This is a genomic window from Pseudomonas capsici (assembly GCF_017165765.1).
Lineage (GTDB): Bacteria > Pseudomonadota > Gammaproteobacteria > Pseudomonadales > Pseudomonadaceae > Aquipseudomonas > Aquipseudomonas capsici.
Map to the genome: position 1 here is coordinate 286,084 of NZ_JAFGZD010000006.1, position 56,497 is coordinate 342,580.

The window sequence follows — 56,497 nt, forward strand, 5'->3', positions numbered from 1 at the left end:
CAGAAAGTGTACGAACCGGTTAGTTTTGCGTTCGATTATCGAACAGAAGCCATTTTCCTCGATTGACGCTGTTTCGATCAGTCCTCACCATCTGCCACACATTGCAGGATCATCGCGTGTCCGTTTTGCGCTTCAAGGCAACAACCCCATAACAATTTCAAAAAACAGGAATATTGCTCATGTCCACCCTCCTTGCGCCGTCCGCCCCCACCTCGACACGCCCTGACCGGTCACTGGACCGACGATATCTGTCGGTCGTTCCCGCGACCCGACCCGTCGACGCCTGAATCAACCCAGCGCACTCGAAGGGTTGAGCCTGTAAGATGCCGGCCCGTTGAATCGTTCAGAAGATGCAGTGAGCAACTGACATCGCGGTTCAACCACCTCACTTTTACAGGTACAGCGCCTGAGTCGAGTGGACTTCTCAAGTCCGACTGTAGCGAACCGCACAGTCTTGGAACGGATGGTTAGAACATCATGATCAACACCCAAACCAACCCCGTCGCCCGGGCCGCCCGGGCGGGCATCGGCGAAAAGATTCGTGGCGCCATGGCCGTGGGCAAGACCCGCTGGGGCATGCTCGCCCTGGTGTTCTTTGCCACCACCCTGAATTACATCGACCGCGCAGCCCTTGGTGTCATGCAGCCGATCCTGGCCAAGGAAATGAGCTGGACGGCGATGGACTACGCCAACATCAACTTCTGGTTCCAGGTCGGCTATGCGGTGGGTTTCGTGCTGCAAGGCCGGTTCATTGACCGGGTCGGCGTCAAGCGCGCCTTTTTCCTGGCCGTGCTGCTCTGGAGCCTGGCCACCGGTGCCCACGGCCTGGCGACTTCCGCTGCCGGCTTCATGGTCTGCCGCTTCATTCTGGGCCTGACCGAAGCCGCCAACTACCCGGCCTGCGTCAAGACCACACGCCTGTGGTTCCCGGCCGGGGAACGTGCAGTGGCCACCGGCATCTTCAACGCCGGGACCAACGTCGGTGCCATGCTGACCCCTGCCCTGCTGCCATTGATCCTGACCGTCTGGGGCTGGCAGGCCGCGTTCGTGGCCATGGGCTCGCTCGGTCTGTTCTGGGTCATCATCTGGCGCCTGAAGTACTACAACCCCGAAGAACACCCGACCCTGCGCAAGAGTGAGCTGGACTACATCAACCAGGAAGCCGAGCCGGAACCGGTCAAGGTGCCTTTCTCGCAGATCCTGAAAATGCGCGGCACCTGGGCATTCGCCGTGGCTTATTCGCTGACAGCGCCCGTGTTCTGGTTCTACCTGTACTGGCTGCCGCCGTTTCTCAATCAGCAGTACAACCTGGGGATCAGCGTCACGCAAATGGGTATTCCGCTGATCCTGATCTGGCTGACCGCCGACGTCGGCAGCGTCGGTGGCGGCATCCTGTCCTCGTGGCTGATCGGCCGCGGCGTACGGGCAACCACGGCACGCCTGATCTCGATGCTGATCTTTGCCCTGACCATCTGCAGCGTGATCTTTGCTGCCAATGCCAGCGGACTGTGGATTGCGGTACTGGCCATTTCGTTAGCAGTCGGTGCGCATCAGGCCTGGACGGCGAATATCTGGAGCCTGGTGATGGACTACACGCCCAAGCACATGATGAGCACCGTATTCGGCTTCGGCGGGATGTGTGCGGCGATCGGCGGGATGTTCATGACCCAACTGGTCGGCGCGGTTCTGACGGCCACCAATAACAACTACAACGTGCTGTTCACCATGATCCCGGCGATGTACTTCATTGCCCTGACCTGGATGTTCTTCATGGCACCACGCAAGGTGCCGAAGATCAGCGAGTAACAGAACTGTGCGGGAGGCAGCTTGCTGGCGAATACGGCTTTTTCGCCAGCAGGCTGCCTCCCGATTTCACCCCTTGTTGCGCTGCTGCCATGCCGCAGCAAGCCCGCTCAGACAGATGATCACGATGCCGACCTGCGCAGTGGGTGAAGGCATATGATCGAAGACCAGAAACCCCAGAAAGCCCGCAAAGACAATCTGGCAGTAACTGAACGGCGCCAGGATGGCCGGTGCGGTGAAGCGGAATGCCTGGGTCAGCAGCAAATGAGCGGACATCCCGCACGCCCCCAACGCCAATAGAAACGGCCAGTGCTTGAGTTCAGGCGTCTGCCAGAAAAACGGTACCAGTGCGCTCATCAGCAAGGTATTGAACAGGCCGGCAAAGAAGTTGCTGGTCGTCGGACTGTCGTACGGGCTGACCAGACGAGTCAGCAGTTGATAGATCGCAAAGCACAAGGCCGAAGACAGCGGTAGCAGAATTGCCGGTGTAAAGAGTTCACCGCCCGGGTGAATGATCACGATCACGCCGGAAAAACCCACCACCACCGCCAGCCATTGGCCTCGCGTGACACGCTCCTTCAACAGCGGCACCGACAAGGCCGTGACCAGCAATGGCGCGAGAAAGTTGACCGCCGTGGCTTCAGCCTGGGGAATGAACATCAGGCTGCTGGTAAACAACAGACTGGTCCCCAGCAGAGCCAACGCACGCAAGACCTGATAACCCGGCCGCTTGGTGCGCAACACGCGCAATCCTGCCGACGGCACGAAGATGAACGCCATGAGCAGCGTATGGACCAGATAGCGGGCCCAGACCACCAGAATGATCGGATAGAAGCCGGAAAGGTATTTGGAAAGCGTGTCATGGCTGGCGAACAGAAAGGTCGCCAACAGAATCAGGCCAATTCCCTTGAGAGGTTGATTGACACCGGATAGCGGCGTGCTGGTAGTGCTCATCGGGCTTCCTTGTTCAGGCATGCAACTGAAGAATATTCACGCGCCTCGGCAGCGGGCTCGCAATCATTGTTGAGTGGAGCATCGCAGGCAGTCATCGGGGCGTCTCGTTAAAATGTTCTAACCAGTTAATTCTTGGTCGATAATCGCACAGAATAGTATTTTTCCAATTGCAGACGCTTCTTTGGTCTTTACTATCAGAGCCAGTTGTACTGCCCACATAATGATAAGAAGGCTCCTACCTCATGCGCTTGAAATCCAACTGCAAAATTCTTTGCGGCTTTTCTGCGGCTATCACAGCCACCCTCGCTCCCACCCTTACCCAGGCCGCCGGCTTCGTCGATGACGCCAAGGTGGGCTTGAACCTACGCAACTTCTTTATCAACCGCAACTTCGTCGACCCGGACAACGCCCAGAACGGTGCCCAGGAATGGACCCAGAACTTCATTCTCGACGCTCGCTCCGGCTTCACCCAGGGCACCGTCGGCTTTGGTGTCGATGTACTGGGGCTCTACTCCCTCAAGCTTGACGGTGGCAAAGGTTCGGGCGGTACACAACTGTTGCCGATTCATGATGATGGACGCCCTGCCGATGACTTCGGACGACTGGGCGTCGCGGCCAAGGCACGCTTTTCCAAGACCGAGCTGAAAGTCGGAGAATGGATGCCGGTGCTGCCCATCCTGCGTTCCGACGACGGACGTTCGTTGCCACAGACCTTCCGTGGCGGACAGATCACCTCCAAGGAAATCGACGGCCTGACACTCTACGGCGGCCAGTTCCGCGCCAACAGCCCGCGCAACGATGCAAGCATGGAAGACATGTCGATGCAGGGTCGCGGAGCCTTTACCTCCGACCGCTTCAACTTCGGCGGTGGCGAATACACCTTCAATGAAAAACGCACCCTGGTCGGCCTCTGGTACGCCCAGCTCGAAGATATCTACCAGCAGCAGTACCTCAACGTGGTCCACAGCCAGCCGCTGGGCCAATGGGTACTGGGCGCCAACCTCGGTTACTTCAACGGCAAGGATGACGGTCGATCACTGGCCGGCGACATGGACAACAAGACCTGGTCGGCCATGCTTTCAGCCCGCTATGGCGGCAGCACCTTTTACCTGGGTCTGCAGAAAGTCAGCGGCGACAGCGCCTGGATGCGGGTCAATGGCACCAGTGGCGGCACCCTGGCCAACGACAGCTACAACTCCAGTTTCGAGAACGCCAAGGAGCGATCCTGGCAGTTGCGCCATGACTACGACTTTGCCGCCATCGGCGTGCCCGGCCTGACCCTGATGAACCGCTATATCAGTGGTGAAAACGTGCATACCGGCACCATCACCAATGGCGAAGAATGGGCCAGGGAATCGGAGCTGGCCTATGTCTTCCAGAGCGGTTCGTTCAAGAACCTGTCCGTCAAATGGCGCAACTCCAGCATGCGTCGTGACTACAGCACCAACCAGTTCGACGAGAACCGGCTGATCGTCAGCTATCCGCTGTCATTGCTCTGACAGACAAAGGCCGCCAGGGAAACCTCTGGCGGCCTTCCATGAGCCCGCAATCAAGCCTTGTTCAACGACTCCACACCCATCTCGTCCCATACCTCTTCAGCCAGATGGAAAGTCGCATTGGCTGCCGGAATCCCGCAATAGATCGCACTCTGCATCAGCACTTCCTTGATCTCGTCACGGGTCACGCCGTTGTTTCTGGCGGCCTTGAGATGCAGACGCAGCTCTCCTTCGCGATTCATGCCGATCAGCATGGCGATGGTAATCAGGCTGCGGGTATGCCGCGGCAGGCCCGGGCGCGTCCAGATATCGCCCCAGGCATGACGGGTGATCATTTCCTGAAACTCTTCGTTGAACGGCGTCAGTTTTTTCAGGCTGTTATCGACATGGACATCGCCCAGCACCGCACGACGAACCTGCATGCCGGCCTGATAGCGTTCTTCTTCGTTCATTGCTTGATCCTTGTGTGTTCGGCCACGGCACGTTCGACCCAGAGTCGGGCCTGACCAAGGTAATGGGCCGGATCGAGGAGGCGATCCAGCTCCGTGGATGACAATTGAGCAGTGACTTGCGGGTCCTCGCCCAGTACCTGACGCAGATGCACGCCCTGCTGCACTGCTCGCCGGCAGTTCTGCTCGACCAGATGATGCGCGGCGTCTCGTCCGATGCGTCGGGAAAGTTCGATGCTGACGGCTTCGGCCAGCACCAGCCCACGGGTGGAATCCAGATTCGTCAGCATGCGCGATTCATCGACTTCCAGATCCGGCACAACCTGCAAGGCCTGCTGCAATGAACCGGACACCAGGCAGCAGAGTTCCGGCAGGGTTTCCCATTCCGCATGCCACAGGCCCAGACTGCGTTCGTGCTCCTGAGGCATGGCGGTAAACATTGTGGCGACCAGCCCCGGCGCACGAGTCGCCGCGCCGATCATCACCGCAGCGCCCACCGGGTTGCGTTTGTGGGGCATGGTCGAAGAACCGCCCTTACCTGCCGCCGCGGGCTCGAATACTTCGCCCACTTCGGTCTGCATCAACAGGCTGATGTCCCGCCCCATCTTGCCCAGGCTGCCAGCGATCATGCCAAGCAGGCTGGCGAACTCCACCAGCCTGTCACGCTGGGTATGCCAGGGCTGCTCGGGCACGTTCAACTGCAACTCTTCTGCAAGGGCCTCGGTCACCGTAAAAGCCTGATCGCCCAGGGCGGCCAGACTGCCGGAAGCACCACCGAACTGCAGACACAACAGGCGCGGCCGGATCTCTGCCAGTCGCTGACGATGACGTGTGACCGCTCCTAACCAGCCGGCGATTTTCATGCCCAGTGTCACCGGCGTCGCCTGTTGCAGCCAGGTTCGTCCAGCCAGTGGCGTCTGCACATGACGCCGGGCCTGCACGGCAAGTGCGTCGGCCAGTTGCTGCAGATCGCACTCCAGCAATTCGAGGGCTTGACGCACCTGCAGGATAAGCCCGGTGTCCATCACATCCTGGCTGGTGGCGCCCATGTGCACGTAACGTTCGGCTTCAGGGTTGCGCCGGGCAATCTGCTTGCCCAGCGCCTTGACCAGTGGAATCGCCGAGTTGCCCGCATTACCGATTGCAACAGCCAGCGCATCGAAATCGAACAACTCCGCTCGGCAGCTTTCTCCGATATCGGCCACCACCTCTCCGGGAATCATCCCGACACGGGCCTGAGCCCTGGCCAGTGCAGCCTCGAAATCCAGCATGCCCTGCACTCGCCCGGCATCGCAGAACACCTCGCGCATCGGGGCCTGGGTGAAATAGGCATCGAAAAGTTGATTGCTCGGTCTGTTCACATCACCGCTCCAGATAAAAAATCAGGTGGCATCCGCATGGCTGACCCAACCCTTGATCAACACTGCAGATGCGGCCAGGGCTGCCGGAATCACCAGCGCGGTCAGGACCTGCTCGAAACTCCAGCCCAGCCCAAGCAAGGTAGCACCGGCCCAGGCACCGAGAATCGCACCAAAGCGCCCGATGCCCAGCATCCAGGAAACGCCCGTGGCGCGACCCTGAGTCGGATAGAAGCGTGCCGCCAGTGAAGGCATCGCCGATTGCGCGCCATTGATGCACATGCCAGCCATGAGCACGAGGGTCGCCAGCAGCGCAACGTTGTGCATGCTCTGGCCGACCAGCCAGGCGAAGACACCGGCCAGCGCATAGGCTACGCCAATCACTTTATGCGGGTTGAAACGGTCCATGGCCCAACCGACGCCCACGGCACTGAGCACACCGCCAAACTGGAACAGGGCACCAATGAATGCCGACTGCTCCATGCTCGCACCGCTGTCGCGCATCAGGGTCGGCAGCCAGCTGGTCAGCAGATAAACGATTACCAGCCCCATGAAATAGGTCAGCCACAACAACAGGGTTCCGGTGCTATAGGTGCCGGAAAAAATCACCTTCAGCACATTGCGGCTGCTGACGGTCTTTTGCTCCGGGACACTGAAATCCCTGGCTGTCGCCACCTCGGACGGCGCGATGGGTGCCAGCACCTTGCGAATCCGCTCGGCACCGCGATTGCGTACCACCAGAAAGCGCGCCGACTCCGGCAACCAGGCCATCAGCACCACCGCCAGCAGCAACGGCAGGATGCCGCCGAGCATCAGCAGGCTGTGCCAACCCAGGCTGGGGATCATCTTCGCCGATACAAAACCTCCGCACGCCATTCCCAGATTGAACCCGCAGAACATGCTGGTGACCAGCAAGGACTTGAGACGCTCGGGCGTGTACTCGGACAGCAGCGTAGTGGCGTTGGGCATTGCAGCACCGAGCCCCAGACCGGTCAGCAGACGCAGCACCAGCAACTGATCGATATTGGTGCTGTAGGCCGAAGCCAGACTGAACAGGCCGAACACGAACACCGCGACCACCAGCACCACTTTGCGTCCGAACCTGTCGGCCAGCGGCCCGGAACCTAATGCGCCGAAGACCATGCCGATCAGGGCAGCGCTCATCACCGGCCCGAGGCTGGCCCGGTCGATGCCCCAGTCCTGACTCAACGCCGGAGCGATAAAGCCCATGGCTGCGGTATCCAGCCCATCGAGAAAGACGATCAGAAAGCACAACGCAACAATCCGCCATTGATACCGGGACAGCGGCTGACTGTTGATAAAGACCTGCACGTCGAGCGTGCCCGTAACGGACTCGCGAGCTGAAAGCGTCATGGATGTTTCCTTTTATTTTTATAAGGTCGCCAGCCAATGCTGGCGCCATGCAACGCACGCAATGACGACTTGTTAAAAGTCGAAAAACACCGTTTCGTTCTCGCCCTGAATCCGGATATCGAAGCGATAGGCAAGTTGACCATCGACACTGCAACGCCGCGCAATCAGGGTTTCGCGGCGTGGCGGCTGCTCGATCAGGTTCAGTACCGGATCGACCGCATTGGCCTGAGGCTCATCATCGAAATACAGCCGCGTCTGCAAGTGGATATTGATTCCCCGGGCAAACAGCGAAACATTGATATGGGCCGCCATCGGCACTCCGGCAGCGTTGTTCACGACACCCGGTTTGATTGTCTTGAGCGTCCACAGACCATCGTCCCCCGTCGCGGTGCGACCGAAACCGTTGAAGGGTTTCTCATCCCCATAAACGCTGTCATAGACGCCATTGTGGTCGGCCTGCCAGAACTCCAGAAAGGCATCGCGGATCAGATGACCATTGCCGTCATAGACATTCCCCAGCAACAGGATGTGTTCGCCCGGCGCGCCGGGTTTGGCCATCTCGTTCCAGATCTCCAGCTCGCGGGTCGGGTTACCGGCTATTTCCAGCGCCAGACCGATATGCACGTAGGGGCCAGCGGTTTGCGAAGGTGTTTCCTGCAACAGTTGAACGGGCATGTCGAAACCTCCTCAGCAGTTTTCAAAGTGAGTCTTGCGCTGGCCGCGCAGAACGATATCAAAGCGATAAGCCAGACAATCCATCGGATTGCCCATGCCAAGGTCAAGCCTGGCAATCAGACTCTGAACCGCATCGGGGTTGGCAATCGATTTGACGATCGGGCAGATCGGGATCAACGGATCGCCCTCGAAATACAGTTGCGTGATCAGGCGCGTGGCAATCGACGGGCCGCTGACCGACACATGGATATGCGCAGGACGCCAGTCGTTTGGACCATTGCGCCATGGGTACGGGCCAGGTTTGACGGTGCGGAAACTATAATTGCCTTCGCTGTCGGTAAGAGTCCGTCCGACGCCACCGAAATTGGGGTCGATGGGGGCCAGATAGCTGTCGCGCTTGTGGCGATAGCGGCCACCGGCGTTGGCTTGCCAGATCTCCACCAGCGTATGCGGAACCGGTTTGCCGTACTGATCGCAGACCCGGCCGGTCAGGATGATCCGCTCACCGATGGGCAGGCCGCCATGGTTGAAGTTGAGCAGCAGATCGTTGTCATGCTGGCCGAACTTCAGGTGCGAAAAGTCGGGGCCACTGGCTTCGGAAACCGATTGCGGAATGCTGACCAGGGCCTGGCGCGGAGAGCGCAGGATCGAGGTCTTGTAATCAGGGGTCAGGGCTTTGGGATGCCAGTTGCGATCCCGAATGACGAAGCGGCTATTGTCCGCGACAGACATGGCGTTCTCCTTGTTCTTTTTATGGAGGGCGCAAGTGTCCATCACTTGCGCTGCAGGCTGCGGCGAAGTGTCGCGCGGGAGAACCAAGGTGGAAAATTGAAAAAAACCGCACCATCCATAACCATATGGTTATGTATAACGACCCTCACGATAGGCTTCGCCCACACCGCGCAACTCGTCCACACACCACTGCGCAGCCCGTGACAAGGGCAAGGCCGGGTTGCTGCACAGGCCCACGGAACCGCCCGGCTCGCGAATCCCCATATCCAGTTCCACCAGTGTACCGACCTGCAACTCCTGGAGTACGGCATCCAGCGGCGCAATCCAGATCGCGTTGCTGCACTGCACATAACGTCGGCTCAAGGTCAGAGACAGGGTTTCCAGACGCTGGCGTGGCGGCTGAATACCGTATTGCACGAACAGGCTGTCGGCGAATTTGCGGATGGTCGTCCCGGCCAGCGGCAGGACCAGCGGGAAACTTTCCAGGCTTTCGCGTTTGAGGGGGGCTGCCAGCAAGGGGTGATCGTTGCGAACCACCAGCGTCATCGACTCGTTGTACAGATGCTCGAAGGTCAGGCCCTGGATTTGCGGACTATCGGTCATGCGCCCTACTACCAGATCCAGCTCGCCGACCCGAAGCTGCGACAGCAGATAGGCACTGGGACCGGTCATCACGCTGACAACCAGAGCCGGATGCCGCTCGTGAAGCCTGCTGATGACCTCAGGCACCAGTAGGCTTTCGGCAGTGGACAGCACGCCCAGGCGCGCCGTGACCGTTTCATGCTCCCCCGAACGCAGGCTGCTGACACCTTCGCGCAACGCCTGCACGCTCGGCCCGGCAAAACGCATGAACGCCACACCGGCTTCGGTCAGGGCCGCACCGCTCTTGCTGCGCACGAACAGCGTGGTTTCCAGCAGGGTTTCCAGTTCCTTGAGGCTTTTGGACAGCGCCGGCTGGCTGATCGCCAGAGCATCGCAGGCCCGAGCCAGACTGCCCTGGCGCGCCACTTCGAGAAAGCACACCAGATGACGAAACTTGATTCGGGTATCGATATTCAACGCGCGCCGGGCCTTTTGATGAGGGGTAAAGCGGTTCAATGACTGAGAAAAAAAGCGACCTGCTCACTATCAAAAGGCCAGTCCAGTTCCGCACCGGTATCGATGCGTCGCAGTACCGGAATCCGCAGACTGTAGTCTTCGAAAAAAGCCTCGTTTTCGGCAATATCCACCAGCTCGACCAGCAGACCATGCTCGACCAGAGGCAGCAGAATCGCTTCGGCGACCTCGCAGAGATGACAGCCCAAGGTGCCGAACAGTTGGCATTCGGGTGGCATGAAACGCATCCTCCTAGACAGTAGGCTAACCATTCTAGGATGGTTGATGCGTCAGCGCGAGCGCGTCAAAGCGGCTGGTCCGCTGCATGGCCGACCAACAGACATGATGCGCTATGAGCCCACCAGCCGGGCGTCCGTTCTGAAGTGCCGCTTGCTGAACTCGTTGGCACGGTCGAGAACCGGCTTCTCGAAACAGCGGTAGCCCACCCAGCCGTAACACACCACGGCAGCCATCATCAGCAACGCGAAGAACAGGTTGTCCAGATAACTCTCGGGCCATGCGCCCACCAGATGCCAGACCCGACCGATCACACCCAGCACCAGCAGATGCGACAGATAGACCGTGTAGGACATATCGCCCACAGCAACCAGAAACCGGGGCACGGCAACTTTTTTACGCCGCTCAAGCAGCGCAAGGCTCAACACCAGCCCGCCGAATGCGCCCCCGACTGCCAGCATGCGCAGCAAGCCCTGACTGTCGTAAAGACGATAGAAACCGATCAGGGGCATGCTTGCCAGCGCAACAATCAGCAGCCCCCAGACCGTCGCCGTCGGCACCCGTGCGCTGTGCGGACCGTAGAAGAACAACGCCAGTGCCACGCCAATGATGAACTCCAGTGAATAGGGATGCAGGATGATCTTGAGCGCCGATGAATAGTCCTGCCAGTTCTCCAGACTGTTGAACACCACAATGACCAGGGCCCAGATCCCCAGCAGCAAGGGCAGGCTCCGCTCACGGAACCACAGAAAGGTGGAAAACATCAGGTAAAACCACAGCTCGAACAACAGCGACCAGGCCACCATCACCAGCAGGACCTTATCGTTGGGCAGCAGCAGAAAAGACATCAGCAGATTGGAAGAGCCATGACCGCTGTTGACCATGCCGGGCATGGCCAGATACACCCCCAGCGTGATGAAGAAATACAGCCAGTAGGTCGGGTAGATTCGTGAAACACGATTGAACACAAAGCGCTGCGCCTCGACAGCGTTCTGGAAGCGTCCGCGGCTGACAATCACCATCACGAAGCCGCTGATCACAAAGAACAGATCGACACCCAACTGGAAGAAATCGAAAAAAGGCGGCAGAAGAATATCGCCTCCGGAAAACTTTTCCTCCAGTGACATCATGTGGAACAGCACGACGCCCAACACCGCCACGCCCCTGAGCCCTTGCAGGGAATACAGCCGCTCCATGCCTTTCTCCATTACTGACCGCCGCTGCTCCATGGCAACGCAGTACCCGATGACCGAGCCCACAATTGGATAGAGAGCATAGCCAAGCGTGGAAATTATGAAACCCCGGACTCACCCGTGCAGTTCCAGCTCTATGGAAGCAGCCCGACAAGGACAAGGCACAATCACGCAAAATCCTCGACAATGCATTACCTTTGTTCAGGACAGTTGCAATGACGCTTGCACGCCAAATCAGTGCGCTCGTCCCCGATCACGCACCAACACAAGTCACTAGCTGCTGCGCCCGGGGCTGGACGCGGCAATTGAAATGAACCTTCGCCAATCCGCTGTACTCGAAACCTTCATACGCCACCTGACGGAGAAAACCATGGCTCGCCAAACAGCACAGAATGCTCAAGAAATATTGATGGCAGATTTTCAGACCCTGGTCGCCGACACCGAAAAACTCCTCGAACACACCGCTACCCTGGCGGGTGATCAGGCAGACGAACTGCGCAGCCAGATCCATGAAAGCCTGCTGCGTGCCCGGGAAACCCTGAAACTGACCGAAGAGTCCCTGCGCGAGCGCGGTCAGGCAGCGGTCATCGCCACTGAAGACTATGTCCAGAACAATCCATGGCAATCGGTAGGTATCGCTGCAGGTGTCGGGTTCATTCTGGGCCTGCTGGCAACGAGGCGCTGATCCCATGAGCCTCGGAACTGAATCAGGGTCGCCCAAGGCTGACCAGGGCTCCTCACCGCGGCGTCTGGGCGCTGCATTCCTCGGTTTGCTGCACAGCCATGTCGAACTGTTCGGGATCGAGTTGCAGGAACAGAAAGCCCGCACCTTGAGCCTGCTGCTGTTCGCCGGGCTGGCACTGGTATTCGCCTTGCTGCTGTTGACCGGCTTGTCGGCACTGCTCCTGATCATTCTGTGGGACAGCTATCGCCTGGCCGGCATCATCGGTCTGTGCTCGTTCTATCTTCTGGCGGCAGTGTTCTGTGCATTGCGCTTGAAAGAAGCAATCTTCGACGAATCTTCGCCCTTCAGCGCAACCCTCGAAGAACTGGCCAACGACCGTGAGCGACTGATGCCATGAATGAACCCAAGTCGCACAGCGGCAACACACGGCGCGAACTGCGCAAGGCGCTGATTCGTCTGCGCATGGAAATGCATCGCCAGGAAATACGTCACGAGACCGCTCACTTGTTGCAGCCCTTGCAACGGATGCGTGGCCTGAAAAACGACGCCCTGGGCATCAAGCATGCGCCCCTGTGGGGAGTGGGTGCCGTCGCTCTGCTGGGTTTCTTCAGCGGTCGAGGTGCCAGGAACCGACAGGCCAGCACTATAGGCCGTCTGGTCAAGCTGGGTGTCACCCTGCTGCCCCTGCTCAAGGTGGCCCTGCAAAACCGTACGGACAAGCGCTGACCCCTGCTTGGCTGCATTCTTGCAACATGTGTAACAAGCGCCCGCCCCGGAGCCGATCCGGGGCGGGTCTTGGTGCTGTGTAAGTAAGGAGAACTATGTGGAAGGGCAACCCCTTGCCTGCTTTCAGCCATTCATCGACACCGCGACCGGACGCATTGCCGGTGTAGAAGCTCTGGGAAGAATTCGTAAGGAAAACGGCCAGCTGGAATCGGTCGGACCGTTTTTCTCTGACCCGAAAGTGCCTGCTGCCGATCTGCGGCGCCTTGACCGGCTGATCCGGGACAATGCTCTGAGCCGTTTGCATGAAGCGCCAGATGACTGGTTTCTGAGTCTGAATATCTCACCTCGCTGGATCAGCCGCCTTCGACCCGGACAAGCCCTGCCCAGCCTGGAGCAGCTGCATCGACACAAGATTGCTCCCGAGCGCATCGTGTTTGAAATCACCGAACTGGGCGGTGACAGCCAGTGCCTGACCGATGTGGTCGCACGCTATCGCGAGGCCGGAGCCCGTATCGCCATTGACGACTTCGGTGCCGGTTATTCGCAACTGGATCGTGTGCTATCCCTGCAACCGGACATTCTCAAGCTAGACATGCGCCTGTTTCAGGCCGCGGCACGAGGCGGCCCCAGCAGCGATGTGGTCAAGGCCCTGGCCCTGATGGCAGAAAAGACCGGCTGCTGGATCATTGCCGAAGGCGTGGAAACCGAGGCCGAACTGAATTTCGCCCTGGAATGCGGCTCGCGCTATGTGCAGGGTTATCTGTTCGCCAGAGGTGAGCTGGACTTTTTTGCCGCCGACACCTTCGTCAGGCAATTTGCCGAATTGCGGGATCGCTACGTCCTGCAGAAAGTCGCAGAACGTGCCCGGCTGATGGTGCTGCGCCAGCAACTGGCGCAACTGATGCAACTCCTGCAAGGTTGGGCCGAAAACACACTGCCCATCAGCGAGCTGCCGCAAGTGCAGGACTATCCGTGGCTGCTGCGTTTCTATCAATGCGACCGGCATGGCACTCAACTCACGCCGAACCTGGAAAGGCGCCAGGGTGCCTGGCACGCCGATGCCCGCTATCTGGGACATAACTGGTCCTGGCGGCCTTATTTCTATCACCTTCTGGCCGAAGGCTGGGACGAGCGCAGGCTGACCCTGTCCAACACCTACCGCGATGCGACCAGCAACCAGTATTGCCTGACTGCCGGACAGTTCTTCGACAATGGCAATCGCCTCCTGCTGATCGATATCGATGCCGCCGGGCTGTGACAGGCCTTGCGGTCCTGCGGCCGAACCGGGAAGCTAGACGGACTCGAACACAACGGAGTGAACGCCTTGGATTGGCAGACCCTGCTTAACCGCGAACGACTCGGCAAGCCGCTGCACAGCCCTGAAGAACTGGGCCGCAGCCCTTTCCACAAAGACCATGACCGCATCATCTTCTCGGGGGCCTTCCGGCGTCTGGGACGCAAGACCCAGGTCCACCCGGTTTCAAGCAACGACCATATCCATACACGCCTGACCCATTCGCTGGAGGTCAGTTGCGTCGGACGTTCTCTGGGCATGCGCGTCGGCGAAACCCTGCGCAGCGCCCTGCCCGACTGGTGCGACCCCAGCGATCTGGGCATGGTGGTGCAATCGGCCTGTCTGGCCCACGACATCGGTAACCCGCCGTTCGGCCACTCCGGTGAAGACGCGATCCGCAACTGGTTCAATCAGGCCGCCCGGCGTGGCTGGCTCGATGCGATGAGCGAAACCGAGCGCAACGACTTTCTCAACTTCGAAGGCAACGCCCAGGGCTTTCGCGTCCTGACCCAGCTGGAATATCACCAGTTCGACGGTGGCACCCGCCTGACCTACGCCACTCTGGGCACCTACCTCAAATACCCGTGGACGGCCCGGCATGCCGACTCGCTGGGCTACAAGAAGCACAAGTTCGGCTGCTACCAGAGCGAGCTGCCGATCCTTGAGCAGATCGCCCACAAACTGGGCCTGCCGCAACTGGAAGATCAACGCTGGGCGCGCCATCCGCTGGTGTACCTGATGGAAGCCGCCGATGACATCTGTTACGCCCTGATCGATCTGGAAGACGGCCTGGAAATGGACTTGCTGGACTACGCCGAGGTGGAGTCGCTGCTGCTGGGGCTGGTGGGCGACGACCTCCCCGAAACCTATCGTCAGCTCGGCCCCGGCGACTCTCGTCGACGCAAGCTGGCCATTCTGCGCGGCAAGGCCATCGAACACCTGACCAATGCCGCGGCCCGCGCATTCGTCGAGCAGCAGGACGCCCTGCTGGCAGGCACGCTGCCCGGCGACCTGGTGGAACACATGCATGGTCCGGCCAAACGCTGTGTGCTGAACGCCAAGGACATGGCACGCAAGAAGATTTTCCAGGACAAGCGCAAGACCCTGCATGAAATCGGTGCCTACACCACCCTGGAAATCCTGCTCAATGCCTTCTGTGGCGCGGCTGTCGAACAGTTCGGAGGCCGAGCCCCGTCTTTCAAGAACCGGCGCATTCTCGACCTGCTGGGCAACAACGCTCCTGACCCCAAGGCCCCGCTGCACACCTCGTTTCTGCGCATGATCGATTTCATCGCCGGCATGACCGACAGCTATGCCACCGAAATGGCCAGAGAAATGACGGGACGCTCCGGACAGATATAGAACCTGCTGGCCGGACACTTGCCTCATGTGTCTGGCCAGCGCACCCCATGCACAACAACTTCAGAAAATACCTACACACAGACCAAAAAAGTCCTATCGCCTCTCCTTCGCAGCACCCTCAATAATCCAGCCACTTTCAACTGCCGAACTGGCAAACGCCAGCAAAGCACTCTGCCGCCCTGCCGGAAACCTCATGTTTAAAAACGACTTGCGAATCCTGCTGGTAGAGGATCACCCCTTTCAACTGATCGCCACCCAGATCCTGCTCAACAATCAGGGATATTTCCTGCTGACTCCGGCCCTGAACGCCCTGGAGGCCATGGCCGCCATGGAGCGCAGCACGGAACCTTACGACCTCCTCCTGTGCGACCAGTGCCTGCCCGAGCAAATGGGCTTCGAACTGATCGACAAGGCCTATAAACAGGGTTTCATCCGACAGGCCATCGTCCTCAGTGGCCTGGACCCTGCGCATCTGCACGAACTGGAGCAGCAGGCCCTCGAGCGCGGGATTCCGCTGCTGGGCTGCCTGAGCAAACCTCTGCATGGTCCGGACCTTTCCCGCCTGCTGGACAGGCTGCCAGCCAGAAGCTGATTTCAAGCACGACATTCCCTGTGCCCTGTTCCTGAAGCAATCACACTGGCTCCAAGCCAGCAAATACACTTTTACACTGTAGGCAGTCGACGAGTGTATTGAAGGACAATTCCGAAACGCTATAAACAAGATAAAACCTGATAACTAATACGCACACTAGAACCGATTGAATTTTTAAAAACTTAAATCCCTGCGTGGGCTTTTACGTACTCCAATACTCTAATTACTGTAGGAACTTTCCTATATACACCTGCCGGGCAGGTCCATTCATGTGCCTGCCCGAACATCTGAGCTAAGGTGCGCGCTTTCTTCGCTGCTTGTATGGATTGAATTATGAACTCAGTTTTTATCATCGACGATCACCCCGTTATTCGCCTGGCCGTCAGGATGCTGCTGGAAAACGAAAACTATGAAGTGGTCGGTGAGACCGATAACGGTGTGGATGCCATGCAGATGGTCCGCGAATGCATGCCCGACCTGATCATCCTCGACATCAGCATTCCCAAGCTCGACGGCCTGGAAGTACTGGCCCGCTTCAACAGCATGGGCCTGTCATCGAAGATTCTGGTGCTGACCTCGCAGACCCCCAGCATATTCGCCATCCGCTGCATGCAGTCCGGGGCTGCCGGTTATGTATGCAAACAGGAAGACCTGAGCGAACTGCTGAGTTCTGTGAAGGCGGTATTATCCGGCTACAATTACTTTCCCAGTCAGGCACTGACTCCGGCCGTTCGCGAAGATGGCCAGCCAAGCGAAATAGAACTATTCAAGCTGGTGAATGATCGCGAATTGATGGTATTGCAGTTATTTGCCCAGGGCCGTTCCAACAAGGAAATTGCCAAGGGCATGTTTCTCAGCAACAAGACCGTCAGCACTTACAAGACGCGACTCATGCAAAAGCTGAAAACCAGGACCTTGGTAGAACTTATCGAGATGGCAAAACGCAACGCGCTAGTGTGAGAATTCGAATGCCCAAGCGCTTGAAAAACTTTCTGATACTGGCAACGAGCCTATGTCTGGGCTGGGGGACATATACCAACCTCGAGGCAGCAGACCACTACACGCTGCTCGGCCGCTCAAGCCCGGCTCACATGGATGTGAAGTTAGATGCAGCCCAGTGGCAATGGGTACGCAGCAAGCGTGAACTGATTCTGGGCACCTCGGCACCCGATTACCCGCCATTCGACATCACTCTCTCCGGCAATGACTACGAAGGCATCACGGCCGATTACGCCAGTATCATTTCCCAGGCACTGGACCTGCCCATCAGGGTCCGGCGTTTCGAAAACCGCGAAGCCGCGATGAACGCCCTCATCACCGGCCAGATAGATCTGCTGGGCAGTGCCAATGGCTTTGAAGCCATCGAACGCTACATCAGGCTTTCAGTACCCTACGCCGTGGACCAACCCGTCCTGCTGGTACGCACCGGCGATACCCGCTCACTGACCGACGGCCTCAAGGGCATGCGTCTGAGCATGGTCTATCACTATCTGCCACTGGCCGATGTCCAGGCGCTCTACCCCGAAGCCATCCTGCAGACCTACCCCTCTTTCCAGAACGCCATCAATGCCGTGGCATTCAATCAGGCCGATGTCTTTCTCGGCGACACCATTTCCACGCAATACATCATCAACAAGGGCTATCTGAACAATGTGAAAATGGCCAGTTTCGGCAAGCACGAAGCCAACGGTTTCAGCTTTGCCACAAGCCACGAAAACACCCGGCTGCTGGACATCGTCAACCAGACCCTCACGGCCATCCCCATGGATGAGCGCATCGACATTTCCAAACGCTGGGGAGTCGGCAGCGACATGTTGCTGACCGACCAGAAACTGCAACTGACACAACGCGAGGAACGCTGGATTGCCCGGCATCCGACAGTGCGTGTCGTGGTCAACGAAGCCTATGCCCCGCTGACCTTCTACGATGCCAACGGCAACTTCCGTGGCATCACTGCCGACCTGCTTGAACTGATACGTCTGCGTACCGGCCTGCGATTCGAGATCGCACGTGCATCCAGCTCGAGCGACATGATGAATCAGGTCGCTCAGGGGCAGGCCGACATGATCGGTGCCATGGTATCGAGCGACGAGCGTGGAGACCGGTTCAGCTTCAGTCGCCCCTATATCGACAACTCCTTTGTCCTGGTAACCCGAAAGGGTGAAAAAGCCCCGTCCTATCTGGAGCAGATGGGCAACCGGCGTATTGCCGTCATCCAGGGCAGCCCGATACTGCAATGGTTGCGACGCGAACACCCCGATATCGTCACCGAGGAAATCGACAATCCGTTCCAGGCGCTGGACATGCTGGCCACCGGCAAAGTGGAAGGTGCAATCACGTCCCTGCTCAGCGCCAACTACTTTCTGTCCTCCGGCGTCTTCGAGGGGCAACTGCAGATCACTGCCACCGTTGGCGAGGACCCTGCACTGATCTCCATGGCCACTGCACGCAATGCCCGGGAACTGAGCTCGATTCTCGACAAGGCGCTGTCCAGCATTGCGCCGCAGGATCTGGCAATCATCAACAATCGCTGGCGCTCATACACACCCGTCGGTGGCAACTGGCACAGCTACCAGCGCCTTGTCTATCAGATCCTGATCGGTGCAGGTCTGCTACTGCTGGGCCTGCTGGTCTGGAATGCCTACATGCGCCGCCAGATAAAACAGCGCGAGACGGCAGAACGGGCCCTGGGCGATCAGCTTGAGTTCATGAGCGCGCTGGTTAACGGTACGCCGCACCCGATCTATGTCCGTGATCGTGAAGGTCTGCTGCGCATGTGCAACGACAGCTATCTGAATGTCTTCGAGGCCCGCCGTGAAGACATTCTCGGCAAAAGCGCCACCGAAGGCGTACTGAGCAACGCATTCGAAGCCCGGGAATACGCTGCCGACTACCAGCGGGTCATGGCCAGCGGTACGCCCCTGATTCTCGACCGGACATTGCATATCGGCGAACGCCGCCTGACCATCTACCACTGGATCCTGCCGTTTCGCGACTCTCTCGCCCAGGTGCAGGGCATCATCGGCGGATGGATCGATATCAGCGAACGCCGCCGATTGATGGAAGAGCTTCAGTCCGCCAAGGAGCAGGCCGACAACGCCAACCGGGCAAAAAGTACCTTTCTCGCGACCATGAGCCACGAAATCCGCACCCCCATGAACGCTGTCATCGGCATGCTGGAACTGGCCCTCAAACGTGCAGACCAGGGCGTGCTGGAGCGTTCCGCCATCGAAGTCGCCTACAGCTCGGCCAAGGACATGCTGGACCTCATCGGCGACATTCTCGATATCGCCCGCATCGAGTCCGGGCGCCTTACCCTGAGCCCCGAACGCGCCAACCTGCGGCAACTGGTGGAGTCGGTCACCCGGGTGTTCGAAAGTCTGGCCAGACAGAAGAAACTGAGTCTGGTGCTTGAACTCGACAGCCGGATCAACACCGATGTCCTGATCGACCCGCTGCGTTTCAAACAGATCCTGTCCAACCTGATCAGCAACGCGATCAAGTTCACCCAACAGGGCCAGGTCAGCGTTACGCTGCAGGCAGAAAACGGCTCCAGCAATCAGCAACTGCGCTTGAACCTCACCGTGCAGGACAGCGGTATCGGCATCAGCACTGAAGATCAGAAGCGTCTGTTCGAACCTTTCGCCCAGGCCGACAATCAGGCACGAATGGCGCGTACCGGGGCCGGACTGGGGTTGGTGATCTGTCGCAACCTCTGCCAGATGATGGGCGGCACCCTGACTCTGAACAGCGAGCCGGGCCGGGGCACACAAGTCCACATGAGCCTCGAACTGACCACCCTGGAGCCGCTGGACGCACCAACGCCAGTGCAAGAAGTTTCACCGCAACCCGACAAGCCCTTGAACATCCTGATCGTCGACGACCATCCCGCCAACAGGTTACTGCTGTGTCAGCAACTGGGTTTTCTGGGGCATCGCTGCGAAATGGCCGAACAGGGAGCCCAGGGGCTCGAGCGCTGGCTGGCCGAACCTTTCGATCTGGTAGTGGCCGACTGCAACATGCCGGTCATGAATGGCTATGACCTCACACGGGCCATCAGAGCCCATGAACAGAACGAAAACCTTGCACCGTGCATGATCTGGGGTTTCACCGCCAATGCCTTGCCCGAGGAAATCCAGCGTTGCCTTGAGTCAGGCATGGATGACTGCCTGTTCAAACCCATCAGCCTGACGACCCTCAGCGAACGACTGGCTAAAGTCCCCGTCCGTTCTGCCCCGCCTGCAATCCCTGCACCGCTGCCCTTCAACCTGAACAGTGTCAGCAGCCTGACCGCAGGCCGGACGGAAATGAGCCAGCGCCTGTTCACGCAACTGCTGCAAAGCAGCCAGGAGGATCGCATGGCCCTCAACGAACTGATGGCACAGGGTAACCGCGCTCAGATGGGAGAAATGGCTCACCGTATCAAGGGCGCAGCGCGGATCATTGGTGCATCACGGGTGATAGAAGGTTGTGAAGCCCTTGAGCATGCCTGCAGGCCGGGTACTGACTCCAGCCTCCTGGAAGCCTGTCACAGGGAGGTGAACGCGGCCATGCTTGATCTGGAAGAAGCGTTGGTCAGACATCTGGCACAAAGCGGCGAACCGGAAGATAAAGGGAAGCAACAGTGAAACAGGCACCGTCCCCGCTTAACTGGTAGACTGCGCGCCGAAATTACCTAAGAGGATCGCTTCATGGCCACTAACCGCTCCCGTCGTCTGCGCAAAAAGCTCTGTGTGGACGAGTTCCAGGAACTGGGTTTCGAGCTCAATCTGGAATTCAAAGAGGATCTGGACGACGAGGCAGTCGATGCCTTCCTGGACGCTTTCCTGGCAGAAGCCATGGACGCGAACGGTCTGGACTATGTTGGCGGCGATGACTACGGTCTGGTTTGCCTGGCTGAACGTGGTTCGGTCAGTGAAGAGCAGCGCGCTGCTGTAGAAGCCTGGCTCAAAGGCCGCAGCGAAGTGGTCAAGGTTGAAGTCAGCCCGCTGCTGGACGCCTGGTATCCGGAAAAGCCGATCAATCCGGCTGCCTGATCCATCAGCAGACGGTGCGAATACCGGTCTGCGACGCTCAACAAATGCCCCGACTTGTCGGGGCATTTGTTTTTACGGGGTAAAGAGAACGTTTCATGCCCGTGCACTGACTTTTACCTGCAACAAAAAAATCCTGTTACAACTCCATGCCACAACCCACGCAGGCCCGGCTTCGGGCATAATGCCGTTCTGTTACAGCGCTGGCCCTGTGTTATTACCGTTCGGCCTCAGGCGTCTATCATTGTTACCGAGGGAATTCATCCATGCCCTCTTTCTGTTCCCCTTCTTTGCTGTAGGGTTTTTTGATGATCAAGTCTTTGCGTCCACTGCTTCTCGCCTCTTTTCTCCTGCCGCTGGCACTTCCTGTACATGCAGCCGTCATCAACACCACTCTCCCCCCCAAGGTCCAGCAAGCCCTAAAGGCCAGCAAACTGAACGACAACGCATTGTCGGTGGTGATGCTGCCGCTGACCGGCCCAGGTACCCCGACAGTCTTCAATGCCGATGTTTCCGTGAACCCGGCATCGACCATGAAGCTGATCACCACGTATGCCGCCCTGGAAATCCTCGGCCCTACTCACCAGTGGAAAACCGAATTCTTCACCGATGGCACCCTGAGCAATGGCGTTCTGCAAGGCAACCTGTACCTCAAGGGCGGCGGCGATCCCAAGCTCAACATGGAAAAGCTCTGGTTGCTGATGCGTGATCTGCGCGCCAATGGCGTACAGCAGGTCACTGGCGATCTGGTGCTGGATCGCAGTCATTTCGTGCAGCCCCAACTGCCCGAATTCAATGATGACGGCAATGACGACAACAAGCCGTTCCTGGTCAAGCCCGACTCGCTGATGGTCAATCTCAAGGCCTTGCGCTTCGTCACCCGTAACGACGACGGCAAGATCCGCGTTTCTGTCGAGCCGCCCATTGCAAGTATCCGAGTCGACAATCAGGTCAAGGCCCTGCCGTCAAAACAATGCACGGGCGATGTGCGCTATAACCCGGTCCCGCAGCCTGATGGCAGCGTCAATGTGACGGTCAGTGGTCAACTGGGCAACGGCTGCAACTCCCAGACCTACCTCTCGCTGCTCGACCACCCGACCTACGCTGCAGGCGCAGTGCGGGCCATCTGGCAGGAACTGGGCGGCAGCATCCAGGGCAGGGACCGTGTCGATGTCGTACCGGGCAACGCCAAGCTGCTGGCCAAGGCTTTCTCGCCGGACCTGGTTGAAGTGATCCGCGACATCAACAAATACAGCAACAACACCATGGCGCAACAGCTGTTCCTCAGCCTGGGACAGGAGTTCCGCAACGATGCAGACGGCGATGACGCAAGAGCCGCACAACGGGTGATCCGTCAGTGGCTGGCGAAAAAAGGGATTACCGCACCGCATCTGGTCATGGAGAACGGCTCGGGCCTCTCCCGCGCCGAACGCGTCAGCGCACGTGAAATGGCAATTATCCTGCAGGCCGCATGGCGCAGCCCGTATGCCGCCGAGTTCATGAGTTCGATGCCTCTGGTGGGCATGGACGGAACCATGCGCAAGCGCCTGAAACGCACGCCACTGCTGGGCGAGGCTCATATCAAGACCGGCACCCTGAATACCGTACGGGCCATTGCCGGTTTCAGCCGTGACAGCAATGGCAATACATGGGCTGTGGTGGCGATTCTCAACGACCCACGTCCGTTTGGTGCCTCATCCATTCTGGACGAAGTCCTGGTCGATCTGTATCGCCAACCGAAACTGAACAACAGCACGGTTTCCATCCTGCAGCCCTGAGCTGCCACGTTACCGGCAGGAGCGAATGTATTGGCTCTGTGTGCATCAACAGAGGACTGTAGGAGGCAGCTTGCTGGCGACTTCACACTGTCGCCAGCAAGCTGCCTCCCACGACAACTGCGCTGCACCAGAGGCACCACAACACATCAGTCGAGCTCCGGCTCGACCCTGTCCCTGCCCGCCTGCTTGGCGGCATAAACGCCCGAGTCGGCCCTCAACAGCAGCGCATCCACACTCTCTCCCGGTCGCCAGCTGGCGATACCGAAACTGGCAGTGATCTGCCCGACCTTTTCCAGCGGCTGATTGCGCACGGCCTCGCGTAAACCGAGCGCCAGTTGATAGGCTTGCGGCCCCTGGGCTCCGGGGCTCAGCACGACGAACTCCTCTCCTCCGATACGACAGAACACATCATCACAGCGCAGCCGCTGGCTGATTCTTCGGGAAATGGCCTGCAGCACAGAGTCACCGACAGCGTGCCCGTACTTGTCGTTGATGCGCTTGAAGTGATCGATATCCAGCATGATGACCGACAGATAACCACCGTGCCGATTGATGCGCGCCAGTTCGGATTGCAGCCTGTCCTGGAAGTAACGACGGTTGTAGGCACCGGTCAGCACATCGGTCACCGACAGTGCTCGCAGTTCCTGCTCGACCCGCTTGAGATCGGAAATATCCGAAATGAATCCATGCCAGAGCACGCCGCCATCGGGCAGGCGCTCCAGAGTGGCAGCGCCCCGCACCCAGCGCAGCCCCTTGCGTGGCAGCTCGATACGATACTCTTCGCTCCAGGGCAAGGACTGCTCGGCACTGATACGGATCGAATCCCGCAGGCGCACGATATCGGCGGGATGCGTACGTCTGAGCAGAACTTCGGCATCCTTGAGCAATTCTTCCGCAGTCAGCTCAAAGAGCTCGCACATGCCGACACTGGCGTAGGTGAAACGTGAACGCCCATCGGCATCCTGCCGGTACTGATAAATACCGCCCGGCACTTGGGAGCTGAGTTTTTTCAGCAACTGGTCACGCGCCTCAAGCGCCTCGTAGACACGCTTGTGCTCGGTGATATCGAGGCAGACGGCCAGATAGCCGATCCATTGCTCCTGATCGTCTCGTACCGCAGTAATCAGCATGTTGACCACCAGCGTACTGCCATCGCGCCGCAGGAAGGTCCACTCTCGGGAGGGATGACTGCCCTCCTGCGTGGCATCGGCAAACATGGCCTGGGCCGCAGTGATCGGCCTCCCCTGCAGCCTGCTCAGCTCTTTGGCATGGGCTTCAAGCTCCGACAATCGATGCAGATCCTTGAGCCGGAATTTGCCAAGTACCTCTTCGTCCGAGTAACCGAGCATTTTCTGCGCACCGACATTGAAGGTCGTGATAACACCGTTGAGATCAGTGGCAATGATCGCCACCTCAGTCGCCGAGTCGAGCACATTGCGCAGTTGTCCGTGGGTCACGCGCAATTGCTGCTCACGCTGACGCAATTCGTGGGTTCGCTGTTCGACCATGTGCAAGGCGCGCTGACGCTGGCTGACAAGGCTGTAGAGCAAGGCGCTGAGCATCAGGCTCAGAAGTCCGCCGAGCAACGCCAGACTGCCAGCCATCGGCGGGTTGCTCAGCAGAAAGGCTTCAGTAGGACGGACCTCAAGCAGATAGTCGCGATCCCCCATGCTCAGCAGAGTACTGAGGTGCAACTCACTCTCGGCCGCCACGCCAGAGGAACGGTACAACAGATCGGGCTCACCGTCCGAACTCAAGTCGAGCATACTCATGGCCAGATTGTCCTGGCTGGGCAACCCCTCGTTCATCATTTGATCGAGGCTGATGATTGCCATGACAAAACCGCGCAAGACCGGTGTGGGGGCATCGATTGTGGCAACAGGCGAATAGACCGGCGCCATCAGCAAAACACCTCGGGTATCGGTTTTGCTCAGGCTGACCAGATCCACACGGGGCGTTGCGACGATAGTGCCGCGCAGACGGGAACGCTCGATGGCCTGATGTCGAATCCGTTCGGAATACACATCGAAGCCCACAGGCGGAGGTTTTTTGCTGAGGGTCTGAATAAAGACTACCGGGAAGTACTCGTCACGCACTTCGGCTGTTTTCAGTACGCCATTCCCGTCGAGTTCACGTATGGAAAAATCCTTTACTCCGGCCTGACGGACGCTCTCTTCAAAGGTGGCACGCTGGGCGTTGGTGACATGGGGCGTCCATGTGTAAGCCTGGGTGCCCACCAGCATCGGGCCGACAAAACCATCGTATTCGGTACGAGTGATCTCTTCGGAGTAGAGAAAGAACCGGCGCAGGGTATCAAGTCTTTTGACCTGGCCATCCAGTCGCTCCTGAATGCGGCTGAAACGCTCGCCTGCCAGAAGGTCGAAACGCTGGCGCAACTGGCGTTGATACAAGTCCAGATTGGCAAACACCAGCATCACGGTCAGTGCTGCGCCAGCAGCAAAAGCCAGCGCCGCAACCAGCCATGCAGAGGCCTGTTCACTGATGAATCCCAGAATTCTGGGTCGGAACTGTTTCGACGCCATACAGAGAACCCACGACGCTGGCCGTGGTTCTCTTATAGCTATTCGCCAGTAATTTGCCTAGTCCGAATAAGGAGAATCAGTTCACGCGCGTGGTGATCTTCCAGGCACGATGGATCTTGCTGTTGCGCGCAAAATCCTGATCGATGGTCTGGGAGGTGATTTCCTCGACGGCATAGCGTTGGCCAAGATTCTCGTCCAGCACGAACTTGCGGAAGTTGTTCGAGAAATACAGAACGCCGCCCGGAGCCAGACGCGCCATGGCCAGATCGATCAACTCGACCTGATCGCGCTGTACATCGAAGATCCCTTCCATGCGCTTGGAGTTCGAGAACGTCGGCGGATCGATGAAGATCAGGTCGTACTCCTCACGACATGTCTGCAGCCAGGCCATGACATCGCCCTGCTCCAGACGGTTTTTGTCGGAGAAACCGTTGAGCGACAGGTTGCGCCGTGCCCAGTCCAGGTAAGTCCTGGAAAGGTCGACGCTGGTGGTGCTGCGCGCGCCGCCCTTGGCAGCGTGGACACTGGCGGTGGCCGTATAGCAGAACAGATTGAGGAAGCGCTTGCCCGCCGCCTCGCGCTGAATACGCATGCGCATCGGTCGGTGGTCGAGAAACAGACCGGTATCCAGATAATCGGTCAGGTTCACCAGCAGCTTGATACCGCCTTCGCTGACTTCCTGGAACTGGCCCTGTGCACTCTGACGCTCATATTGTCTGGTGCCGCTCTGACGTTCGCGACGCTTGATCACCACACGGCTCTTGTCGATGTTCAAGGCCTGGGGAATGGCTGCCAGCGCATCGAACAGGCGTGCCGAGGCCTTTTCCGGGTCGACGGATTTGGGTGCGGCATATTCCTGAACGTGAACCCAGTCGTGGTACAGATCGATAGCCAGGGAATACTCGGGCATATCCGCGTCGTACACGCGATAGCAGTCAATGCCCTCGCGTCGTACCCATTTGCTCATTTGCTTGAGGTTCTTTTGCAGACGATTGGCGAACATCTGCCCGCCTTCGCTCAAGCGTGCCTGTTCGACCACAACCGGAGCCGGCTTGATCGGATTGCCGTTCTTGTTGAGCTTCCTCTCGACCGGCTCTTCAACAGACGTCTCGCGCTCGATCTGGCGCTGCTCGGACGTACGGCGCTCACCGGTAACGAACTGATCCGGCAGGACCTTGATAAGCAACAGCTTGCAAGGCAAGGCACCGTTCCAGAAGGAATACTGCTTGTGGCTGCGAATCCCCATGCGCTTGCCCAGATCAGGCGTACCGGTGAACACCGCAGCTTCCCAGTTGAGGCAAGCCTGACGCAGACGCTCGCCCAGGTTCTGATAGAGATACAGAAGGCTCGCCTCGTCGCCCAGGCGCTCACCGTAGGGAGGGTTACAGATCACCAGACCTTTCTGGTTCTGGTCCGGACGCGGCTCGAAAGTCGCCACTTCGCCCTGATAGACCTTGATCCACTCGCTCAGGCCCGCACGCTCGATATTGTTGCGACCCGGCTGGATAAGACGCGGATCGGCTTCGTAGCCACGAATCCACAATGGAGGCTTGGCCAGACCTGCCTGCGCACGCGCCAGGGCTTCATCATGCAACTTGCGCCACAATGCCGGGACGTGACCGAGCCAGGCCGAGAACCCCCAACGTTCGCGCTTGAGGTTGGGCGCGATATCGGCGGCAATCATGCCGGCTTCCACCAGGAAAGTACCGACACCACACATCGGGTCAGCCAGTGCGCCACCTTCGGCAGCGATACGCGGCCAGCCGGAGCGGATCAGGATCGCCGCCGCCAGGTTTTCCTTGAGCGGAGCAGCGCCCTGCTGCAGTCGATAACCACGCTGGTGCAGGCTGTGGCCGGACAGATCCAGGGACAGAATCGCCTCGCCACGGTCCAGACGCAGGTGCACCCGCAGGTCAGGATTGATCTTGTCCACGGAAGGACGCAGGCCATCGGAAGTGCGCAGTTTGTCGACGATCGCGTCCTTGACCTTCAACGCCCCGAAATGAGTGTTGTCGATGCCCGAACCATGACCACTGAATTCCACAGCCACGGTGCCATCGGCTTCCAGATGATCCTGCCAGTCGACATGCAGCACGCCTTCGTACAGGTCATCGGCGTTTTTCATCGGAAAACGCTTGAGTACCAGCAGCACCCGGTTCGCCAGACGTGACCACAGGCACAGCCGATAGGCGGTTTCCATATCGGCGGTACCGCGGATGGCTGAGGTGTGTTCGCGTGTTTCCTGAAGACCAAGGGCAGTGGCTTCCTCGGCAAGCAGGCCTTCGAGGCCTTTGGGGCAAGTGAGGAAAAGTTCGTAGCGATCCGACATGAATATTCCAGGGCCTGAGCCGTCAGCGGCGGGCAACGCATTGCCCGACCAGATTTAAAACAGACGTCTTTCATGGAGAACGTCTGCGTGGCACACAATTTGTGCCGGTCCACCGCATGAACCTGTCATGTCATTACGGCAGTTTTCAATGATGAAAAAGTGAATATTGGACCCTACGACGTAGGTAATAAAAAGTCACATCGCGACCCTTCGTCGAATATCCACTGAATGCATTAAGCCATTACTCGCATTTGCGAGCCCGTCTCACTCCTGGCTGAAACCCGCGACTCAGCAGGGTTGGGACAAGAATCAAATTTGAAACACCTTCCTGCTTATCGCTCTACAGACCTAAATGTGACGTGCTTATGACAAAACGATCATTCCCAGCGTCTCGCGCTTTGGTTAGAACTCACCACAGGTCATCACTGCAACGGTAATGACACTCAGGCCCGCGACGCCGGCAGCGGGCACCAACGGCAGAAAATTCTGCCAGACCTCGACAGAGGTCTTCAGGGATATAACAGTCAACAGACGAGGGCAATACCCTATGAGAAGACTTAAGCGTGATCCGTTGGAAAGAGCATTTTTGCGCGGATATCAATACGGCGTTACTGGTAAATCCCGTGAGCTTTGCCCTTTTACTCTACCGTCAGTACGCCAGGCATGGATCAATGGTTGGCGAGAAGGACGTGGCGACAACTGGGACGGTATGACCGGCACTGCGGGAATCCACAGACTCAACGAACTTCACGCGGTCGGATAAGGTAGTCTCCGGCCAGTCCATCAAACTCTACTGACTTTTACACCAACACCATGCACGCCCCATCCGGGCGGCGGGCTGCGGCCCAGGGGCTCCTCAGGGAGCCCCTTTTTTTCGCCTGCAATCAACCGCGAGGCATGGCCGCAATCGCATCCACCGACTCACGGATAAGCGCCGGCCCCTTGTAGATGAACCCGGAATACACCTGCACCAGACTCGCTCCGGCAGCGATCTTCTCGGCAGCGTGGCGGCCTTCGGTGATACCACCGGCAGCAATGATCGGCATGCGTCCTGCCAGTTCGGCAGCCAGTACCTTGACCGTATGGGTGCTCTTTTCCCGAACCGGTGCACCGGAAAGCCCGCCCGCCTCGTCGGCATGGGCCAGACCTTCGACACCCTCACGGCTGAGCGTGGTGTTGGTGGCGATGACCGCATCCATTCCCGACTCGATCAGGGCGCTGGCGACCAGCACGGTTTCTTCATCGGTCATGTCAGGGGCGATCTTGATCGCCAGAGGCACACGTTTGCCATGCAATTGCGTCAGTTCCTGCTGACGCAGGCTCAGCGCCTCGAGCAATTGCTTGAGGGAGTCGCCAAACTGCAGGCTGCGCAGGCCGGGGGTGTTGGGCGAGCTGACGTTGACGGTGACATAACTGGCATGGGCATAGACCTTATCCAGGCAGATCAGGTAGTCATCGACAGCACGCTCCACAGGCGTATCGAAGTTCTTGCCGATATTGATACCCAGAATACCCTTGTATTTCGCGGCCTGAACCCGGGAAACAAGGTTATCGACGCCCAGGTTGTTGAAGCCCATGCGGTTGATGATGGCTTCGGCATCGGGCAGGCGGAAAATACGCGGCTTGGGATTGCCCGGCTGCGGACGCGGCGTGACGGTGCCGATCTCGACAAAGCCAAACCCCAGTTGCGCAAAACCGTCAATGGCTGCGCCGTTCTTGTCCAGCCCGGCTGCCAGCCCTACCGGGTTCGGAAATTCCAGCCCCATGACCGTGACTGGCAACTTCGTGGGGGCCTTGCTCAACAGACCATTGAGGCCCAGTCGGCCACCGGCACCGATCAAATCCAGCGACAGGTCGTGGGAGGTTTCCGGGGAGAGTTTGAAGAGTAACTGGCGGGCCAGGTTATACATGGGCAGGCAAGGCTCGTGGGAAGCTGAATTCAGGGCGCGATTATAGACATGTGCCGGCCCGGGCGCGAGGCAAGCTTGCATATCGTGCTCTTGCGCCCTCCATCTGTGCGCTACGCTTCAAGGCAGTGCATGAATCTGTTCGGCACAACCTGCGAAACCCTGTAAAAAGCTTTACTTGTGAATTGGCACAACCGCTGCATGGACGCCTTCATGTAATTCACAAGACTGCAGCCCTCAACGATGAGAGCTGCACTTCCCGAAAGTACGGGACCGGACAAAGGCGTCCTCGTCAGGCAACTGACGAGACGCCTTTTTTGTTTGCGCAGGATTTATCGAGCACGCCCCTGTCGTGACCTCGGAGGCAAGATGGCGAAACTCAGACTGGTAATGATCGGCAATGGAATGGCCGGGGTTCGCACCCTTGAAGAACTGTTGAAGCTGAACGAAGACCTTTACGAAATCACCGTCTTCGGCGCCGAACCGCACCCCAACTACAATCGAATCCTGCTCTCGCCGGTACTGGCTGGCGAGCAGACCTTCGACGACATCGTGCTCAACGACCTGGATTGGTACAGGAAACACAATATCCAGCTGCTGCTTAACCGTCGCGTAGTGAAAATCGACCGCTCCCGGCGCATCGTCACTGCCGAAGATGGTACCCAGGCCTACTATGACCGCCTGCTGATTGCCACCGGCTCACGTCCCTTTGTACTGCCGGTTCCCGGCAATACCCTCAAAGGCGTGATCGGCTATCGCGACATCGCCGATACCCGGCTGATGATCGATACAGCAACCACTCACCGGCGCGCGGTGGTCATCGGTGGCGGCCTCCTGGGGCTGGAAGCGGCAAACGGTCTCAAGCTGCGTGGCATGGATGTAACCGTGATCCACAACGGTCAATGGCTGCTGGAGCGACAACTGGACAAGACCAGCGGCCAGATGTTGCAGGCAGCACTGGAGCGTCGCGGCCTGGCGTTTCGTCTCAACGAGCAGACCGAGGCCTTTCTCGGCGATGAGCTGGGCCAGGTCCAGGGCGTGCAATTCAAGGGCGGAGCCGTGATCGATGCCGATCTGGTGGTCATGGCCGCAGGCATTCGTCCCAACATGGAACTGGCCGCACAGTCAGGCCTGCCTTGCGACCGTGGCATCCTGGTCAATGACACTCTGCAGACCTACGATCCACGGGTCTACGCCATCGGCGAATGCGCCAGCCATCGCGGCATCGCCTATGGACTGGTTGCGCCGCTGTTCGAGCAGGCCCGAGTCTGCGCCAATCACCTTGCACAGTTGGGTTTCGCCCGTTATCAGGGCTCGGTCATCTCGACCAAGCTGAAGGTTACCGGCATCGATCTGTTCTCTGCCGGCGACTTTCTGGGTGGCGAAGGCACCGAAAGCATCATCCTCTCGGACCCTTTGGGCGGCATATACAAGAAACTGGTCATCAAGAATGACGTGCTGGTCGGTGCCTGCCTGTATGGCGACACCGCCGACGGCAACTGGTATCTGCAACAGATACGGGAAAACCGCGGGATCGATACCATCCGCAATCACCTGATGTTCGGCGAACAGACAACCGACGAGGCGGCGTGCGCATGATGGAAGTCTCGACCCAGGCCACACAAATCACAGCCTCCACATGTTGCTACTGCGGCGTTGGCTGCGGCGTGCTGATCGAACATGACGGGCAGAACATTCTCGGAGTCAGTGGCGACCCACAGCATCCGGCCAACTTCGGCAAGCTGTGCAGCAAGGGCTCCACTCTGCACCTGACCGGCGACCTGTCGGCTCGCGCGCTGCAGCCGCAGTTGCGCCTGAGCAAAAACCTGGCCCGCAGCAACACCGATTGGGACACGGCTCTGGAACACGCCGCCAATGTCTTCGCCGATACCATCAGGGAACACGGCCCCGACAGCGTGGCGTTCTATATCTCGGGACAATTGCTGACCGAGGATTACTACGCGTTCAACAAACTGGCCCGGGCACTGGTGGGCACCAATAACATCGACAGCAATTCCCGGTTGTGCATGTCTTCGGCAGTAGTGGGCTACAAACGCAGCCTGGGCGCCGATGCACCGCCGTGCAGTTACGAAGACATCGAGCTGAGCGATTGCGTGATGATCGTCGGCAGCAACATGGCCTACGCCCACCCGATTCTGTTCCGGCGACTGGAAGAAGCCAGGAACCGTCGTCCCGAGATGAAAATCATTGTGATCGATCCCCGGCGTACGGACACCTGCGAACTGGCGGACCTGCACCTGGCCATTCAGCCAGGTACTGACGTTGCGCTGTTTCACGGCATCCTGCATCTGCTGATTAGCGAAGGCTTTACCGATCACGGCTTCATCGAAGCCCACACCCAGGGCTATGCAGAACTGGAAATCCTGGCTCGGGATTACCCGCCAGAGACTGTCGCCGAAACCTGTGGCATCTCCCTCGAAGACCTGCACGCCTGCGCCCGCTGGATTGGCCAGGCTCCCGGCTTCCTGTCGCTCTGGTGCATGGGCTTGAACCAGTCAACAGCCGGCAGCGCCAAGAACAGCGCACTGATCAACCTGCATCTGGCCACCGGCCAGATCGGCCGACCCGGCTCAGGCCCCTTCTCGCTCACCGGCCAGCCCAATGCCATGGGTGGCCGCGAAACCGGCAGCCTGTCCAACCTGCTACCAGGCCATCGTGAAGCCGGCAATGCCGGGCATCGCGCCGAAGTCGCCGAATACTGGGGGGTCGACACGCTCCCCGCCACTCCCGGCCTGCCAGCCATCGATCTGTTCGAGCAGTTGCGCACAGGCAAGATCAAAGCGCTCTGGATCGCCTGCACCAATCCGGCTCAATCCCTGCCCGATCAGCAAAGGATCAGGGAGGCTCTGAGCACATGCCCGTTCGTGGTATTGCAGGAAGCCTTCCAGACCACTGAAACAGCACGCTTTGCCGATCTGCTGCTGCCCGCTGCCAGCTGGGGCGAAAAGGAAGGCACCGTCACCAATTCGGAACGGCGTATCTCCAATGTGCGCAAAGCCATTGCTGCTCCAGGCCTGGCACGTCCCGACTGGGCAATCACCGTGGATTTCGCGCAACGTCTGGAACGCAGGCTGCGACCTGGCTCGCCGGGGCTCTTCGACTTCACCAGCCCTGACCAGCTGTTCGATGAATACAAGGTTCTGACCAAGGGCCGCGATCTGGACATGTCCGGCATCGACCGTGACCTCATCGACCGTTGCGGCCCGCAGCAATGGCCTTTCCCTCAAGGGGCCCGCACAGGTACGGCTCGCCTGTACAGCAATGGCATATTCCCGACCCCATCGGGTCGGGCACAGTTTGTCTGCGATGCTTATGCCGCTGCCAAAGAGCTGCGTGATGCGCAGTATCCGCTGACGCTCAATACCGGGCGACTGCGCGATCAGTGGCACGGCATGAGCCGTACAGGCACTGCAGCGCGCCTGTTTGGTCATGTCAGCGAAGCCATTCTGGGCCTGCATCCGCAGGAAATGGAACGCTATGGTTTGAAATCAGGCGATCTGGTCCATTTGCACAGTCGTCGTGGCGAACTGGTGGTGTCCGTAGGCAGCGATGACGGAGTTTTTCCGGGTCAGGCATTCCTGCCCATGCACTGGGGCGACCGGTTTCTCAAGGGCGGCATCAATGTGTTGACTCAACCGGCCTTTGACCCGCTGTCCAGACAACCGGAACTCAAGCATTCCGGAGTACGTATCGAGAAAGCCCACTTGCCCTGGCAATTCTTCGCCCTGATCGAAGGTGACGTGCAAAACCACCTGACGGCGTTACGTCCGCTGTTTGATACATTTGCCTATGCCAGCCTGGGACTGATCGGCCGCGAACGCCCTGCCCTGGTGATACGCGCAGCCAATGCCCAGGCACCGGAACACTCGCTGCTGGAAGACATCGATCGCCTGCTGGGCCTCGATGAAGGACCGGTAATGGCCTATGACGACCCGAAACGCGCCATCGGCAAGCGGATCCGCCTGGATGACGGGCATATCACAGCCTTGCGTCTGGCCGGAGAAACCCTGGCTCAGCACTGGCTGCAGAATCTATGGCTGAACGGTCGGGTGGACGAACAACTGCGCCGCTGGATGCTGGCTCCAATCAGTACGGAGCCGGGCAAGAACGCCTCTCAAGCCCGCGACAGAATCCTCTGCAACTGCAAGAACGTCAGTCAGAACACAATCATGAAGGGAATCGATAACGGTCTGGATTTGAATCAACTGAAAACCCAGTTGGGTTGCGGAACCCAGTGCGGTTCGTGTGTCCCGGAAATAAAAAGATTGATCAGTGCTGTTGTACTGGCCGATTAAATATTTATTCATCAAATCGCAGACAAAGAAAAGCCCGGCATAAAGCCGGGCTTTTCATTCAAAGCAGGCTAATTACTTAGCTTGTGCTTCAACTTCAGCTTCTACGCGACGGTTTACTGCGCGGCCAGCTTCAGTTGCGTTGTCAGCAACTGGACGGGTTTCGCCGTAACCAACCGAGTTTACGCGGTTAGCGCCAACACCGTACTGGTTGACCAGAACTTGTTTAACGGCGCTTGCGCGACGCTCGGACAGTTTCTGGTTGTAAGCGTCAGGACCGACGGAGTCAGTGTGACCTTCAACAGTGGTGGTGGTTTGTGGGTACTGTTGCATGAAGTCAGCGAGGTTTTTGATGTCGCCGTAGCTGTTAGGCTTGACCACAGCCTTGTCGAAGTCGAACTTCACGTCCAGCTCGACACGAACCACTTCAGCAACTGCCGGGCAGCCATCAGCGTCAACAGTTACGTTGGCTGGGGTGTTAGGGCACTTGTCGACGTTGTCGCACACGCCATCGTTGTCGCTGTCGGAGCAGACTTCAGCAACTGGAGCCGGAGCTGGAGCTGCTTCGGTTTTCTTGCTGCCGCCACCGAAGTTCACACCGATACCAACGCTAGGAGCCCACTCGGTCTCGCCCTGGTCGATGTTGTACTGAGCTTCAACGCCAGCACGAGCGTAGAAGTTGTCGGTGAAGTACAGCTTGGCACCGCCGCCAACGTTGGCGAAGGTGGAACCGTTACGACCACCACGGCCAGTCTGACCGATGCTCTGATCGGAGAAACCTGCAGACACGTAAGGACGCAGCATGTCGCCTGGGTTGTTGAAGTGGTACAGAGCGTCCAGGGCAGTGTTGGAGCCCTTGATGTTCTTGCCATCATCGCCACGAGCGTTGTGAACTTCGTCGTAGCCCAGACGCAGTTCCACATCGTCAGTCAGGAAGTAACCGATCGAACCGCCGAACAGGTTGCCGTCGTTTTTGAAGTCACGAGAGCTGTCGAAGTACTGCTTCTTGGCGAAGCCCTCGATCTCGACTGCGCCTTGGCCTTGCGCCAGCACGCCGAACGAAGTCGCGGCAACGATAGTACCAATGGCCAAGCCCAAGGTGTTTTTCAGTTTCATCCGTTAAATCCCCATCTGGTGATTGTAAAGCAGCCCCATTACAACTGAGGCAATTCGTCGGCAAGTCTAGCAGACCTTGCCAGTTCTTTAGAGATATTTGCTCCGAGTTAAGTTTCGGTGATGCCCGCAAATTTCTCACGTAATTTATCCAATGCCCGCTTATAGCGCATTTTCGTTGCGCTTAAGCCCATGTGCATGATGTCTGCGATCTCCTGGAATTCCAGTTCTGCGACAAATCGCAGCACCAGAATCTCCCGATCGATCGGGTTCACATGCACAAGCCAGCGATCGAGTCCGCCCCTTTCTTCAGGTTTGGGCGTCTTTTCTTCAGACGCTTCCTCAAGCGGGTCCAGACTCAAAGCATCCATCAAGCGACGCTTTCGCCGTTCCTTTCTGTACTGAGTGATGCACTCGTTGTAGGTGATGCTGTAAAGCCAGGTTTTGAATTTCGATTTTCCTTCGAAATTCTTCAATCCATACAAGACCTTAAGCATCACTTCCTGACAGACATCATCAGCATCGCGATCGTTCCCTAAATAACGTGCACAGACGTTAAAAAGTGTTCTCTGGTAACGACGCATCAATTCTTCGTAAGCCCGCGTCACGTTGAAAAGCTCGACGTGAGCGCGCGCGACCAGCTCCTCATCTGAGAGCTCGCGTGGGTCGTAGCGCGTCGAAAGCGGTAAGGGTTTATTCAAAACGAGTCGTGCCGACAGTCAGTTCAATGTCCGCCAATCCCCGGTTTCCGGCAAATTGTGGCGGCATAGATTAGCAGATTCGCCGCTTAACGGCTGCTTACTCTCTGCTCGAGGAGAATTTTGTTGGAAAAAGAAACCAACTCCCCCTCGTCTGTCAGCAGTGTAGTCTTGACCGTACCGATTTCTTCGATCTGACCCTCTACTTCGCCGACCTGCAAATGCTGGCCGACCTGATAAAGCTCTCTGACATAGATTCCCGCCAGAATCTGCCCGGCGATTTCCCGGCTTCCCAGGCCCAGCGCAAGGGCAACAGCCAGGCCGACGGTCAGCAGGCCGATCACGATAACGTGATTGAGCAGATCTGTCTTCACTTCGAGCTGGCTGATTGCCACTGAAATGCTGATGATGATGACAAGTCCCTGGGCGATTCGCCCGAGACCCGGAGCATAATCTACCCCGACGCCCTCGGCAGCGCCACGCACCAGCCCGTTGACCAGTTGCGCCAGCAGCACACCCACAAGCAGGACCAGCGCCGCACCGAACACCTTGGGCAGGTACAGCGCCAGCATGTCCAGCGTTGCCGATACGCGCTGCAGGCCAAGAGACTCGGCTGCGGAAACCAGGAAGATCAACAGGACGAACCAGTAGACGATCTTGCCGATCAGGGTGGAAATAGGCACTTTCACGCCGGCACGACTGATCAGTTTGGTCAGCCCGGTACCGCCCATGAGGCGATCGAGACCCAGTTTGGCCAGCAGTTTCGATAACAGGGCATCGAGCAGTTTTGCCACCACGAAACCCAGCAGCACCACCACAAGGGCGCCGAACAGGTTAGGGATGAAGTTTGCGACTTTGGTCCACAATGCAGTCATTGCAGCAACCAGACTCTGGGTCCAGAGATCCAATTCCATGTTCAATCAGCCTTATCGACAGGACGGGCAGTAGGTTGGGTGCGACGGGAAACAGGAGAGACGTGTGCGGAACCGTTGTTCAGGGCAATCATCATGGCCTGGGACCAGCGCCCAAGCAGCCCGAACAGCACACCGGCACCTACCTGGCGGTTGGCGGTTTTCAGGACACGCCCCAGGCAAGCGTCGTCATCCCGGCTGGAGGACGACGATTTGAGCATGTCACGCAGAGATTCTTCAAAGGGATCGTGCATCAGGCACCTCACGCAATGTCAGTGAGAGACGTGACCAGTTTCAGGCGAGTCACACATGAAACTGAAAATTTATCGGTCACACCCAACGCAGACGCCTGAACAGCCACCACTGCCCTACTGCCACCAGAACGATCAAGATGCACGCCAGCAGAAAACCATAAGGGTTGTCGGAACCGGGAATACCGCCAACGTTGATCCCCAGCAGCCCGGTCAGAAAACTCATGGGCAGAAAAATACCGGTGATGATCCCGAAACGATACATGGTGTGATCCATGCGCTCACGCAGCCGTCGGTCTTCGGACTCCAGCAACAGCCCAACCCGCTCGCGGGTCAGCTCAAGCTCTTCCAGGTAACGGGTCAGGCTGTTGTTCAGCTCGTTCCAGTAATCGGCATCGTCATCGACGAACCAGCCCAGCTTGATACGCGACAACTGACCGAAGATATCCCGCTGAGGCGCCAGAAAGCGGCGCAGCCCGGCTGCACGCCGCCGAATCTGAAGCAGTTTGCCGTGCTCGGGGCTGTAGCGTTCGTCGGCATCGGTCTTTTCTTCCTCGTCATCCACCGACTCGGTCAGATCGCCGAGCAGGTCCTGAACCTTCTCGGTCAGGTGCTGGGCCAGGTAAAGCATCAGTTCAGAGGCCGTCTTCGGCCCCTGGCCCTCGCTCAACTGCTCGATCAGCTCTTCGGTCGCCCGCAGAGGTCGCAGACGCAAGGAGATCACACGCTGGGCAGCAGCGAAAATCCGCACCGACACCATGTCTTCCGGCTCGGCACCAGGATTGAGATTCACGCCACGCAGGAACAGCAAAAGCTCCTGATCCGGCAAGGGCAGCAGACGCGGCCGGGTATTTTCTTCCAGCAGCAGCGTGCAGGCGAACTCGCTCAAGCCACTGGCGTTACGCAACCACGAATGAGTCTGCGGATGGCTGCGATCCCAGTGCAGCCACAGACTTTCATGAGGCTGCATCTGAAGATCATCGAGTTCGGTTCGAGCAATGAAACGCGCTCCGCCCTGACCGTCCAATACGAGGGCATGAACCAGCCCCCACTGCGCGTTTGTCTCATCGAACATTCTTGCTTCGCTTATTCCGGCATTTTCAGAGGGGACGGAGAAATGATCACACCATTATTATCGGCATACAGGTAATCACCCGGCCGAAAGGTGATGCCGGCAAAGGTCACGGGGACATTCAAGTCACCGATACCACGCTTGTCGGTCTTCTTCGGGTGACTGGCCAGCGCCTGCACACCCAGATCGGTTTGAGCGACAACATCGACATCACGGATACAGCCATAGATCAGCAGGCCTTCCCAGCCGCTTTTCGCAGCCTTGTCAGCCAGCATATCGCCCAGCAGCGCACAACGCAGGGAGCCACCACCATCGACGACCAGAACCTTGCCCTTGCCGTCGAGCGCGACCTGATCTTTCACCAGTGAATTATCTTCGAAGCATTTGATGGTCACGATCTCGCCACCAAAGGAGTCACGGCCGCCGAAGCTGCTGAACATGGGCTCTACGACTTGCACCAGCTCCGGATAGGCATCACACAGGTCGGGGGTCGAATAATGCATGGCTAACTCCTGTCGGTGAGAGATGGGAATGCTCAGGGCAGCATAGTGGCTTTGACCTCAACTTGCGCCCCGACTCTCATACAAACACAAAACCGGCTATTGCCCTACCGCTTCCTGCAACGGCGGACTCTCGTCTGAAGCCGAACGCTCCTGAAGCCAGCCGAGCACACGCGGCCAGACCTGCTGCTGCGCCCCCTTGCTGACCAGCATCCGCACATGGTCGAAATCCTCGTTGAAACCATGCTCGCGCCCCAGGCAAAGGAACTGTCGTTGCTGCGAGCCGAACTGGTCGAACAGCATCTTGCAGGCCCAGACCGGATCCTGATGATCACCCACCGCGGCCACTGCCAGCACCGGCACCTCGACACTGGCCAACCCGCTCCACCAATTGCTGTCACGATCACCGAAACGCCCGAACAATCCGTGCCAGCGCATGCTTTCCAGGAGAACGCCAATCGGCTCGTCTTCCGGCCCACGCTTGAGGCGCGGCCCGGAAATATGCTCGAAAGGCTTGAGCAGCAGACGCCCGGTCCATTGCACGGGCGGAATCTTCAATGGCCAGTAGCTACGGCTGATCTGGCTGCCAAACAACCCGACCGATGCCGCACTCTCAGGCCCGAGATATTGCCCGCCCAACGCCGCCGCCAGTGTGGTGCCGCCCAGGGAGTGCCCAAGCCAGTGCGGCACCTGCCCACTCTGTTCGCGCACGAACGCGGCAATGGCCGGCAGATCGTAACGGGCATAGTCCGCCACACGGTTGCGGCGGTAGTCCTGATTGCGGGCCGAAAGCCCATGACCGCGCATCTCGGCAATCCACACGTCGTAACCGGCACGCGCCAGGAATGGCCCGAGGCCGATACCCTTGGGGGAATACCAGAAACGGCGATTGGAAAAACTGCCATGCAACAGAATGACCGGAACACCGCGCACATCGGGCGGGTCCACCAGACCGAGACGGGTAACAGCCAGCTCGACGCTGGAGTCCGGGCTGTTGGCAGGCTTCAGGCGATAAACGTCCTCGACCAGATCGCCACGACGCTCGGCACTGATCAAGGCAACGGGAAAAAGATTGCTGCTGCTTTGCATATTGCTCTTTATCTAAGGTTCAAAGGCATCGGGTCGCCTCTGACAGACGGGTAAAACTACGGGTTCGACTGCCCTTTTGAGGCCCTGCATGAAAAAAGGGCGGTTTCCGAAAAAACCGCCCTTTCTGGAAACGCCCGAACCCTTACGACGGCTCAAGGCACTGATGCATCACATTAAACCTGTATCAGGCAGACGCCTGGCCCTCTGCGAGGAAGAACCAGGTTTCCAGTACCGAGTCCGGGTTCAGCGAGACGCTTTCGATACCCTGCTCCATCAACCAGCGAGCCAGATCCGGGTGATCGGAAGGTCCCTGACCGCAGATACCAATGTATTTCCCTGCCTTGTTACAGGCCTGGATGGCATTGGACAGCAGCTTCTTGACCGCCGGGTTACGCTCGTCGAACAGATGCGCGATGACACCCGAGTCGCGGTCCAGGCCCAGCGTCAGCTGGGTCAGGTCGTTGGAGCCGATGGAGAAACCGTCGAAGTGTTCCAGGAACTCTTCGGCCAGAATCGCGTTTGAAGGCAGTTCACACATCATGATGATGCGCAGGCCGTTCTCACCCCGCTTGAGGCCATTGGCCGCCAGCAGCTCGATGACCTGGCTCGCCTCGCCCAGGGTGCGTACGAAGGGCACCATGATTTCGACGTTGGTCAGGCCCATGTCCTCGCGCACACGCTTGAGGGCACGGCATTCAAGCTCGAAGCAGTCGCGGAAATTCTCGCTGATATAACGCGAAGCCCCACGGAAACCCAGCATCGGGTTTTCTTCTTCCGGCTCGTACAGCTTGCCGCCGATCAGGTTGGCGTATTCGTTGGACTTGAAGTCCGACAGACGCACGATGACCTTCTTCGGCGTGAACGCTGCGGCCAGGGTGCTGATGCCCTCGACCAGCTTGTCGACATAGAAATCCACCGGATTGCTGTAACCGGCAATGCGCTTGTCGACGCTGTCCTTGATCTCGGGCGGCAGGCCGGCATAGTTGAGCAGCGCCTTGGGATGCACGCCGATCATGCGGTTGATGATGAATTCCAGGCGCGCCAGACCGACACCGGCATTGGGCAACTGGGCGAAATCGAACGCACGATCGGGGTTGCCGACGTTCATCATGATCTTGAACGGCAGCTCAGGCATGGCATCGACCGAGTTGGTCTTGATGTCGAAGCCCAGCTCACCTTCGAAGATGTAGCCGGTATCGCCCTCGGCGCAGGATACGGTGACACCCTGCCCGTCCTGCAGCAGTTGAGTGGCATTGCCACAACCCACAACGGCCGGAATACCCAGTTCGCGAGCGATGATCGCCGCATGGCAGGTACGGCCACCACGGTTGGTGACAATGGCGCTGGCGCGCTTCATGACCGGCTCCCAGTCCGGGTCGGTCATGTCGGAAACCAGAACATCGCCGGCCTGGACCTTGTCCATCTCCGACACGTCCTTGATGATCCGCACCTTGCCTGCGCCGATGCGCTGGCCGATGGCACGGCCCTCGACCAGAACATTACCGGTTTCCTTGAGCAGGTAACGCTCCATGACATTGGCCGCGGAACGGCTTTTCACGGTTTCGGGGCGCGCCTGAACGATGTAGAGCTTGCCGTCGTCACCGTCCTTGGCCCACTCGATGTCCATCGGAGCCTTGTAGTGCTTCTCGATGATCATCGCCTGCTTGGCCAGCTCGCTGACCTCGGCATCGGTGAGGCAGAAACGCGCACGGTCGGCAGCATCGACATCGACGGTTTTCACCGAGCGACCGGCCTTGGCCTCGTCGCCGTAGATCATCTTGATGGCCTTGCTGCCCAGGTTGCGGCGCAGGATGGCCGGGCGACCGGCAGTCAGCGTGTTCTTGTGGACATAGAATTCGTCCGGGTTGACCGCACCCTGCACCACGGTTTCGCCCAGGCCGTAGGCGCCGGTGATGAACACCACGTCACGGAAACCCGACTCGGTATCGAGGGTGAACATCACCCCGGCAGTACCGGTCTCGGAGCGGACCATGCGCTGGACACCTGCCGATAGGGCCACCAGCTTGTGGTCGAAGCCCTGGTGTACACGGTAGGAAATGGCGCGGTCGTTGAAGAGCGAAGCAAAGACTTCCTTGGCCGCACGAATGACGTTATCGACGCCGCGGATATTGAGGAAGGTTTCCTGCTGACCAGCGAAGGAGGCATCGGGCAAGTCCTCTGCAGTCGCCGAAGAGCGCACAGCCACTGCCAGGTTCGGATTGCCCGCCGACAAGGTGTCGAAAGCCGCACGAATCTCGGCGTTGAGCCTTTCGGGGAACTCGGCTTCCATGATCCACTGACGAATCTGTGCGCCGGTTCTGGCCAGGGCATTGACGTCGTCGACATCCAGAGCGTCCAGGGCTGCATGGATCTGATCGTTCAGACCGCTCTGCTCAAGGAAATCACGGTAGGCCTGGGCTGTCGTAGCGAAACCACCGGGCACCGAAACACCAGCGCCTGCCAGGTTGCTGATCATTTCGCCGAGGGATGCGTTCTTGCCTCCCACGTGCTCCACATCATGGACGCCGAGCTTATCGAGGGAAACTACGTACTCTACCAAGGTGATCTCTCCACTAACTGTGTTTGTTGTTGGGAAAAGCTCATGCACCCGAGCCACGCGCAGTGTGACAGCGGGCATTTTTTGGACCGACTTGAAGCAGTAACCTTGAAAAAAGGTGAGAATGCAGGCCATCAGGGCCGGCAAGCGCGCCTATGATATCCAAGAATCGTCACCAGCTTAAGGCCAAGGGCGCAAATGAAACGATCCGCTTTCTTCATCTCGGACGGCACAGGTATCACCGCCGAAACGTTGGGCCAGAGCCTGCTGGCTCAATTTGAAAACATTACGTTCAACAAGTTCACGCGCCCCTACATCGACAGCGTCGAAAAGGCGCGGGCGATGGTACAACAAATCAACAATGCCGCCGACAGGGACGAGGTGCGACCGATCATCTTCGATACCATCGTCAACCAGGAAATTCGCGAAATCCTGGCGACTTCCAACGGTTTCATGATCGACATCTTCTCGACCTTCCTTGCGCCGCTGGAGCAAGAGCTTAGTTCACACTCGTCCTACTCGGTGGGCAAATCGCACTCCATCGGTCATAACTCCAACTATATGGAGCGTATCGAGGCGGTGAACTTCGCCCTGGACAACGACGACGGTGCGCGAACCCATTATTACGACAAGGCCGACATCATCCTGGTAGGCGTCTCACGCTGCGGCAAGACCCCGACCTGCCTGTACATGGCCATGCAGTTCGGCATCCGGGCCGCCAACTACCCGCTGACCGAAGACGACATGGAACGCCTGCAACTGCCGGAAGCCCTCAAGGCCCACCGCAGCAAACTGTTTGGCCTGACCATCGACCCGGACCGCCTGACCGCCATCCGTCACGAGCGCAAGCCCAACAGCCGCTACTCCAGCTATGCCCAGTGCGAGTTCGAAGTGCGTGAGGTAGAAAGCCTGTTCCGCCGGGAAAACATCCCGAACATCAATTCCACGCATTTCTCCGTGGAAGAGATTTCAGCCAAGGTGCTGGTAGAGAAAGGTGTGGAACGACGCTTCAAATAGTCCTTTCCACGTACGATGAGTTTGTGGGATGCAGCTTGCTGGCGACTTCAGCGCAGAATATATGCCGCTTCACGGGCCTTTTCGCCAGCAAGCTGTCTTCCACAAGTTTTGTTTATGCCTTAACTGATCGGCACCCGCACCCAGCCTTCCATAAGGACCCTGGCACTACGGCTCATGATGGCCCTGGTGACTTTCCATTCACCCTCTTCCAACTGCGCCTGAGCACCGACGCGCAAGGTGCCGGACGGGTGCCCGAACGTCACCGCCTCGCGCTCGCCGCCACCGGCTGCAAGATTGACCAGCGTGCCCGGAATCGCCGCAGCGGTGCCGATGGCCACGGCAGCCGTGCCCATCATGGCGTGATGCAGCTTGCCCATGGAGACAGCCCGCACCAACAGGTCGATATCCTGGCTGTTGACCGGTTTGCCACTGGAAGACAGATAGTCCGCCGGGCCGGCAACGAAAGCCACCTTGGGGGTGTGCTGACGCAGCGCAGGATCATCGATGCTCTTGATCAGCCCCATGCGCAAGGCCCCGTGTGCCCGGATGCTTTCCAGTTTCGCCAGCGCCTGGGCGTCGCCATTGATATCGCCCTGCAATTCGGTGCCCTGGTAGCCGATATCGGCGGCATTGACGAAGACCGTGGGGATACCGGCATTGATCATGGTCGCCTTGAGCGTGCCAATGCCAGGCACCTGCAGCTCATCAATCAGGTTACCGGTGGGAAACATCGATCCGCCCGCCCCCTCTTCCTCTGCGGCCGGGTTCAGAAACTCCAGTTGCACCTCGGCGGCCGGAAAGGTCACGCCATCGAGTTCGAAGTCGCCGGTTTCCTGCACTTCACCGCCGGTGATAGGTACATGGGCAATGATGGTCTTGCCGATATTGGCCTGCCAGATTCGCACCACAGCCACGCCGTCATGGGGAATGCGAGCGCTCTCCACCAGGCCCTGACTGATGGCGAACGAGCCAACGGCCGCCGAGAGATTGCCGCAGTTACCGCTCCAGTCGACAAAAGGCTTGTCGATGGACACCTGACCGAACAGGTAATCGACATCGTGATCGGCTTTATTGCTGCGCGACAGGATCACGGTCTTGCTGGTGCTGGACGTCGCGCCACCCATGCCATCGATCTGTTTTTCGTAAGGGTCGGGGCTGCCGATGACCCGCAGCAGCAAGGCATCGCGAGCAGTACCCGGAACCTGCGCGGCTTCAGGCAGATCCTGCAGGTTGAAGAACACCCCTTTGCTGGTGCCGCCGCGCATGTAGGTGGCCGGGATTCTGATCTGTGGCTTCATTGGAGGTTTCCTTGGATGGTGAAACCTCTGCAGGAGCGAATGAGCTCGCTCCTGCAGGGTATGTCAGGCTTGTGCAGACTCCAGGAAGTCCTGGGCGAATCGTTGCAACACACCGCCCGCCTCATAGATGGACACTTCTTCGGCAGTATCCAGACGACAGGTCACGGGCACTTCCAGACGCTCTCCGTTCTTGCGCTGGATCACCAGCGTCAGGGTTGCCCGAGGCGTGCGCTTGCCGAGCACATCGAAGGTTTCGCTGCCATCGATCCCCAGTGTCAGACGGTTGGTGCCTGCCAGGAATTCCAGCGGCAAGACGCCCATGCCCACCAGGTTGGTGCGGTGGATACGCTCGAAGCCCTCGGCAGCAATGGCTTCGACACCCGCCAGACGCACGCCCTTGGCTGCCCAGTCCCGGGACGAGCCCTGACCGTAGTCGGCACCGGCAATGATGATCAGCGGCTGCTTGCGTTCCATATAGGTTTCGATGGCTTCCCACATGCGGGTTACCTTGCCTTCCGGCTCGATGCGGGTCAGCGAACCCTTCTTGACCTTGCCATCCACCACGGCCATTTCATTGAGCAATTGCGGGTTGGCGAAGGTGGCGCGCTGCGCCGTCAGGTGATCGCCGCGATGGGTCGCATAGGAGTTGAAGTCCTCCTCCGGCAAGCCCATTTTCGCCAGGTACTCGCCCGCCGCACTGTCGAGCAGAATCGCGTTGGAAGGCGACAAGTGATCGGTGGTGATGTTGTCCGGCAGCACCGCCAGCGGACGCATGCCCTTGAGGGTGCGCTCACCGGCCAACGCGCCTTCCCAATAAGGCGGACGGCGGATGTAAGTACTCATCGGGCGCCAGTCATACAGCGGCTCGACTTTCGGACCGTTATCTTCTTCGAGGGCAAACATCGGAATGTAGACCTGTCGGAACTGCTCCGGCTTGACCGAAGCCTTGACCACTGCGTCGATTTCCTCGTCGCTCGGCCAGATATCCTTGAGGCGGATTTCCTTGCCGTCGGCAATGCCCAGCACATCGTTTTCGATATCGAAACGGATGGTGCCCGCAATGGCATAGGCCACCACCAGCGGCGGCGAAGCCAGGAAGGCCTGCCGGGCATAGGGGTGGATGCGTCCGTCGAAGTTGCGATTGCCGGACAACACTGCCGTGGCATACAGGTCGCGGTCGATGATTTCCTGTTGAATCTCGGGATCCAGCGCGCCAGACATGCCATTGCAGGTAGTACAGGCAAATGCCACGACACCAAAGCCCAGTCGTTCAAGCTCAGGGGTCAGCCCTGCCTCATCCAGATACAGCGCGACCGCTCTGGAACCGGGCGCCAGCGAGGATTTCACCCAGGGCTTGCGACTCAGGCCAAGACGATTGGCGTTGCGTGCCAGCAAACCGGCAGCAATCACGTTGCGCGGGTTACTGGTGTTGGTGCAACTGGTGATGGCGGCAATGATCACAGCGCCATCCGGCATCTGTCCCGGCACTTCCTGCCATGGCCCGGCAATGCCCCTGGCCGCAAGATCCGTGGTTGCGACGCGGGCGTGAGGGTTGGACGGCCCGGCCATGTTGCGCACCACACTGGACAGATCGAAGCTCAAGACCCGCTCGTATTCGACCCGCTGCAAGCTGTCGGACCACAACCCGGTGTGCCGCGCATACAGCTCCACCAGACGCACCTGCTCGTCATCGCGCCCGGTCAGGCGCAGGTAATCGATGGTCTGCTGGTCGATGGAAAACATCGCGGCCGTGGCACCGTACTCGGGAGCCATGTTGGAGATCGTCGCCCGATCCCCGAGAGTCAGGCTCGTTGCGCCTTCTCCGTAGAACTCCAGATAGGCACCGACCACTTTCTGTTTGCGCAGGTATTCGGTCAGCGCCAGCACCACGTCAGTGGCGGTAATACCGGGCTCGCGACGCCCGGTCAGCTCGACGCCGACGATATCCGGCAGGCGCATCCAGGAAGCGCGTCCGAGCATGACGTTCTCGGCTTCCAGACCACCCACGCCAATCGCGATTACACCCAACGCATCCACATGGGGCGTATGGCTGTCAGTGCCCACCAGCGTATCCGGGAAAGCCACGCCTTCACGCACCTGCACCACCGGCGACATTTTCTCCAGATTGATCTGATGCATGATGCCGTTGCCCGGCGGGATCACTTCGACATTCTTGAAAGCCTTTTTGGTCCAGTCGATAAAGTGAAAACGGTCTTCGTTGCGACGATCTTCGATGGCCCGGTTCTTCTCGAACGCCTGCGGGTCATAGCCACCACATTCCACCGCCAGCGAGTGGTCGACGATCAGTTGTACCGGCACCACCGGATTGACCAGCGCCGGGTCGCCGCCCTGGGAGGCAATGGCATCGCGCAGGCCAGCCAGATCCACCAGCGCGGTCTGGCCCAGAATGTCATGGCACACCACCCGCGCCGGAAACCACGGAAAATCCAGGTCGCGCCTGCGTTCCACAAGCTGGCTCAGGGAAGCCTTGAGCATGGCCGGATCACAGCGACGCACCAGGTTTTCGGCCAGCACCCGCGAGGTGTAAGGCAACAGATCGTAGGCACCCGGGCTGATGGCCTCGATTGCCTCGCGGGCGTCGAAGTAATCCAGCGAGGTTCCGGGAAGCGGCTTGCGGTATTCAGTGTTCATGGCACGGGGACTCGATCACGGAGTTGGGAGTAGAGAGGGGAGCTCATGGGTGGCTCCCCTTCTCTTTTCAGCGCTGTTCGATGGGCACGAAGGTACGCTGTTCGACGCCGACATATTCGGCGCTCGGGCGGATGATGCGGTTATTGGAGCGCTGCTCGAAAACATGAGCGGCCCAGCCGGTCAGGCGCGAACAGACGAAAATCGGCGTGAACAGCTTGGTGGGAATCCCCATGAAGTGATACGCCGAAGCATGGTAGAAGTCGGCATTGGGAAACAGCTTCTTCTGCTCCCACATGGTCTTGTCGATGGCTTCGGACACCGGGAACAGCACCATATCGCCGACTTCGTCCGCAAGCTTCTTCGACCAGCCCTTGATGACCTCGTTGCGCGGGTCGGACTCTTTGTAGATCGCATGGCCGAAGCCCATGATCTTTTCCTTGCGCTCCAGCATGCCGAGCGTGCCCTTGGTGGCCTCTTCGGCCGACGCAAAGCGCTGGATCATTTCCATGGCCGCTTCGTTGGCACCGCCGTGCAGCGGGCCGCGCAAGGTGCCGATGGCTGCCGTGATGCAGGAGTACAGGTCAGACAGGGTCGAGGCACAGACCCGTGCGGTAAAGGTCGACGCGTTGAATTCGTGCTCGGCGTAGAGAATCAGCGAAACATCCATGACCTTGCGATGCAGTTCGCTGGGCGACTTGTCGAGCAGCAGATGCAGGAAGTGGCCGCCGATGGAGGTTTCATCGGTCACGCAATCGATGCGTTTGCCGTCATGGGAGAAGCGATACCAGTAACACATGATGGCCGGAAACGCCGCCAGCAGACGGTCGGTGGCATCGCGCTGCTGCTCGAAGCTCAGTTCGGGCTCAAGGGTGCCGAGCATCGAGGCACCGGTACGCATGACATCCATCGGATGGGTATCGGCCGGAATGCGCTCCAGCACTTCTTTCAGTGCCTGTGGCAGATCACGCAGGCTCTTGAGACGATCCTGATAGGCCGTCAACTGGGCCTGGGTCGGCAATTCGCCGTAGAGCAGCAGATAGGCGACTTCTTCAAAACGGGCCTCGGCAGCCAGTTCGCGCACGTCATAGCCGCGGTAGGTCAGGCCCGCACCCGCGAGACCGACAGTGGACAGGGCAGTCTGGCCGGCAACCTGACCCCGCAGGCCCGCACCGCTCAATACTTTTGCTTCAGCCATTGCATTCTCCAGTTCTTGAAATTGTCGGGAATTGGCGATTCGTTTTTTTCGCGAATGAATCCTGCACACATAGATCGACACTTGTGGGAGGCAGCTTGCTGGCGAAAGGGCCAGTAAAAACGGCACATACACTAGATTTCATTCACGCTGTCGCCAGCAAGCTGCCTCCCACAAAGTGTGCAGGTCACCCCTTCTTCTGCGCAAACAGCGCATCGAGCTTCTGCTCGAAGGTGTGATAGTCGATGGCGTCATACAGCTCCATGCGCGTCTGCATGGTGTCGATCACATTCTTTTGCGTACCATCGCGGCGAATCGCGCCATAGACGTTTTCCGCCGCCTTGTTCATGGCGCGGAATGCAGATAGAGGATAGAGCACCAGCGAAACGTCGGCGGCGCGCAGCTCGTCCACCGTGAACAGTGGCGTTGCACCGAATTCGGTGATGTTGGCCAGGATCGGCACGCCTGCACGGTTGGCAAACTGCTTGTACATGCTCAGTTCGGTAATGGCTTCGGGAAAGATCATGTCGGCACCGGCTTCGATACAGGCCGCTGCCCGCTCCAGCGCCGACTCCAGCCCCTCGACCGCCAGGGCATCGGTACGCGCCATGATCACGAAACTGCTATCGGTTCGCGCATCCACTGCCGCCTTGATACGGTCGACCATTTCCTGCTGCGAGACGATTTCCTTGTTGGGACGATGCCCGCACCGCTTGGCACCGACCTGATCCTCGATATGGATGGCTCCCGCGCCCGCCTTGATCATCGACCTGACCGTGCGCGCCACGTTGAACGCCGAAGAACCGAAACCGGTGTCCACATCCACCAGCAGTGGCAGGTCGCAGACATCGGTAATGCGCCGCACATCCGTCAGCACATCATCCAGCCCGGTAATGCCCAGGTCAGGAATACCCAGGGAACCAGCCGCCACGCCGCCGCCCGACAGATAAATCGCCTTGAACCCGGCGCGTTTGGCCAGCAAGGCATGATTGGCGTTGATCGCTCCTACCACTTGCAAAGGCTGCTCGCTGGCCACCGCATCACGGAAACGCTGGCCGGGAGTTTTATTGTCGTGACTCATTTCTCACCTCGGTCGGGAGCCGCCTGGTAATGGCGCTCGATGTTGCGTCTGGAAGCGCCGATATGGCGGCGCATCAATAATTCGGCCAGTTCACCATCGCGATCGGCGATGGCGTCCAGGATGCGATGGTGTTCGGCAAAGGCCTGGCGCGGACGATTGGGTGTGGTAGAGAACTGGATGCGATACATGCGCACCAGTTGATACAGCTCACCGCAGAGCATCTGGCTCAGGGTCTTGTTGCCGCTGCCTTGAATGATGCGGTAATGGAAGTCGAAATCGCCTTCCTGCTGGTAGTACCCCAACCCCGCCTGGAAAGCCGCATCGCGCTCATGGGTGTCCAGCACGCTGCGCAACTCGTCGATCTGCTCGGTGGTCATGCGCTCGGCGGCCAGACGACAGGCCATGCCTTCGAGGGATTCACGGATTTCGTACAGCTCGATCATCTCGGCATGGCTGAGCGATACGACGCGCGCGCCTACATGGGGAACCCGCACCAGCAATCGCTGACCTTCCAGGCGGTGGATGGCCTCACGTAGCGGCCCGCGACTGATGCCGTAGGTGCGTGCCAGTTCCGGTTCGGAAATCTTGCTGCCAGGTGCGATCTCGCCCTTGACGATGGCTGCCTGAATGCGCCGGAAGACGTTTTCGGAAAGGGTTTCCGAATCCTCGGTAGCAACTGCGGAAGTCTCGACTGCGTCCGACATATTGTCGACACCTTTAAAATCCAGTGAGAACAAATCTAGTAAATACAGCCTGATTCGTCAAAGACATTCTCAGGATTGTCGACAATCCATTCCAGCAGCGACTATTAACCTTCCCCTGTCACCCCGACGACGGACAGGATAACTGGCATCACAAAACCTTCATGCTAGAATGGCGACCGCATCTGCCCAGTGCAGCTATTCAAAGGACACGGCCTGCCAGACACGCCAGGCTGAAAAACCTGCGCTGCGGCCCTGAAGTTTTCCGCCTGTCGCGCAAGGACCTATGAGACTCGAAACCCTCACCACGTTGCTCTGTCTGCTGTTTCTTCCTGCCCTGTGCGCTGCCGCCAACAAGACCGTCTACGGCCTGAACGAATACGCCAGACTCATCAACATCGACCTTGAAGTCGCCGCCAAACTCGACACCGGCGCGAAGACCGCCTCGCTGAGTGCGCGTGATATCAAACACTTCAAACGCAATGGCGAGAACTGGGTTCGCTTCTATCTGGCCATCGACAACAGCCATAAACACCCCATCGAACAGCCCTTGACGCGTATCAGCCAGATCAAGCGACGGGCCGACGATGTCGACCCGGACGACGAAAAAAAGTACAGCGCGCGGCCAGTGATCAACCTCGACATCTGCATGGGTGAAGTTTTACGCACCATAGAAGTGAACTTGACCGACCGAAGTGCTTTCCAATACCCGCTTTTGATTGGCTCCGATGCACTCAAGCACTTCGATGCGCTGGTCGATCCAAGCCTTAAATTTGTGGCGGGCAAGCCCGCCTGTGCCTCCGTCGTTCAAAACGCAGAGTAAATACATGCGCTCTCTTACCCTTCATCTGAAAATCCTGATCACGCTTCTGGTGACACTCGGCATCGCGATCACGGCTTATCAGATTGTCATTCTCGGCATCCCGCTGACCGAGGACGAGACCGATGACCTGTGGAACATCGACGCCAAGGTGGAATTCCAGGCCAACAGCAAGGAATCGATCAAGATCCAGATGTTCGTCCCGCCCTTGACCACGGACTACATCAGCCTCAACGAAAGCTTCATCTCCAACAATTACGGCGTCAGCGTCAACCGCGTCGATGGCAATCGCAAGGTGACCTGGTCTTCGCGACGCGCCAATGGCAACCAGACACTGTATTACCGACTGGTGCTGACCAAGCGCTACGGTGCAGACAAACCCAAGAGCAAAGGCCCGATCTTTCGCGACAGCATTGCGGTAGAAGGTGCCGAGAAGATCGCTGCCGAAGCCTTGCTCGCCCCGATTCGCCGCCACTCCGCCGATGTCGAAACCTTCATCAGCGAAGCCATCAAGCGCGTCAACAACCTCAAGGACGATAACGCCAAGCTGCTGCTGGCCGGCGACACCTCGGCGCTCAAGAAAGCCCAGATAACCGAGCTGCTGCTGTCCATGGCTCACGTGCCGATGGAAAAGGTCCACACTATCCGCCTGATCGCCGACCAGCCACAGACCCCGGAACTGTGGCTGCGCAGCTTCAACGGCAAGGAATGGCTGTATTTCAACCCGGACACCGGCGAAGCCGGGCTGCCGGATGACCGGCTGCTGTGGTGGACGGGCGACGAGAACCTGATCAGCATCGATGGCGGCAGAAAGGCCACAGTGACGTTCAGCCTCAACAACAGCGAAATGAACGCCATGCGGCTGGCCAAGCTGACCGACGAAAACACCGACAGCGACTTCCTGTCCTACTCGCTGTACGGCCTGCCCCTGCAAACCCAGCAGACGTTCATGATCATGGTGATGATCCCGATTGGCGTGCTGGTGATCCTGATCCTGCGCAATCTGGTCGGGCTGCAGACCCTGGGCACCTTCACTCCGGTACTGATCGCCCTCGCCTTCAGGGAAACCCAGCTGGGCTTCGGCATCGCGTTGTTTACCGTGATCACGGCACTGGGCCTGTCGCTTCGCTCCTACCTCGAACACCTGAAACTGCAGATGCTGCCGCGCCTGTCGGTGGTGCTGACCTTTGTCGTGGTGCTGATCGCGGCCATCAGTCTGTTCAGCCACAAACTGGGCCTGGAACGCGGCCTGTCGGTGGCACTGTTCCCGATGGTGATTCTGACCATGACCATCGAGCGGCTGTCGATCACCTGGGAAGAACGCGGTGGCGGCCATGCCATGAAAGTAGCCATCGGCACCCTGTTCGCGGCCTCTCTGGCGCACCTGATCATGACCGTGCCGGAGCTGACATACTTTGTGTTCACCTTCCCGGCAGTGCTGCTGATTCTGGTCGGCTTCATGCTGGCAATGGGCAGATACCGTGGCTATCGCCTGACCGAGCTGCTGCGCTTCAAGGCCTTTCTCAAGGCAGAAGACGCCAAATGATCGGTCTATGGAAAACCTGGAAGGCCCTGGAAGCCAAGGGCATCATGGGCATCAACCGGCGTAACGCCGATTATGTGCTCAAGTACAACAAGCGCAGCCTGTACCCGATTGTCGATGACAAGATCATCACCAAGGAACGGGCCATACAGGCTGGCATCCAGGTGCCGGAAATGTATGGTGTGATTTCCACGGAGAAGGAAATCGACCGGCTCGACGACATACTCGGCAGGCATACCGATTTCGTCATCAAACCCGCGCAAGGTGCGGGCGGCGACGGAATTCTGGTGGTTGCCGATCGTTTCGAGGGGCATTACAAGACCGTTTCCGGGCGCATCATCAGTCACTCGGATATCGAACATCAGGTGTCCAGCATCCTGACCGGGCTTTATTCCCTGGGCGGGCATCGCGACCGCGCCCTGATCGAGTACCGGGTCATCCCGGACCAGATCTTCAAGAGCATCAGCTACGAAGGCGTGCCCGATATCCGCATTATCGTACTGATGGGCTATCCGGTCATGGCCATGCTGCGCCTGCCGACCCGCCAGTCCGGCGGCAAGGCCAACCTGCATCAGGGTGCCATCGGTGTCGGTGTAGGCCTGGCCAGCGGTGTGACCCTCGAAGGCACCTGGCTCAACAACATCATCAACAAGCACCCCGACACCGCCAATGCCGTGGACGGTGTGCAGCTCCCCTATTGGAACGGTTTCATGAAGCTCGCCGCCGAGTGCTACGAGCTGTGTGGCCTGGGCTATATCGGCGTCGATATGGTCCTGGACCAGGAAAAAGGCCCGCTGATCCTGGAACTCAACGCACGTCCCGGCCTGAACATCCAGATCGCCAACAACTGCGGGTTGACTCACCGGACCCAGGCCGTCGAGGAGCATCTGGAAGAGCTGTCCCGCAAAGGCGTCAAGGAGACGCCTGAGCAGCGGGTGGAGTTTGTGCAGGAGAGGTTTGGGCATTCCTAGGAAGGCATCACGAGTAATCCAAAAAGGTTACGGGAAGGATCGCCTATTGGCGAATTTCCTCAATCTTCGTGACCATTGTTGTTCTACGCCCCATCTGATAAAGCTTATGCCCGACAGGGGTACGATAATCAAGCCCGCTCGCGTACTCTTCTTCCAAGGCTATACGCATACGCCTGGTCAATGTATTTTCCCAAACAGGGCCTTCCTGAAACCCAAACCGACGCCCATCATTTCGAAACCATAAGGCAACCTCATCGGGTCCTAGATCCCGAAGTATCTCGCCCCTAAGTTTGGCAGGTTGGCCTGCACTCTTCGGTAAAACTTTTGCAGTACCTCCAACAACGGCTCCTGCTTTGACACCGAGAGCCACTCCACCCGCAACTCCCGCAACAACTCCTGCCCCCAGGCTCACCCATCCCAATGATTCGCTTATCGCTCCAGTGGTTAGTGCGCTACCCAGTGCACTTCCAGCCGAAACGATGCCAGCGACAACTGCCATCTTGGTCGCAATTGCTCCCGCAGCAGCGGCAGCAGAGGCACTAACACCTAGTAAGGCAGCCGCAGGCGCTGCAATACCCGCTGTCAGAACCGTTGCCGCAATCCCTGCAACGAGACCGACCCACCATGGCATATGCCCATCCGGATCCACATAATTGACCGGATCCCCCAGACCATACGCATAAGGATTCAGCCCCCCTTCATCGAACGGGCTCAGGCTGTCCGGGCTATGAAAACGCATCAACACCGGGTTGTAGGCACGATAGCCCTGCCCCAGCAAGTACCAGCCGGTGGAGGGTTCGCGCAATTCGCCATTGAAGGCTGATCGACTGTCGACCTGCGATGAATCACTGCGATAACCATAGGCGGTATAGTCAAGAGCCGTGGCGCTCCCCGCCTCGCTTTCAGCGAGGACCGTATTCCTGGCATCGGTCGCCAAAAGCGCAGTTCCGGCATCGATACCGCCTCGGCGCTCGGCCAGCAAGGTATCGGCACCGCGTAAAAAGGTGCGTTGCCCACCCCCCTGCAACTGGTTCGCCAGTTGCCCCTCTCGATAAAAGCGCTGCTCGGGGCTACCCGCCAGATTGGACCGGGTCAGGCTGTCCTGAGCGTCATAACCATAACCAACCAGCTCGGATCCATCGTTGAGAGAGACCGCAAGCAGGCGGCCCAGCGCATCATACTCGAGCGCCCTTCCGGCCTCATCGAGCGTCAGATTGCCGTTATCGTCATATTCCAGTTCGATGCTGGCGGGATAATCGGGGTGACTGTTGCGCACGGCACTGAGCTGAGTCGGATCCAGCCCGGTGTATTCGTACAGGGCTGTATTACTGCCACCGGCAAACACCGTCTCGACCTTCAAAAGGTTATCGAGCACATCGAAGCCGAACACCTGGCTCTGGATCTGTTTGCCTTGCGGGTCCACCGGGGCATCGGGGCCGGAAGCCGTGTAGACCTCCAGACGCCCGCGCGAGTCGTAAACGAAGGTTTCATCACGCAGTACGGTACTGCCCTCTTTCAAGGTTCGCTGCTGCAAGTGGTCGGCAGCATCATAGGCCTGAAGCAACTCCTGCGTCGCGCCTCCCGGCAGAGTAAAACTGCGCAGGACTTCCCGACCTGCATCGTCGTACTCCAGTCTGATAGTCAGGCTCTGGCCATTGTCCCGAGTGGTGATGTTGTTGAGCAGACCTTGGGCGTTATAGCCAAAAGTCGAGATCAGGGTTGCGCTATGGAGCTGTTCCAGACGACCACTGGTGTCATAGCCATATGTCTGGACCTGGCCCAGCACATCGGTATAACCGAGCAAACGCCCCTTGAAGCTGTATCGATATTGCAGGACATAGTCCTCACCGCCCTGGCGTCTGCGCTCCTCCTTGATCTCGCCACTGCTGTAGTAATCGCGCTCCAGTTCCTGATCCTGCTCTTTGCTGCTCACCAGACGAGCAGTCTGCGGATCATAGGTATAGTCAGCGGTGCTGCTCACTATCTTGCGCTGGACGGGCTGCTCGCCCAGTTGCGGCAGGTAGAGATAGTCGATGACCTGGCCAAGAGGCGTATGCACCTTGTCGGGCTGCAGTTGCCCGCCCGAATACTCGAACCGGCTGACCCGGCCACCCACCGTGGACTCAGTCATGCGCTTGAGACCATCGAATGTCTGCTCACCCAGCACCACGTTGTCGACTGAAATCGATATCGGCAAATCTTCACGACTGTGCAAGGCATAAGTACGCTCGATCTCGGCCTTGTCGGGCAATTGCTGGATGTGCAGTCGATCAAAGGCGTCATGGCTGAAAGAGCGATAATGGTTCAAGGCATCGAGCTTGCCGCAGACTCGCCCAAGCCCATCGTAAACAGTGGTTTCCAGACTGATACGCGAGCCATCCAGCGCCAGCCGCTCGACCGAGTCGGGCTTGTCGAACAGATTGGTCACCGTGACTGTCTTGCCCATTCCAGCCTGCCACTCGGTGGTAATGTTCTTGACCGGATCCACAACCTTGTACCGCTTGATCCGGTCCGGGCCGGTGACACTGGACTGCTCTCCCCAGTCATCGTACTCATAGCTGCTGGTCAGGGGCAGCTCACGCAACTGTGACCCATTCTCGATATCCACCCACCAGTCACTTTCGGTGTCTTCGATCAGCAGCCCACGGGTGTCGTACAGTGCCTTGTAGGTCTGGACATATCGGGCCGGATCGTTCTCGTCGGCTCCCTGACTCAACTCCGTCACCACCCGGTTCAAGCCATCGAGCAAGGTCCTGGTCTTGACCCCTTTGACATCGGTCGCTTCCTGCTCGGCCTGCTGGCCATCCACCGCGCTGAGCACATAGCGGTAATGCCGCGTCGCTTCATACGGCGTCCCCGGCGCAGCAGTTTCCTCGATCACCCGCCCCAGCGCGTCGTAGCGGTAGGCAATCTCCACGTCGTTGTCGTCGCGGGTGAGCAGCGGCTGACCATGAAGCAGCGAGTGTTGCAGGGCGTGGGTCTTGCGTACGTTGTCGAAGTCGGTGCTCAGGGTGATCTCGGTGTGCTGCACGGTTTCCCCGGCACGGGCGTTACGGGTTCTCTGGTAGGTGTAGTCGAGAACGGTGGTGCAACCATTGAGGGT

44 protein-coding genes and 1 pseudogene are annotated in these 56,497 nt (G+C 58.7%); 19 read left to right on the top strand and 26 right to left on the bottom strand.

Annotated features, from left to right (window positions below; all coding sequences use genetic code 11):
* Positions 1-477: 477 nt before the first annotated feature.
* Entirely contained in the window at positions 478-1,806 is a 1,329-nt protein-coding gene (locus tag JSY17_RS11130; protein WP_117165652.1) for an MFS transporter, read from the top strand.
* 66 nt (positions 1,807-1,872) lie between these two features.
* Here JSY17_RS11130 and JSY17_RS11135 read toward each other — a convergent pair whose 3' ends face one another.
* Complete coding sequence (locus JSY17_RS11135; protein ID WP_117185438.1) at positions 1,873-2,757, bottom strand: DMT family transporter; 885 nt, start codon at positions 2,755-2,757, stop codon at positions 1,873-1,875.
* Positions 2,758-2,999: 242 nt separating this feature from the next.
* Between JSY17_RS11135 and JSY17_RS11140 the strand changes: the two genes are divergently transcribed.
* A complete protein-coding gene (locus tag JSY17_RS11140; protein ID WP_201012130.1) occupies positions 3,000-4,256 on the top strand; it encodes an OprD family porin in 1,257 nt (418 codons plus the stop codon).
* Between the two features lie 50 nt (positions 4,257-4,306).
* Here the strand turns inward: JSY17_RS11140 and pcaC are convergent, their stop codons facing one another.
* The 8 genes from pcaC to JSY17_RS11180 form a co-directional block, all read right to left on the bottom strand.
* Positions 4,307-4,705: a 4-carboxymuconolactone decarboxylase gene (pcaC, locus tag JSY17_RS11145; protein ID WP_117165655.1), complete on the bottom strand. Its 399-nt coding sequence runs from the start codon at positions 4,703-4,705 to the stop codon at positions 4,307-4,309.
* Positions 4,702-6,063, bottom strand: a complete 1,362-nt coding sequence (locus tag JSY17_RS11150; protein ID WP_122370133.1) for a 3-carboxy-cis,cis-muconate cycloisomerase — start codon at positions 6,061-6,063, stop codon at positions 4,702-4,704. The genes pcaC and JSY17_RS11150 overlap by 4 nt, the downstream gene beginning before the upstream one ends.
* A gap of 21 nt (positions 6,064-6,084) precedes the next feature.
* Complete coding sequence (locus JSY17_RS11155; protein ID WP_206401756.1) at positions 6,085-7,434, bottom strand: MFS transporter; 1,350 nt, start codon at positions 7,432-7,434, stop codon at positions 6,085-6,087.
* 72 nt (positions 7,435-7,506) lie between these two features.
* The gene (gene pcaG, locus JSY17_RS11160) at positions 7,507-8,109 is read right to left on the bottom strand and encodes a protocatechuate 3,4-dioxygenase subunit alpha (protein ID WP_117165658.1); all 603 of its coding nucleotides are present in this window, start codon (positions 8,107-8,109) and stop codon (positions 7,507-7,509) included.
* Between the two features lie 12 nt (positions 8,110-8,121).
* Complete coding sequence (gene pcaH / locus JSY17_RS11165) at positions 8,122-8,841, bottom strand: protocatechuate 3,4-dioxygenase subunit beta (RefSeq protein WP_117165659.1); 720 nt, start codon at positions 8,839-8,841, stop codon at positions 8,122-8,124.
* Positions 8,842-8,970: 129 nt separating this feature from the next.
* Entirely contained in the window at positions 8,971-9,900 is a 930-nt protein-coding gene (pcaQ, locus tag JSY17_RS11170; protein WP_117181857.1) for a pca operon transcription factor PcaQ, read from the bottom strand.
* Positions 9,901-9,935: 35 nt separating this feature from the next.
* Positions 9,936-10,175, bottom strand: coding sequence for a glutaredoxin family protein (locus tag JSY17_RS11175; RefSeq protein ID WP_117181921.1), 240 nt, complete (start codon positions 10,173-10,175; stop codon positions 9,936-9,938).
* 111 nt (positions 10,176-10,286) lie between these two features.
* Entirely contained in the window at positions 10,287-11,369 is a 1,083-nt protein-coding gene (locus JSY17_RS11180; protein WP_206401757.1) for an acyltransferase family protein, read from the bottom strand.
* 367 nt (positions 11,370-11,736) lie between these two features.
* Here JSY17_RS11180 and JSY17_RS11185 point away from each other — a divergent pair, with 367 nt between their 5' ends.
* The 10 genes from JSY17_RS11185 (at position 11,737) to dacB (ending at position 22,836) form a co-directional block, all read left to right on the top strand.
* The gene (locus JSY17_RS11185; RefSeq protein ID WP_117165707.1) at positions 11,737-12,051 is read left to right on the top strand and encodes a DUF883 family protein; all 315 of its coding nucleotides are present in this window, start codon (positions 11,737-11,739) and stop codon (positions 12,049-12,051) included.
* Between the two features lie 4 nt (positions 12,052-12,055).
* Positions 12,056-12,448, top strand: a complete 393-nt coding sequence (locus JSY17_RS11190) for a phage holin family protein (RefSeq protein WP_117181855.1) — start codon at positions 12,056-12,058, stop codon at positions 12,446-12,448.
* Positions 12,445-12,777 (top strand): hypothetical protein, encoded by a 333-nt coding sequence (locus JSY17_RS11195; RefSeq protein ID WP_117165663.1) that lies wholly within the window; start codon positions 12,445-12,447, stop codon positions 12,775-12,777. The genes JSY17_RS11190 and JSY17_RS11195 overlap by 4 nt, the downstream gene beginning before the upstream one ends.
* Positions 12,778-12,874: 97 nt before the next feature.
* A complete protein-coding gene (locus JSY17_RS11200) occupies positions 12,875-14,035 on the top strand; it encodes an EAL domain-containing protein (RefSeq protein WP_201012133.1) in 1,161 nt (386 codons plus the stop codon).
* A 66-nt stretch (positions 14,036-14,101) separates the two neighbouring features.
* On the top strand, positions 14,102-15,433 hold the full coding sequence (locus tag JSY17_RS11205) for a deoxyguanosinetriphosphate triphosphohydrolase (RefSeq protein WP_117165665.1): 1,332 nt from the start codon (positions 14,102-14,104) through the stop codon (positions 15,431-15,433).
* 193 nt (positions 15,434-15,626) lie between these two features.
* Positions 15,627-16,025 (top strand): response regulator, encoded by a 399-nt coding sequence (locus JSY17_RS11210; RefSeq protein WP_117181849.1) that lies wholly within the window; start codon positions 15,627-15,629, stop codon positions 16,023-16,025.
* Between the two features lie 333 nt (positions 16,026-16,358).
* A complete protein-coding gene (locus JSY17_RS11215; protein ID WP_117165667.1) occupies positions 16,359-16,985 on the top strand; it encodes a response regulator transcription factor in 627 nt (208 codons plus the stop codon).
* 8 nt (positions 16,986-16,993) lie between these two features.
* Positions 16,994-20,653 (top strand): transporter substrate-binding domain-containing protein, encoded by a 3,660-nt coding sequence (locus JSY17_RS11220; RefSeq protein WP_206401758.1) that lies wholly within the window; start codon positions 16,994-16,996, stop codon positions 20,651-20,653.
* A gap of 63 nt (positions 20,654-20,716) precedes the next feature.
* Positions 20,717-21,061, top strand: coding sequence for a YggL family protein (locus tag JSY17_RS11225; RefSeq protein ID WP_117165669.1), 345 nt, complete (start codon positions 20,717-20,719; stop codon positions 21,059-21,061).
* Positions 21,062-21,366: 305 nt separating this feature from the next.
* Positions 21,367-22,836: a D-alanyl-D-alanine carboxypeptidase/D-alanyl-D-alanine endopeptidase gene (gene dacB / locus JSY17_RS11230; RefSeq protein WP_117165670.1), complete on the top strand. Its 1,470-nt coding sequence runs from the start codon at positions 21,367-21,369 to the stop codon at positions 22,834-22,836.
* A gap of 146 nt (positions 22,837-22,982) precedes the next feature.
* Here the strand turns inward: dacB and JSY17_RS11235 are convergent, their stop codons facing one another.
* Complete coding sequence (locus JSY17_RS11235) at positions 22,983-25,379, bottom strand: sensor domain-containing diguanylate cyclase (RefSeq protein WP_206401759.1); 2,397 nt, start codon at positions 25,377-25,379, stop codon at positions 22,983-22,985.
* A 76-nt stretch (positions 25,380-25,455) separates the two neighbouring features.
* Positions 25,456-27,708: a bifunctional 23S rRNA (guanine(2069)-N(7))-methyltransferase RlmK/23S rRNA (guanine(2445)-N(2))-methyltransferase RlmL gene (rlmKL, locus tag JSY17_RS11240; protein ID WP_206401761.1), complete on the bottom strand. Its 2,253-nt coding sequence runs from the start codon at positions 27,706-27,708 to the stop codon at positions 25,456-25,458.
* A gap of 547 nt (positions 27,709-28,255) precedes the next feature.
* Here rlmKL and rmf point away from each other — a divergent pair.
* On the top strand, positions 28,256-28,471 hold the full coding sequence (rmf, locus tag JSY17_RS11245) for a ribosome modulation factor (RefSeq protein ID WP_074569014.1): 216 nt from the start codon (positions 28,256-28,258) through the stop codon (positions 28,469-28,471).
* 121 nt (positions 28,472-28,592) lie between these two features.
* On the opposite strand, the gene JSY17_RS11250 is transcribed toward rmf, so the two are convergent.
* Positions 28,593-29,618 (bottom strand): quinone-dependent dihydroorotate dehydrogenase, encoded by a 1,026-nt coding sequence (locus JSY17_RS11250; RefSeq protein ID WP_117181845.1) that lies wholly within the window; start codon positions 29,616-29,618, stop codon positions 28,593-28,595.
* Positions 29,619-29,984: 366 nt separating this feature from the next.
* On the opposite strand from JSY17_RS11250, the pseudogene JSY17_RS11255 reads away from it, so the two are divergent.
* Positions 29,985-31,184, top strand: a pseudogene (locus JSY17_RS11255) (NAD(P)/FAD-dependent oxidoreductase); the annotation flags it as partial.
* 26 nt (positions 31,185-31,210) lie between these two features.
* Positions 31,211-33,931, top strand: coding sequence for a nitrate reductase (locus JSY17_RS11260; RefSeq protein ID WP_206401763.1), 2,721 nt, complete (start codon positions 31,211-31,213; stop codon positions 33,929-33,931).
* Positions 33,932-34,003: 72 nt separating this feature from the next.
* Here JSY17_RS11260 and JSY17_RS11265 read toward each other — a convergent pair whose 3' ends face one another.
* The 8 genes from JSY17_RS11265 to ppsA form a co-directional block, all read right to left on the bottom strand.
* On the bottom strand, positions 34,004-35,044 hold the full coding sequence (locus JSY17_RS11265; protein WP_117165676.1) for an OmpA family protein: 1,041 nt from the start codon (positions 35,042-35,044) through the stop codon (positions 34,004-34,006).
* Between the two features lie 107 nt (positions 35,045-35,151).
* The gene (gene sigX, locus JSY17_RS11270) at positions 35,152-35,742 is read right to left on the bottom strand and encodes an RNA polymerase sigma factor SigX (RefSeq protein WP_025260549.1); all 591 of its coding nucleotides are present in this window, start codon (positions 35,740-35,742) and stop codon (positions 35,152-35,154) included.
* 86 nt (positions 35,743-35,828) lie between these two features.
* Positions 35,829-36,653: a mechanosensitive ion channel family protein gene (locus JSY17_RS11275; protein WP_117165677.1), complete on the bottom strand. Its 825-nt coding sequence runs from the start codon at positions 36,651-36,653 to the stop codon at positions 35,829-35,831.
* A 2-nt stretch (positions 36,654-36,655) separates the two neighbouring features.
* Positions 36,656-36,904 (bottom strand): hypothetical protein, encoded by a 249-nt coding sequence (locus JSY17_RS11280; protein WP_025260551.1) that lies wholly within the window; start codon positions 36,902-36,904, stop codon positions 36,656-36,658.
* Between the two features lie 76 nt (positions 36,905-36,980).
* Entirely contained in the window at positions 36,981-37,976 is a 996-nt protein-coding gene (locus JSY17_RS11285; RefSeq protein ID WP_117181842.1) for a zinc transporter ZntB, read from the bottom strand.
* An 11-nt stretch (positions 37,977-37,987) separates the two neighbouring features.
* On the bottom strand, positions 37,988-38,476 hold the full coding sequence (gene rraA, locus JSY17_RS11290; protein ID WP_206401764.1) for a ribonuclease E activity regulator RraA: 489 nt from the start codon (positions 38,474-38,476) through the stop codon (positions 37,988-37,990).
* A gap of 96 nt (positions 38,477-38,572) precedes the next feature.
* Entirely contained in the window at positions 38,573-39,562 is a 990-nt protein-coding gene (locus JSY17_RS11295) for an alpha/beta fold hydrolase (RefSeq protein ID WP_201015634.1), read from the bottom strand.
* A 184-nt stretch (positions 39,563-39,746) separates the two neighbouring features.
* Entirely contained in the window at positions 39,747-42,122 is a 2,376-nt protein-coding gene (gene ppsA / locus JSY17_RS11300; RefSeq protein WP_117181840.1) for a phosphoenolpyruvate synthase, read from the bottom strand.
* Positions 42,123-42,317: 195 nt separating this feature from the next.
* On the opposite strand from ppsA, the gene ppsR reads away from it, so the two are divergent.
* Complete coding sequence (gene ppsR, locus JSY17_RS11305) at positions 42,318-43,136, top strand: posphoenolpyruvate synthetase regulatory kinase/phosphorylase PpsR (RefSeq protein WP_025260556.1); 819 nt, start codon at positions 42,318-42,320, stop codon at positions 43,134-43,136.
* Between the two features lie 119 nt (positions 43,137-43,255).
* On the opposite strand, the gene prpF is transcribed toward ppsR, so the two are convergent.
* From prpF to JSY17_RS11330, 5 genes are all read right to left on the bottom strand, one after another.
* Complete coding sequence (gene prpF, locus JSY17_RS11310; RefSeq protein WP_122370157.1) at positions 43,256-44,434, bottom strand: 2-methylaconitate cis-trans isomerase PrpF; 1,179 nt, start codon at positions 44,432-44,434, stop codon at positions 43,256-43,258.
* A gap of 63 nt (positions 44,435-44,497) precedes the next feature.
* Positions 44,498-47,086, bottom strand: coding sequence for a Fe/S-dependent 2-methylisocitrate dehydratase AcnD (gene acnD / locus JSY17_RS11315; RefSeq protein ID WP_206401765.1), 2,589 nt, complete (start codon positions 47,084-47,086; stop codon positions 44,498-44,500).
* A 67-nt stretch (positions 47,087-47,153) separates the two neighbouring features.
* Entirely contained in the window at positions 47,154-48,281 is a 1,128-nt protein-coding gene (gene prpC / locus JSY17_RS11320; protein WP_206401766.1) for a bifunctional 2-methylcitrate synthase/citrate synthase, read from the bottom strand.
* A gap of 184 nt (positions 48,282-48,465) precedes the next feature.
* Positions 48,466-49,359: a methylisocitrate lyase gene (prpB, locus tag JSY17_RS11325; protein ID WP_117165686.1), complete on the bottom strand. Its 894-nt coding sequence runs from the start codon at positions 49,357-49,359 to the stop codon at positions 48,466-48,468.
* Positions 49,356-50,063 (bottom strand): GntR family transcriptional regulator, encoded by a 708-nt coding sequence (locus JSY17_RS11330; RefSeq protein ID WP_117181835.1) that lies wholly within the window; start codon positions 50,061-50,063, stop codon positions 49,356-49,358. The genes prpB and JSY17_RS11330 overlap by 4 nt, the downstream gene beginning before the upstream one ends.
* Before the next feature lie 283 nt (positions 50,064-50,346).
* Here JSY17_RS11330 and rloA point away from each other — a divergent pair, with 283 nt between their 5' ends.
* Genes rloA through JSY17_RS11345 form a run of 3 tightly spaced genes read left to right on the top strand, consistent with a single transcriptional unit; the run spans position 50,347 to position 53,394 of the window.
* Positions 50,347-50,883, top strand: coding sequence for a retropepsin-like aspartic peptidase RloA (gene rloA / locus JSY17_RS11335; RefSeq protein WP_117165688.1), 537 nt, complete (start codon positions 50,347-50,349; stop codon positions 50,881-50,883).
* Between the two features lie 4 nt (positions 50,884-50,887).
* A complete protein-coding gene (gene rloB, locus JSY17_RS11340) occupies positions 50,888-52,426 on the top strand; it encodes an osmotic stress tolerance membrane protein RloB (protein WP_117181834.1) in 1,539 nt (512 codons plus the stop codon).
* The gene (locus tag JSY17_RS11345; protein WP_206401784.1) at positions 52,426-53,394 is read left to right on the top strand and encodes an alpha-L-glutamate ligase-like protein; all 969 of its coding nucleotides are present in this window, start codon (positions 52,426-52,428) and stop codon (positions 53,392-53,394) included. The genes rloB and JSY17_RS11345 overlap by 1 nt, the downstream gene beginning before the upstream one ends.
* A 43-nt stretch (positions 53,395-53,437) precedes the next feature.
* Here the strand turns inward: JSY17_RS11345 and JSY17_RS11350 are convergent.
* On the bottom strand, positions 53,438-56,497 hold a 3,060-nt coding region (locus JSY17_RS11350; RefSeq protein ID WP_206401767.1), incomplete at its 5' end, for an RHS repeat-associated core domain-containing protein.

What these genes read in the sequence shown, in the direction of transcription:
- JSY17_RS11130 (WP_117165652.1), top strand. Translation starts at nt 478, where the DNA reads ATGATCAACACCCAAACCAACCCCGTCGCCCGGGCCGCCCGGGCGGGC.
- JSY17_RS11135 (WP_117185438.1), bottom strand. Translation starts at nt 2,757, where the DNA reads ATGAGCACTACCAGCACGCCGCTATCCGGTGTCAATCAACCTCTCAAG.
- JSY17_RS11140 (WP_201012130.1), top strand. Translation starts at nt 3,000, where the DNA reads ATGCGCTTGAAATCCAACTGCAAAATTCTTTGCGGCTTTTCTGCGGCT.
- pcaC (WP_117165655.1), bottom strand. Translation starts at nt 4,705, where the DNA reads ATGAACGAAGAAGAACGCTATCAGGCCGGCATGCAGGTTCGTCGTGCG.
- JSY17_RS11155 (WP_206401756.1), bottom strand. Translation starts at nt 7,434, where the DNA reads ATGACGCTTTCAGCTCGCGAGTCCGTTACGGGCACGCTCGACGTGCAG.
- pcaG (WP_117165658.1), bottom strand. Translation starts at nt 8,109, where the DNA reads ATGCCCGTTCAACTGTTGCAGGAAACACCTTCGCAAACCGCTGGCCCC.
- pcaH (WP_117165659.1), bottom strand. Translation starts at nt 8,841, where the DNA reads ATGTCTGTCGCGGACAATAGCCGCTTCGTCATTCGGGATCGCAACTGG.
- JSY17_RS11175 (WP_117181921.1), bottom strand. Translation starts at nt 10,175, where the DNA reads ATGCCACCCGAATGCCAACTGTTCGGCACCTTGGGCTGTCATCTCTGC.
- JSY17_RS11180 (WP_206401757.1), bottom strand. Translation starts at nt 11,369, where the DNA reads ATGGAGCGGCTGTATTCCCTGCAAGGGCTCAGGGGCGTGGCGGTGTTG.
- JSY17_RS11185 (WP_117165707.1), top strand. Translation starts at nt 11,737, where the DNA reads ATGGCTCGCCAAACAGCACAGAATGCTCAAGAAATATTGATGGCAGAT.
- JSY17_RS11190 (WP_117181855.1), top strand. Translation starts at nt 12,056, where the DNA reads ATGAGCCTCGGAACTGAATCAGGGTCGCCCAAGGCTGACCAGGGCTCC.
- JSY17_RS11195 (WP_117165663.1), top strand. Translation starts at nt 12,445, where the DNA reads ATGAATGAACCCAAGTCGCACAGCGGCAACACACGGCGCGAACTGCGC.
- JSY17_RS11210 (WP_117181849.1), top strand. Translation starts at nt 15,627, where the DNA reads ATGTTTAAAAACGACTTGCGAATCCTGCTGGTAGAGGATCACCCCTTT.
- JSY17_RS11215 (WP_117165667.1), top strand. Translation starts at nt 16,359, where the DNA reads ATGAACTCAGTTTTTATCATCGACGATCACCCCGTTATTCGCCTGGCC.
- JSY17_RS11220 (WP_206401758.1), top strand. Translation starts at nt 16,994, where the DNA reads ATGCCCAAGCGCTTGAAAAACTTTCTGATACTGGCAACGAGCCTATGT.
- JSY17_RS11225 (WP_117165669.1), top strand. Translation starts at nt 20,717, where the DNA reads ATGGCCACTAACCGCTCCCGTCGTCTGCGCAAAAAGCTCTGTGTGGAC.
- dacB (WP_117165670.1), top strand. Translation starts at nt 21,367, where the DNA reads ATGATCAAGTCTTTGCGTCCACTGCTTCTCGCCTCTTTTCTCCTGCCG.
- JSY17_RS11235 (WP_206401759.1), bottom strand. Translation starts at nt 25,379, where the DNA reads ATGGCGTCGAAACAGTTCCGACCCAGAATTCTGGGATTCATCAGTGAA.
- rlmKL (WP_206401761.1), bottom strand. Translation starts at nt 27,708, where the DNA reads ATGTCGGATCGCTACGAACTTTTCCTCACTTGCCCCAAAGGCCTCGAA.
- rmf (WP_074569014.1), top strand. Translation starts at nt 28,256, where the DNA reads ATGAGAAGACTTAAGCGTGATCCGTTGGAAAGAGCATTTTTGCGCGGA.
- JSY17_RS11250 (WP_117181845.1), bottom strand. Translation starts at nt 29,618, where the DNA reads ATGTATAACCTGGCCCGCCAGTTACTCTTCAAACTCTCCCCGGAAACC.
- JSY17_RS11260 (WP_206401763.1), top strand. Translation starts at nt 31,211, where the DNA reads ATGATGGAAGTCTCGACCCAGGCCACACAAATCACAGCCTCCACATGT.
- JSY17_RS11265 (WP_117165676.1), bottom strand. Translation starts at nt 35,044, where the DNA reads ATGAAACTGAAAAACACCTTGGGCTTGGCCATTGGTACTATCGTTGCC.
- JSY17_RS11275 (WP_117165677.1), bottom strand. Translation starts at nt 36,653, where the DNA reads ATGGAATTGGATCTCTGGACCCAGAGTCTGGTTGCTGCAATGACTGCA.
- JSY17_RS11280 (WP_025260551.1), bottom strand. Translation starts at nt 36,904, where the DNA reads ATGCACGATCCCTTTGAAGAATCTCTGCGTGACATGCTCAAATCGTCG.
- JSY17_RS11285 (WP_117181842.1), bottom strand. Translation starts at nt 37,976, where the DNA reads ATGTTCGATGAGACAAACGCGCAGTGGGGGCTGGTTCATGCCCTCGTA.
- rraA (WP_206401764.1), bottom strand. Translation starts at nt 38,476, where the DNA reads ATGCATTATTCGACCCCCGACCTGTGTGATGCCTATCCGGAGCTGGTG.
- JSY17_RS11295 (WP_201015634.1), bottom strand. Translation starts at nt 39,562, where the DNA reads ATGCAAAGCAGCAGCAATCTTTTTCCCGTTGCCTTGATCAGTGCCGAG.
- ppsR (WP_025260556.1), top strand. Translation starts at nt 42,318, where the DNA reads ATGAAACGATCCGCTTTCTTCATCTCGGACGGCACAGGTATCACCGCC.
- prpF (WP_122370157.1), bottom strand. Translation starts at nt 44,434, where the DNA reads ATGAAGCCACAGATCAGAATCCCGGCCACCTACATGCGCGGCGGCACC.
- acnD (WP_206401765.1), bottom strand. Translation starts at nt 47,086, where the DNA reads ATGAACACTGAATACCGCAAGCCGCTTCCCGGAACCTCGCTGGATTAC.
- prpC (WP_206401766.1), bottom strand. Translation starts at nt 48,281, where the DNA reads ATGGCTGAAGCAAAAGTATTGAGCGGTGCGGGCCTGCGGGGTCAGGTT.
- prpB (WP_117165686.1), bottom strand. Translation starts at nt 49,359, where the DNA reads ATGAGTCACGACAATAAAACTCCCGGCCAGCGTTTCCGTGATGCGGTG.
- JSY17_RS11330 (WP_117181835.1), bottom strand. Translation starts at nt 50,063, where the DNA reads ATGTCGGACGCAGTCGAGACTTCCGCAGTTGCTACCGAGGATTCGGAA.
- rloA (WP_117165688.1), top strand. Translation starts at nt 50,347, where the DNA reads ATGAGACTCGAAACCCTCACCACGTTGCTCTGTCTGCTGTTTCTTCCT.
- rloB (WP_117181834.1), top strand. Translation starts at nt 50,888, where the DNA reads ATGCGCTCTCTTACCCTTCATCTGAAAATCCTGATCACGCTTCTGGTG.